Source organism: Rhodoferax ferrireducens T118, assembly GCF_000013605.1.
GTDB lineage: Bacteria > Pseudomonadota > Gammaproteobacteria > Burkholderiales > Burkholderiaceae_C > Rhodoferax > Rhodoferax ferrireducens.
Genome location: NC_007908.1, coordinates 1484899 through 1540552, shown reverse-complemented (window position 1 = coordinate 1540552; position 55654 = coordinate 1484899). Strand labels below are relative to the sequence as shown.

Sequence of the window (55654 nt, the reverse complement as noted above, 5' to 3'; positions counted from 1 at the left end):
ACGCACAAAAACTGCTGGAAGAAAAAACCCGCTTTCGTGATCTGGAACGCGAATACGCCACCACCCACCTTGATCGTCTGAGCGTCAACACCTTGCCCAGTATCGAAACCAGTTCCTTGCACCTGGATCTGATCAGCGACCTCAAGCGCATCAACTCACACATCTGCTCGATTGCCTACCCGATTCTGGAGGCGGCCGGCGCCCTGGTTCCCAACCGTCTGCGCGCGCCAATCACCGCCGAGTAGCGACCAAAAAATAAATTTTGATAGCGGCTCAGGTCCATCCATCGGGGGCTGGAGCCGTGTTTGATCCAAAAATAATCAAAGCGTCAAGATCGTGCAACCGGTGGTCTTGCGTGCCTCCAGATCGCGGTGCGCCTGCTGCACGTCTTCCAGCCTGTAACGCTGGTCGATGCGAATGCGGACCTGGCCGCTGGTGACCACTGCAAACAAATCGTCCGCCATGGCCTGCGTGCTTTCCCGGGTGGCGATGTGGGTAAACAAGGTTTGTCGCGTCACATACAACGAGCCTTTGGGTCCCAGAATGGCCGGCGAAAACGGCGCCACCGGTCCCGACGCATTGCCAAAACTGGCCATCAAACCGAACGGCGCCAGACAGTCGAGCGACTTGTCCCAGGTGTCTTTACCGACCGAGTCGTAGACCGCCTTGACGCCTCTGCCGGCGGTGATTTCTTTCACCCGCGTCAAAAAGTCTTCTGTGGCGTAGTTGATGACATACGCAGCCCCATGCGCCTTGGCCAGCGCGCACTTGGCATCCGACCCCGCCGTACCGATCAGTTGCAGGCCCATCGCTTTGGCCCACTGACAGGCAATCAGGCCGACGCCACCGGCGGCCGCGTGAAACAACACAAAGTCCCCGGCCTGCAGGCCACCCTGGGGCTGGGTGCGCTTGAGCAGATACTGCGCCGTCAGCCCCTTGAGCATCATGGCCGCACCGGTCTCAAATGAAATCGCATCGGGCAGCTTGCAAACACATTTGGCAGGCAGCACCCGCAAGTCGCAGTAGCTGCCGGGCGGCTGAGAAGCGTAGGCGGCGCGGTCGCCCACCTTCAGGTGCGTCACACCCGAGCCCACCGCCTCCACCACACCCGCGGCCTCCATGCCCAGCCGCAGCGGCATGGGCATGGCATACAGGCCGCTGCGCTGGTAGACGTCGATAAAGTTCAGGCCCACCGCGTGATGGCGGATGCGGATCTCGCCGGGGCCGGGCTCGCCCACCGTGACATTCACCAGTTTGAGTTGCTCAGGTCCGCCGTTTTGGTCAATTTGGATGGCGCGAGAAGGATAGGAGCTCATGGTGGTTTTCCTGAAGTTGCAACAAGGCGGCATGTTGCCATGAAATGACGCTGGCGGGCTGGCCGCGTATTTTCCACGGGTCCGGCGCGTCCGAGCGTTTGGAGATTTGCTGCCAGAATGGGGGCCTCGCTTTAGCCACCATGCCACAGTCACCGTTTCCCCGTTCCCGTTTAATCCTGCGCTTGCTGCGCCCCGCAGCCACGTTGCTGACTGGCGCCCTGATGGTTGGCGCCGGTTGGGCGCAAACGCCGCCGGCACCGCCCCTTCAAAAGCTGCGCATCGTCGGCGGACTGGCAAACCTGAACCAGTACACGCGCAACGAAGCCCCCTTCTGGACCCAGACCCTGGCCCGCTTGAGCGCCGGCAAGTACGATGCCGATATCGTGCCGTTTGACCGGGCCGGGGTGCCGGGCAGTGACATGCTGCGGCTGATTGAGCTTGGCGTCGTGCCCTTTGGCACGGCACTGATGAGTTCTTTTTCTGCACGATACCCTCAATACAGCGCGCCCGACCTGGCCGGACTCAACCCGAATATGGCCAGCCTGAAGCAGAGCGTGGCCGCCTTTCGCCCCTACCTGGAAAAAGAGCTGCGCACGCGCCACGGCATCGAAGTCCTGGCGCTCTATATTTACCCGGCTCAAGTGATTTTTTGCAGGCGTGCACTTGCCAGCCTGGTGGATCTGACCGGTCGGCGTATCCGCGTCTCGTCAGCCAGTCAATCCGACTTTGTCAGCGCATGGGGCGGTGTGCCGGTGCTCACCGGATTTGCCCAGATCATGGACAACATGGCATCCAACAACACCGAGTGCGCCATCACCGGAACCATGTCGGGACATAAGCTCGGGCTGGATGAGGTCACCACCCATCTGCACACCCTGCCGGTGACTTGGGGTTTGGCGATTTTTGGCGCCAACCTGGCGGCCTGGGACGCCCTTGCGCCCGACCTGAAGGCCTTGCTGCGCCGCGAGCTACCCGCGCTTGAAGCGACGATTTGGGCCGAGAGCGAGCGCGAGACCGGCGCGGGTCTGGCTTGCAACACCGGCGCGCAGGCCTGCGGTAACTCACGTCGGGGCAGCATGGTCGAAGTTCCGCTCTCGGCAGCCGACGAACGCCGACGCCAGGAGATTTTTCGCGCCACCGTGCTGCCACGCTGGATCGCACGCTGCAGCGTGCGCTGCGCTGACGTCTGGAACCAGACCATCGGTCCAGCGCGCGGCATCCCGGCACCACTCGCCCCATGACGCGCTTGAAGTTGCCACGAATCACAGTCTGGGTGCTGGGGCTGGCGGGTGCGTTCCTGCTGTCGCTCGCGCTGGCCGCCGCCAGCCTGGTGTGGTCGCTCAAGCAGGCCGCCGTGAACGAGGCCGAAGCTGAAGCCGCACGCTTTGTCAGTGGTGCCGTGGTGGCACTTAACCGAAGCCTGCTGGGCGTGGATGTGTTGCTTGCCAGCCAGGACGAGCAGCTGGGCCTGTCACTGCTGGTGCCGGACTGGATTGATTCCGCCGCGGCCAGCCGACAGATGCATGGCACCGTGCAGCAAAACCTGATGGTGCGCCATCTCGCGCTGCTCGATGCTCAGGCCCACGTGTTGGCCTCATCGGATGTCGATGGTGTCGCCCTGGACTCCTGGCTGCCAGCCGGCTTTGTGGCGCAGGCGTTGGCACAACCCATGTCGGAGTTGAGCATCAGCGCACCGGTCGTCAATTTCGCCAGCTCAGAGCGGGTTATTTACTTTGGGCGCCCCATCAAACTGGCCGACAATTCCAGAGTGCTGGCGGTGGCCGAGGTACAGGTGTCACTGCTCAATGCCATCCTGAGCCAGGGTGTCAGCATCAGTGGGCTGGAAATCACGCTCGAGCGCGGCGACGGGCAGTTACTGTCGAGCGAACCGGCTCAGGAGCAACTGTGGGGCACACAACTGTCGCCGCCGCTGGGCCAAGTCGGCACGCAAAAACAGGTGCTACGCGGGGCGGCACGGCTCAGCGGCCAGGCCGCCATCGTACTGGCACAACCAACTTTGTATCGCGATATCTTCATTGCCGCCAGCATCCCGATCGATGCCGTGCTGGCGAACTGGCGCGAGCAGCGCAATTTCATCCTGGGCGTATCGCTGTTGTTTGCCTTGATGATTCTGGCCTCCGGCGGCTTGGCCCTGTGGTACCTGGAACGCCTGGCACAGGCCCGCCAGGCCATTGCCTCGTCGAAGGCCGAGATTGAGCAACTGGCATTTTTTGATCCCTTGACCAACTTGCCAAACCGCAGATTGTTGATGGACCGGCTGCAGCATGCCCTGAGCGCCAACGCGCGCAGCGGCCGCTGTGGTGCCCTGCTGTTTCTGGATCTGGACCACTTCAAAACCCTCAACGACACCTTGGGGCACGAAGTGGGCGACCTGCTGCTGCAACAGGTTGCCCAGCGCTTGAAGACCTGCCTGCGCGAACAGGACACAGTCGCGCGCCTGGGTGGCGACGAGTTCGTCGTCATGCTCGAAGACCTGGCCGAGCACAGCCTGGAAGCCGCCGCCCTGGCTCGGCGCATCGGCGAAAAGATTCTGGCATCTCTCAACCAGCCCTACGTGCTGATGACGCAAACTTACCGCAGCACCTGCAGCGTGGGCGCTGCCCTGTTCGAGGCCACAACGCCCATTACGGCGGCAGATTTGCTCAAACAAGCCGATATCGCCATGTACCAGGTAAAAGCACGCGGACGCAACGACCTGTGCTTTTTTGACCCGCAGATGCAAGCCAGCATCACGGCCCATGCCCAGCTTGAAGATGATTTGCAGGCCGCACTGGTGCGCGGCGAGTTTGCGTTGTACTACCAACCCCAGTACCAGCTGCAGGAAGGTGTGGTCGGGGCCGAGGCCCTGATCCGCTGGCTGCATCCGCTACGCGGCCTGGTGCCACCGGTGGAGTTCATCGCGGTGGCGGAAGAGAGTGAATTGATCAACCAGATCGGCCTTTGGGTGCTGCGCACGGCCTGCCAGCAACTGGCGCGCTGGCAAGGTGATCCTCGGGCCTGCGATTTACATCTTGCGGTCAACGTCAGCGCGCGCCAGTTTCGCCAACCGGACTTTGTGGCGCAAGTCAGCACCGTCGTGCACGAGTCCGGCATCAAGCCGCACCTGCTCAAGCTGGAACTGACGGAGTCACTGGTGCTGGACAACGTGATGGACACCATTGCCAAGATGAACGAGTTGAAAGACCTGGGGGTGCGGTTCTCGATGGACGACTTTGGCACCGGGCAGTCCTCACTGTCTTACCTCACCCGGCTGCCGCTGAACCAGCTCAAAATCGATCAGTCCTTTGTGCGCAACATTGGCCTTCAGGCCACCGATGATGTCATTGTTCAAACCATCATCGGCATGGCGCGCAGCCTGGGTCTGAGCGTGATTGCCGAGGGCGTCGAGACGCCGGCGCAGCAAGAATTCCTGGCGCTGCATGGCTGCACCCTGTACCAGGGCTACCTGTTCGGCAAGCCCACTGCCCTGCCCGACTTTGAAGCCCTGTTGGGCGCAGCACCGGCCCTGCCTTGACGCACCCCAGGCTCACCCCCACCGCAGCCCTGCTGCTGACGCTGCCGCCAATTTTGTGGGCGGGCAACGCCGTGATCGGACGCCTGATTGCCCCCCAGGTCTCGCCCATGACGCTCAACCTGCTGCGCTGGGTGATTGCTTTTGTGCTGCTGCTGCCGTTGGCGGCACCCGTGCTGCGCCGCGGTAGTGCACTGTGGGCTGGCTGGCAGCGCTTTGCGGGCCTGTCCTTGCTGAGTATTGGCGGCTACAACGCCTTGCTCTACCTGGCGCTGAACACCTCTACCCCGATCAACGTGACACTGGTGGGCTCCATCACCCCGGTGTGGATGCTGCTGATTGGCTGGGTGTTTTTTGGCATGCGCATTTCGGGGCGCCAGTGGCTGGGTGCCGCGCTGTCGATCAGCGGCGTGCTGGTGGTCCTGAGCCGTGGCCAGCTTGAGTTGTTGCTGCAGGTGCACCTGGTAGCGGGCGACCTGTACATTTTGCTGGCTTCGGCCGCCTGGGCCTACTACAGCTGGATGCTGGCCCACCCCACCACCGAGCCACCTGACATTCGGCGCGACTGGTCGGCTTTTTTGCTGGCGCAAATTGCACTCGGGCTGGTCTGGTCGGGCTTGTTTGCGGGTGCGGAGTGGTCTTGGGGACTGGGGCGGCTGCAAGGGGGCTGGCCCCTGGCTGGTGCTCTCCTGTTTATTGCCGCCGGGCCAGCCGTGCTGGCCTACCGCTGTTACGACGCCGGGGTAGCAAGGGTCGGTCCATCCGTGGCTGGTTTTTTTGTCAACCTGACACCGCTTTTTGCCGCCATCCTGTCCAGTGCATTTTTGGGCGAAACACCACACCTGTACCACGCACTGGCATTCATTCTGATCGTGGGCGGCATTGCGGTGTCATCTATGCGGCGCTGAACGAAACTTGACCTGAATTCTGATCTTTTCTCTGCCTGCAAGCCGGTATGTTCCTGCGCATGGACCGGCGGCCATAATGAGCAACTGCAAAAACCCTTGTTCACGCCGGAGACGCACCATGAATCAAAACATCAAGTGCCGCAACACGCTGCTGGCAAGCACCGTCACCAGTGTGGCCGCCATCATGGCAGGCTGCACACCCAGCACGGTGCCGATATCGCCGACGCCAGCGCCTGCCAAAGAGCCACCGGTTGCCAGTCGACCTGCCCCCCCTGCATTGCCCCTTGTCTCTGGTGCGAACGACCCCCGTGCCTATCGAACCGATGCCGCCAGGCACATCTATGGCAAGAATGCGGAGCGCATATTTCACGGCCAATTGCCCGCGTTGCTGTACGCCATTGGCGTGCTGGAGGTTGACGTCGATGGCCAGGGTCGGATCACCCGCCTGCACTGGCTGCGTCCGCCCAAGCATGCGCCCGAAGTGATCGCCGAGATCGAGAAAACCGTGCGTCAGGCCGCGCCCTTTCCGACGCCCGTGCGCATGGGCCGCGTGACTTACACCGATACCTGGCTCTGGGACAAAAGCGGCCGCTTCCAGCTTGACACCCTGACTGAGGGACAGCTCTGAATAGTCCAGACTTTGCGGGACATGCCGCAGCGACGCCAAGCGAGCCAGCTCTTTCCTCAACTAATCAGCAAGATTTCCTGCGCTCGATCAAAGGAGTCGCGAGCGCTTTCGGAGACGCGCCAATTTGGGATTAGGATGGCACAGGAGTGTTAAATCCAGACTGTTTGCAAATCAAATCAGGAGAATGAGATGACCAAAGAACTTTCCCCCGCCGAATATGCCCTGCGTGAAGCAGCCCGCGACTACCATCGCAACCCCACGCGCGGGAAGATCTCGGTCACCCCGACCAAGCCGCTGTCGAACCAACGCGATTTGTCGTTGGCTTATTCACCCGGCGTGGCCTACCCGTGTCTGGACATTGAGGCCGACCCTTCGCTGGTGACTGAATACACTTCGCGCGGCAATTTGGTCGGTGTCATCACCAACGGCACAGCGGTATTGGGCCTGGGCGATATCGGACCGCTGGCTTCCAAGCCGGTGATGGAGGGCAAGGGCTGTCTGTTCAAGAAATTTGCCGGCATTGATGTTTTTGACATTGAACTGGCCGAGCGCGACCCCGACAAATTGATTGAGATCATTGCGGCGATGGAGCCCACCCTGGGCGGCATCAACCTGGAGGATATCAAGGCGCCCGAATGCTTCTACATTGAAAAGAAATTGCGCGAGCGCATGAACATACCGCTGTTTCATGACGACCAGCACGGCACGGCCATCATCTCCAGCGCGGCCTTGCTTAACGGACTGGAACTGGTTGGAAAACGCATTGAGGAAGTCAAAATTGCAGTCTCGGGTGCTGGCGCCGCCGCGTTGGCCTGCCTGGGTGTGATGGTGGGTCTGGGGGTGCGGCGCGAAAACGTTTTTGTGTGTGACTCCAAAGGCGTGATCTATGAAGGCCGCCCCGGTGGTTTCGATGAATCCAAGACCCCTTTTGCACAGAAAACCGAATTGCGCACGCTGGCCGATGTTGTCAATGGGGCCGATGTCTTCCTTGGCTGCTCAGCCGCCGGTGTGCTGACGCAGGACATGGTCAAAACCATGGCCCGCAGCCCGATCATTTTGGCGCTGGCCAACCCGGAACCCGAGATTCGCCCTGAATTGGCCAAAGCAGTGCGCCCCGATTGCATCATCGCCACCGGCCGCTCGGATTACCCGAACCAGGTCAACAACGTCCTGTGTTTTCCCTACATTTTCAGAGGCGCGCTGGACTGCGGCGCCACCAAGATCACCGAGGCCATGAAACTGGCCTGCGTGCGCCAGATTGCCGACTTGGCCAAGGCCGACATCAGCGAGGAAGTGGCCAATGCCTATGCTGGCAAGGAGCTGGTGTTTGGCTCCGAATACCTGATTCCAACTCCCTTTGACTCGCGCCTGATCCTGCGCATTGCGCCCGCCGTGGCCAAAGCCGCCGAAGAGTCCGGTGTGGCCGCCCGCCCCATCAAGGACATGGACGCCTACCGTCAGCAGTTGTCACGTTTTGTTTACCAGACCGGCATGATCATGCGCCCGGTATTCACCGCCGCCAAAGCCGTGCCCCTTGAAGCCAAACGGGTGGCCTACGCCGAAGGCGAAGACGAGCGGGTGCTGCGCGCCGTGCAGGTGGTGGTGGACGAAGGGCTGGCCCGGCCGATCCTGATTGGGCGGCCGGCCGTCATTGAGGCGCGCTTGCTCAAAGCCGGCCTGCGCCTGCGTCTGGGCACCGATTTGGAGTGCGTCAACCCCGAAGACGACCCGCGCTTTCGCCAATACTGGGAAACCTACCACCGCCTGATGGGCCGCCGTGGTGTCTCCATCGAAGCCGCCAAGGCCGCCGTGCGCCGCTCAAGTACCACCATTGCCGCCTTGATGCTCAAACTCGGCGATGCCGATGCCATGTTGTGTGGACTGCTGGGTCGTTTTGACGTGCATCTGGAGCATGTCCGTGATGTGATCGGGGTTAAAGAGGGTGCTTGCGGATTTGCAACCTTGAACGCCTTGATGCTGGAGAAGCGCACGCTGTTTATCGCAGACGCTTTCGTCAATGAAGACCCGGACGCCGAGCAACTGGCCAGCATCGCCGTGATGGCGGCCGATGAAGTCCGTCGTTTTGGTTTGCCGCCCAAGGTTGCCTTTCTGTCGCACTCGATGTACGGCTCCTCCAACCGCAAATCGGCCGTCAAAATGCGTCTGGCCCATGAGCTGTTCTGCAAAATGGCGCCCGATGTGGAGTCCGACGGCGAACTGCATGGCGATGCCGCGCTGTCAGAGGACATGCGCAACGCCGCCCTGATGGACAGCAAGTTCCATGGCGAGGCCAATGTGTTGATCTGCCCCAACCTGGACGCCGCCAACATCTTGTTCAATGTGCTTAAAGTCACGGGCGGAAACGGCGTCACCGTCGGCCCCATCTTGCTGGGTGCAGCCGCCTCGGCCCATGTGCTCACGCCATCTTCGACGGTACGGCGCGTGGTCAACATGACGGCCCTGGCCGTGGCCAATGCGGATCATGGCAAGGGCCTATCTCGGTAAAGCGACAGCCACAAACCTTTGACCGGCTCGCCTGACAGCGGCTGGTCAAAGCCGGGACGAAGGTGGTGCATGAACGGCAAGTGAGCCAGCGGTGCTGCTCGCGTCCCTGCGCCGCAGATGCATTGCTTTGAGCTTTACACACTGTCGCATTTGGACATCAAATTGAAACACCTCGGCGCCCACTCTGGTTTATCCTGACAGATCTTCCAGACAGCAACATGCTGCCCAAACGTTTTCAAAATGTGCCCGCCCCGTTCACGACAGGCCGCGGGTCTATTCCATAGGAGCGAAATGCCATGAATCACAATCCTACGATCGAGGAAGCGTCTTCGGAAAGAGTGACGTGCCAGGTGTCGGAAATCACGATTGCACAACTGGTCGGTCAAGTCTATGAGTTCGCGCCCCCGGCTGAGCGCAGCCGCCTGCTTGAGCATCTGCTGCGCCCTCTGGGCGTGCTCTCGCTCGTCGCCGTCGCCAATGGCATCTTCGCGAAAATTAGCTTTCGCAGCGGTTTTCCGGACCTGCACGTTCAAATTGAGGATGCACAGAACGTGCAAGCCAGCGACGTCATCACGCTGGTCAACCATGTCCAGCAGATCAGCGTCCACGCCGTCGACGGTTTGGCCGACATGCTCGCGGCGTCGCCGGTGATGGCCGGCTCGGCCGCCGCCGCGCTGCTGATAGCCGTGCTGTTGCAGCGCGCCCGTAGCCGTCGCGCCGGTGACCGGGCGCTACCCCCGTCAATGGTGTGAGGTGACTCGGGCGGCGCCTGGCGACGGGATCAATCCGTCGTTACGAAATCGATAAAACCGCGATCCACGTCGGTGGCCACCAGCTTGACGCGGACCTTGTCGCCGACCTTGAGGCTGGTTTTGCCACGCACCAGTTTGCCCTCGGCGGGCGGAGTGAAAATCCGGACCCAGATACCGTCCGTGGTACTTCCGGTCACGATGGCGTCAAAGCGCTGGCCGACGTGGGACTCCAGCAATAGTGCCGCCTCTGACTTGCGCATGCGCCGCTCCACCTTCTGGGCCGAGTCTTCCTGCCGGGTGCAGTGCAGGGCCAGCTCGGCCAGTTCAGCATTGGAATACGGCTGCGGTTTGCCGGCCAGCGCCGCCTTGAGCAGGCGCGACGTGATCAGGTCGGGGAAACGCCGGTTCGGTGCCGTGGAGTGGGTGTAGTCGCGCACAGCCAGGCCAAAGTGCCCGATCGGCGGTCCACCGGGCGTTTCCACCACATACTCGCCCGAACCCATGAGCCGCACGATGACAAGCGACAGATCAGGAAAGCGCAGCGGGTCGGCCTGGTGGCGCTTGGCCAGAAAAGCTTCCAACGCTTTGGAATCGGGCTCGGCCGGCAGGGTTTCGCCGTACTCCTGGGCCACGGCCACGATGCGCAGCCAGCGCTCGGGCGAGCGCACCACGCGCCGCAGCGAGGCGCCGCCCCGCCCTGCCAGGTAGCGTGCGGTGCAGCCGTTGGTGGCAATCATCACTTCCTCAATCAACTGACGCGCGCGGTTTTGCACCTGCTGGCGAATATCAACCACCTGCTCACCGTCAAACACGGCGCGCGGCTGGAAAGTCTCCAGCTCCAGCGAGCCTTCTAGACGCCGGCGCACGCGCAGTTGCTGGGCCAGCGCGTCCTGTGTGCGAAGTTGCGCCTCCATGCCCGGCACCGCGGCCGCGGCGGCTGGCAGTGCGCCGTCACTTTCAATCCAGGCGCTGACAGCGTCGTAGTCCAGCTTGGCCTTGTTGCGCACCCGGGCCCGGTACACCGTGGCGCCCGCCAGCGAGGCGTCGGCGTTGAAGACCATCTCGGTCACCAACGCCAGCCGTTCCTGTGCAAAGTTGAGCGAGGTCAGATCGGTGGACAGGCGCTCGGGCAGCATCGGGAAAATGCGGGCCGACGTGTACACCGAAGTCGTGTTGGTGAGCGCATGCCCATCAATGGCGCTGCCCTTTTTGACCAGCGCGTCCACATCGGCGATGGCCACCCACAGCCTCACCACGCCTTGGTCCAGCACCTCGCAGACGGTGAGCTGATCCAGATCGAGCGAATCGTCGTTGTCGATGGAGCACCACAGCAAATCAGTGAGATCGTGAATATCAGGACCGACCTCGCTGCCGGGTCCTTTGATGGCAGCCAGTTCGGTCTCGACACGCGCCGGGAACTCGGGTTCAAGCCCACGCTCGGACATGGCGCGGGTGGCGATGCGGACGAGGTCGGAGCGGTGGTGGGGATGGGAATGGTTGGAGTTCATGACGACAATATACAGGCAGTGTTGGCATGCAGCGTCGGCGCGCTACTCCCTGCCGAGCTTGGCGCGGTGCTGCTGGCACAATGCAGCGGCACTGGTTTCGCTGGTGGCACGGTGTTTGGAATTACAGGGGTATTTGACATGGCTGGCCCGACAACTGAATTTTGGCAAGAGCGTTTTGAAAAAAAGGAAACCGGTTGGGACCGCGGCAGCCCAAGCCCTCAGCTTCTCGCGTGGCTGGCCAGCGGCGCACTGCGGCCTTGCCGAATAGCGGTTCCGGGCTGCGGCAGCGGCTGGGAAGTGGCTGAGCTGGCCCAGCGTGGTTTTGACGTCGTAGGCCTCGACTACACCGCTGCCGCGACGACAAGAACGCGCGCGCTTTGTGACGCCCGAGGCCTGAAGGCCGAAGTGCTTCAAGCGGATGTGCTGAGTTACCAGCCGGAGAAAAAGTTTGCCGCGATCTACGAGCAGACCTGCCTGTGTGCGATTCATCCCGACCATTGGATCGACTACGCCCGCCAATTGCATCAGTGGCTTGAACCGCAGGGCAGTCTTTGGGTGCTGTTTATGCAGATGATTCGCCCGGCCGCCACTGAAGAGGGTCTGATTCAGGGCCCCCCCTACCACTGCGACATCAATGCCATGCGCGCTTTGTTCCCACAAAAGGATTGGGTTTGGCCCAAGCCACCCTACGCCAGGGTTTCCCATCCCAATCTCTCGCACGAGTTGGCGCTGCAATTGGTCCGCCGATGAACCCCCGCTGCACCTCCTGACATCTTGATCGTCACTGTCACCGGCCAAACAATGGCACTGGTTCAGCGTAGTGCCATTATTTTTGATCAACAGGACCCGAGGTGACAGAATTGAGTGTTCAACCATGGCGGCTCAATGGCAGCTGGAGCGTGACTGATGGCGCTGCCTGAAGATGACTTGTCGGCCTCGCAAGCGCTGGTGATTGACAGCAACCCGACCTCACGCTCCATTTTGGTGTCACAGTTGCGAGACCTGGGCCTGGGCAACATCGCGCAATGCGCCCGACTGGCCGATGCTCGCCGCCAACTTGAGTACCGCTCGTTTGATGTTGTGTTGTGTGAGCAGCATTTTGCCAACGAAGCCTCGTCTGGCCAAGACCTGCTCGATGACTTGCGACGCAACCAATTACTGCCGTTTTCAACTGTTTTCATCATGGTCACCGCCGAGGCCACCTACGCCAAGGTAGCCGAGGCCGCCGAGTCGGCGCTGGATGGCTATTTGCTCAAGCCACATAAGGCCGCCCAGTTGGGGGATCGTCTGCGCCAGGCGCGCATTCGCAAAATTTCCTTGCAGGAGATATTCTCCGCCGTCGAAGCAGAAGATTTTGAACACGCTGCCCAGCTCTGTCAGCAGCGCTTTGAAACGAGAGGCCTGTTTTGGCTCTATGCCGCCCGCGTCGGCGCCGAGTTGTTGCTGCGCACCGGCCAATACGCCCAGGCCCAGACCATGTACGAAGCGGTGGTGCAAGCCAAAACCCTGCCCTGGGCCAAACTCGGCGTGGCCCGCTCTCTGCTGGACGCAGGCCAAACCGCCCGCGCCGCCAGCACGCTGGAGAACCTGATCAGCGAAGACCCCAGCTACAGCGATGCCTATGACGTGCTGGGCCGCGCCCAGTTTGAACTCGGCAAGTTTGATCAGGCGCTGGCCACCTACAAAATGGCCGCCAACCTGACACCCGCGTCCATCAGTCGTCTGCAAAATCTGGGCATGATGACTTACTACGCAGGGGACCGGCAAGAGGCCGAAAAGATACTCGACCGCACCGCCCGGCTGGGGCTGGACTCGAAAATGTTCGACTGCCAGACACTGGTACTGCTGGCCTTCACCCGCCTCGAGAATGGCGACGGCAAAGGTCTGCAGCGCTGTCGCGACGACTTTGCCCGCCTGATCGAAAAAGACCCAAAAAACGAACGCCACCAACGCTTGTCTGGCATTGTCGAGGTGCTGTCGTCGATTCAGCAAGGTCAGTTTGCGCAGGCGGTCGATGCCGTGCGCACCATGGCCCTCACCATCAGTTCGCCCAACTTCGATTTTGAAGCCGCCTCGAATCAGTTGGCCTTGCTGGCGCAATTGGCAAACAAAGCCATCCAGCTCGACGAAGTGGCGTCTTTTGTCGACACACTGGCGCTGCGTTTTTGCACCAACAACACCCTCAGCGAACTGCTCGCCGGTGCCGCGGCCATCCACCCGCCTTATGCTGAGCGCATTCGCTCAGCCCACAGCCAGATTCTGAAAATCACCGAATACGCCGTGTCCCTCAGCATGAGCGGGGACCCGCAGGCGTCGGTCAAGCACCTCCTGTTTCACGGCAATGCCACTCTCAATGCCAAGTTGATCGAAACCGCTTATCTGGTGCTGCATCGCTATGTCGACAAAATTGCCGACGCGCCCAGACTGAGCGAAGCCGTGAATGACTTACGCACACGCTTTGCCACCCAGAGCAATCGGTCGGCGTTCGGGGAACAAAGGCGCCAACCCGGTGGTTTGACCTTGCGCGGCGGCGCTGCGCCCGCCAAAGCAGCCAGCGCCGTTTCGCCCGGCGGAGTCAAAGCGGATCAATAGTGCGGCGGCAGATCGTCGTGCGCAGGGCGCGGCCCGCCCACGCCGTCGTCGCGGGGCTGCTGACGCAGTTGCGCCAGTTCGCGCATCAGCAGCTCAATTTGTTCCTGTTGACGCACGATGACCTGGTCGAGCTGGTCCAGCAAGTCTTCGGTGAAGGTGGCCTTGATCTCAAGTTCCGTCAGGCGTTGTTCGGTGTCGTTGGGGTGGTCCATGCCCGTATTGGACCTGAAATTGAAGTGCGTACCAAGTACGTGCCACCAGCCGGACCAGGCCGGCACCACCACGGGCCGATTCCAGGCGCAACGTTATCTACCGCACAGACGCTGGCGCAATAGCCTCCTACATTGGCACCCAATCGGTTCGCATCCCGCGCAGCCGAATCAGGAGCCAGTTCATGAACCTCCCCCGCACAAACTTTGTTTTGCCGCACGGCTGGGCCGACGACTTCGCCGCGCATCAACGCTCGTTGCGGCAATGGTGGTACCGCTTGCCCGCCGGCTTGCGCTCGCCGGTCTGGTCGACCATTCTGGGAAGTCTGACCATCCTGGGTCTGCTGCTGGCTTTTCATCAGGTCGTGTATGAGGCGGTGCAGCAAGGCGAGTTGCGGCACAAGGCCTACGCCCTTCAGGCCGAGGCCACCTGGCGCTGCAAAGCCTTGCCCGCCCGCGGCGCAAGCGACAGTTGCCTGTTGCAACTGAGTGCGTCGGCCAATGGCAGTGGCCTATCAAGCGCCGAGAATGCGCAACTGGCAAGCCAGTGAGACGATCCGCCAGCACGCGTAAGCATTTTTTTGCTATTACATTTATAGCTAACTACGCTTATTTCACGGGAGCTAGAGGTCAAAATGCTTCAAGCCATACCGTCAACTCGTGGCTTGAGATAGCGCCTTGTCAGACAACGCCAGTCAAGGCCTGGCAAACAAATAGGAGAGTTCCCGATTCATTTGGTCGGCGTCTCCCGCGTTCAACTCCAGGAGTCGGCGCAGCCGGGTCATGCTGAGTACCTCAATGTCCTGGCATTCGATGCCGACGCGCTGATCTTCCAGGTGCACAATTTTCCCGGCCATCTCGATCGCCTCACCGCCATCCGTCAGCGGCAGCACCAGGCGGCATTTTTCCTGCAGCACCAGCGGCTGCGCGGTCGCGGTCTGCACCAGGGCGCCCTTGAGCGCGATGTCGACCAACTGCACGCTGATCGTGCGGTCATGCAGTTGCAGCGACACCTCGGCGGCAAACGGTATGCGTGAAAAATGGCGCAGGCTTTTAACCGGTGTTGTCTTCATGATGAAACTCCCAAATAGCTGGCACGCGGCCTCACGCGACGGTGACTCAGTGCCAAGGTTACGAGACCTTGCTGTCAAATGCAACTTCGGAAAAGGGTCGGGCTGCAAAAAATGCGCTGCTGTCGGGCTGCAGCGCGGGGTGATCAATGCCGCTGCGACCCAAGCGCTGCAGCGCACAGTCGCGCCGCTGGGGCAGCACCTTGAGCATGCGCCCGGCCAGCCAACTGCATCTTCAGGCTGGTGTCGCCCTTGCGCAGATGACCCAACTCACTGCCAAGTGAAACGAAAATGGACGCGAAAGAATCTACCAAAATCAAGCATGCAACGATTTAGTCCTTGTCCGATATTGAGAAAGGACGGGAATACTCTCCCGTAAGCCTCATAGCTGCGACGCGGGTGGTCGGCCACCGCTTGCGCGGCGCGTTTCGCGCAGCATAAAGAGATAAAGCCCCTCCACCTTGTCGCGCGCCCACGGCGTTTTGCGCAAAAATTTCAGACTAGACGCCATGCTGGGGTCGCTGGCGAAACAGCGCACCGGAATGCGCTCCGCAAGTCCCGCCCAGCCGTAGTGCGCCACCAGCGCGGTGACGATGGCCTCCAGGGTGAGCCCATGCAGGGGGTTGCGGATTTGGACAGGAGCTTGGCCGGGTGGTGTATTGGGTGGGGAAGGAGGCGTTTGCATGCCGCGATTTTGACATCGCCCGGATCAGCGTCAGTGGGCGGGGTCACAAGGCCTGCTCTTTGACCACTTGGCGCCCACAGCGTCGTAGGCGCTCTGCCGTTTGGGACCTCAGCCCATTGATTGCCATCCCGGACAGCAGCGCTAGGCAGCAAGCCAGCTAGAATACGCGGCTTGGAAGCTTGGCAGAGTGGTCGATTGCACCGGTCTTGAAAACCGGCAAACCGAAAGGTTTCTAGGGTTCGAATCCCTAAGCTTCCGCCAATGAAATCAGACACGTACACGACAACGGCTGGCACTTCAAGCATGGGCCGGTCGAGCATACAAACAAGATCACGCCTGCACCGATAGGCAGCCCTTGATACTTGAAACCCAAGCCGATATGCTTAAGAAGCGTGCATCTGGCAGCTACACCTTGCATGGCCTCGCGGCGGTCATGAACGTTCATCCTTCGGTCGTCAAGCGTGCCGCCTACCGTGTCACCAAACCAAACCACTCCAGTCTGACATAGACACCTTTTGGCGCCTGCTACATTCCGTTCATGGGAATGCAGGATCGAGACTATTACCGCGAGTGGTGGAAAGAGAAACAAGGTCACGTTGAGAAGCCTTCTTTTCGCTCGCCTGTTTCTGTTGGTGAAGATGATGGGGCTGCATATCTGCGCTCAGCCGCCCGAAAAGAATCATCTTGGCACCCGGTTTTAACTCTCTTGGCGACAGCGGCCATATGTGGCGCGACCTACCTTGTTCTCCTTCTAATCGCGCATTTTTTGCACATTAAAAGATAGCCCTTTACGCCCATGAAAGAATGGCTCATTACAATTGAGCCGCTGTTGAGCGCCGGACTCGGCGCATTCTTGGCATATTTCTTCACGTCCCGAGCAAAGCGTGATGAATCAATCATTCACTTTAAGGAAGAAAAGTACGCCAAGCTATTGGTCAAGTTACAAGGGTTCGTCGGCACCACCACGTCTGGCAAACTGAAACGAGAATTCTTCGAGGAACAATATCAATCGTGGCTATATGCTTCTGACGAGGTTATTGAGGCAATCAACAATTTGGTGGCTCTCGTAATTGCGAATCGAGGCGCAACTCCTGATCCCGAAGCCGGGCGTAAGGTGGTTGGAGAAATTGTTCTCGCCATGCGTCGTGATCTATTGAAGAAGACAGCCCTCTCCCATGGCTCGTTCAGGTACACCGATGTTCACGAGTAACCCCAAGGCTACCGTGTCATCAAACCAGATTCGTCCAGTCTCAAACGAAAAAGCCCGGTTGGTCCGGGCTTGCTTGTTGATTTTTTGGCACCGCTTCCGCCAAACGGTCTTAGGCGTAATTTGTAGACAGCTTTTTTCGAGCAATAGACAAAAAAAAACCTCGCTACCGTTATGGCAGCGAGGTTTTTTTACTAAAAAATACTTTTTTCAGTGCCGCAAGCCGGCTTCTGAAAAGGCGCTAAGCCGCTAAATCAAGCGCTACGCGCAGGGCGCTTCTTGGCGTCGCGCGGCACAAACACCTTGCCGCCATTACCGGGCTTCGCACCCATCGGCTTGCCAAACGCAGGCTTGCGGGCGCCAAAGTCGCCGCGCGGTGCTGCACCGTCGTTGCGGGCGCCGGCAAAACGATCATTAAAACCGCCTTTGCGTTCGTAGTTGAAGCCTTCGGGTGCACCACCACTGCGCGCATCGCGTTGACCGAAGCCGTTGTTGCTGGCATTTTGGTAACCGTTGTTGCCTGAATCACGGGGCGCGCCCGCGTTTCTGTCCGCAAAGCCACCACGATTGGCGCCGAAACCGCCAGGACGGCCACCGCCACCAAAACCACGCTCACGCGAATGGTAGTCACCGCCACCGCCACGGCTTTCACGGCCACCAAAATTGGAAGTGGGACGCGAATCAGGGAAGCGCTGTTGCGGCTCCATGCCGGGAATGGTTTCGCCCTTGAGCTGCTGGTGGGTGTAGTGCTCAATGTCCATGATCTTGCGACGATCGCGGAACTCGGCAAAGGTCACGGCAATACCGTCGCGCCCGGCACGCCCGGTGCGTCCAATACGGTGCGTGTAATCTTCTGCCTTCATCGGCAAACCAAAGTTGAACACGTGCGTGACTGTGGGCACGTCGATGCCGCGCGCAGCCACATCGGTTGCGACCAGAATCTGCACCTGACCTTGGCGCAGCGCCATCAAGCGTCGGTTGCGCAGGCCCTGGCTCAAAGCACCATGCAAGGCAACGGCGGAGAAGCCTTCTTGCTGCAGGTCGTTGGCCAGGCCGTCACACTCGATCTGGGTGCTGGCAAATACCAGCGCCTGATTGATGGTGGTGTCGCGCAACCAGTGATCCAGCAATTTGCGCTTGTGCTGGGCGTTGTCAGCCCAGAACAGCTTTTGGCTGATGTTGGCGTGTTTTTCTTGCGGCGAATCGATCTGCAAACGCTGGGGTTCGCGCATGACACGTGAGGCCAGTTGCTGGATGCGCGGTGCAAACGTGGCACTGAACATCATGGTTTGCTTGCGCTCAATGGTCAACTGGTTGATTTCCGCCAGGTCATCGGAGAAACCCAGGTCCAGCATGCGGTCGGCTTCGTCAACCACCAGGAACTGCACCTGATCGAGCTTGATTTGCATCGAGCGCTGCAGATCCAGCAAACGCCCCGGTGTGGCCACCACGAGGTTGGCATTTTGCAGCTTCGCAATTTGCAGCTGGTAAGGCATGCCACCCACAATGTTGGCAACGCGCAGACCGCGGCAATGCTGTACCAGATCAATGGCGTCATGGGCCACTTGCTGGGCCAGTTCCCGCGTCGGGCAAACGATCAAGGCGCCGGGCGCAGCAGGTGCGAAATGGCGCGGGTTGGTCGGGTCTTTGCGCTTGGCGCGCTTAGGGGGCGCCTCACCTTTGGCCGCAGCATCGGCCACGGCGCGCTCGAAATCGCTGCGTTCTTTCGCCTCGGCTTGCGCCATTTGTGTCAGCAGGGTGTGCAACACGGGCAACAGGAAAGCAGCGGTCTTGCCACTACCGGTCTGGCTCGACACCATCAGGTCAATAAAGCGTGCGGCGTCATCACTTGCACTGTGGCCTTGCATGGCCAGGGGAATGGTCTTGAGCTGCACCGTGGTGGGCTGGGTGAAACCCAGGTCTTTCACGGCTTGAATCAACTCGGGGGCCAGGCCCAGAGTGACAAAGCCATTGGGAACCTCGGCAATGGCCTCAACGGCGGCAGGCACCTGGGCAATTTGAATCACTGCTGCGACTTGCGCAGGGTTTTGCGTCACTTCGACAGTGTCATTGGAAAAGTTTTCGACAAGCGAAATATCGCCCGTCGCTTGAATAGCGTCAGTCATGAATTTACTCACACGCGAGCGCCGCAAGGTATGCGACTGCTCCGTCAATGGTTAAAAAACATCAACCATCAAACGGAACCTGCTCTGACTCACAAGGAGTTCAATCAGCGCTGGGGCCCTTTTGTGGAAAACGCAAATGCGATTTCGCTGCGGGCCTGTGAATGAAGGGAGATGTACAAATATGCACGGCAGTTTGCAGTGCAGCCGCGAATTATGCCACGGATTCGGGTTTCTACCTAATCAGCCATCCTGATGAAGTGTTTCCGGTAGTGCTCCAGTTCGTCAATCGACTCGTGCACATCGGCCAACGCCGTGTGGCGCTGCTTCTTTTTGAACGATTTGTACACATCGGGGCGCCAGCGTTTGGACAGCTCTTTGAGTGTGCTCACATCCAGGTTGCGGTAGTGAAAAAAAGCCTCCAGCTTGGGCATGTACTTCGCCAGAAAACGCCGATCCTGCCCGATGCTGTTGCCACACATGGGGGCGCCCTTCTTGGGCACATACTGACTCAGGAATTCGATGATCTGCGCCTCAGCCTGCGCCTCCAGCAAGGTCGAGGCTTTGACCTTGTCGATCAGGCCCGTTTTGCCATGCGTGCCTTTGTTCCATTGGTCCATCTTGTCAAGCAGTTCATCGCTTTGATGGATCACCAGCACCGGGCCCTCGATTCGGCATTCAAGATCGGGGCCGGTGACGATCACGGCAATCTCAATGATCCGCTCAATCTCCGGATCAAGACCCGTCATCTCGCAATCAAGCCATACCAGGTTTTGGGCAGATTTGGCCAGCGTTGCGCTCGCCACAGGGGTGTTGGTGGAATCCATAGTGGGAATTGTCGCCGATGACATAAACTCGCTCGCCATGGCTGATCCGTTTCCTTCTCTTTCCCTTTCATTGGTGTTGACCTTCGCTTTTGCGCTGGCGTTGCTCGCCGGTCTGGTGTTGAACTTCTGGCTCAGCTCCCGGCAGATCCGGCATGTGGCACAACACCGTGGGCAGGTGCCGCCGGCCTTCGCCCAGACCATCCTGCTTTCCGCGCACCAGAAAGCGGCCGACTACACCATCACCAAGGCACGTTTTGGTTTGCTGGAGCTGACGCTGGGTGCCGCCGTTCTTTTGGGTTGGACCTTGCTGGGCGGGCTGTCAAGCCTCAACCAGGCGCTGCTCGGGTGGCTGGGCGGCGGCATGGGGCAGCAAATTGCGCTGCTCGCGGCGTTCGTGCTGATCAGCGGCCTGATCGATTTGCCCGTGACCCTGTACCGGACCTTCGTGATCGAGGAGCGCTTCGGCTTCAACAAGATGACGCCCAAGCTCTGGCTGCTGGACTTGCTCAAATCAAGCCTGATCGGTGCCGTCGTTGGCCTGCCGATTGCCGCACTGATTTTGTGGATGATGGGCGCGACGGGACACTGGTGGTGGCTGTGGGCCTGGGGCGTGTGGATGGGTTTCAATTTGCTCCTGCTGTTGATCTACCCGACCTTCATTGCGCCGCTGTTCAACAAGTTTGCGCCACTGGAGGATGAAACACTCAAGACCCGCGTGACGGCGCTGATGAAACGTTGCGGCTTTGCCGCCAAGGGCTTGTTTGTGATGGATGGCTCTAAACGCAGCGCCCACGCCAACGCCTACTTCACCGGCTTTGGCGCATCCAAGCGGGTGGTGTTTTATGACACCCTGCTGGCCAAACTGTCTGCCGGTGAAGTGGACGCCGTGCTGGCGCACGAACTGGGCCACTTCAAGCACAAACACATCATCAAGCGCATCGTGTCCATGTTTGCCCTCAGCCTGGTGGGCTTTGCCCTGCTGGGCTGGCTGGCAACGCAGGCCTGGTTTTATGCCGGGCTGGGGGTTCAGCCCAACCTGGGTGCGCCCAATGACGCACTGGCGCTGTTGTTGTTCATGCTGGCGTTGCCGGTTTTCAGCTTCTTCATCGCGCCTGTTATGGCCCACTTCTCACGCAAGCACGAGTTTGAGGCCGATGCCTATGCCGTACGCCAGACCAGCGGCCCGGACCTTGCCACAGCGCTGCTCAAGCTGTATGAAGACAACGCGTCGACGCTGACACCGGATCCGCTGTATGTGAAGTTCCACTACTCGCATCCGCCGGCGTCCGAGCGTCTGGCGCGGATAACAGCCTGAACACAGCGATCGAATAAGGCCATGAACACTATTCATAAGACAAATGAGGCTCTAGCCCCCGTCAAACATGCGCTTAAAGCTACAGAAGTTGTAGCAAATCTGGCCAAACTGGAAGGCTGGAGGCTGGCTGGCGATGGTGCCGCAGTGGCCATTGAAAAGACCTTCACCTTTGCGAATTACGACGAGACCATTTCCTTCGTGAATGCGGTGGCCTTCATCGCACACAGGCAGAATCACCACCCCGACTTGTCGGTGCACTTCCAGCGCTGCGTGGTGCGCTTCAGCACCCATGACGTAGGTGGCCTCTCGATGGCAGATTTTGACTGCGCGGCGCGGGTTGACGCGCTGTTGGCATGATGACGGCGCACCAAGGACACGCTTGATGGAACGAGCCACACTCGACCGCGGCCTGATCGTCGCCAACTATGGTCGCCACTTTCTGGTCGAGACACCGGAAGGAAAGCGACTGATTTGCCACTCGCGCGGCAAGAAAAGCCAGGGGCTGGTAGGCGATCGCGTCCTGTGGCAGGCCTCGCAGGACGAAGGCACGATTGAAAAGATCGAAGAACGTCGCAACGTGTTCTACCGTCAGGATGAAATTCGCACCAAGTCATTTGCGGCCAATCTGGACCAGATATTGATCCTGATCGCGGCGGAACCCGAGTTCTCCAGCAGCCAGCTTTCGCGTGCCCTGATCGCTGCGGAGGCGGAGCACATCACGCCCATCATTGCACTCAACAAAAGTGATCTGGTCGAGCCCTTTGCGCGCGCCTGGGCGTGGCTGCGGCCTTACCGGCAAATGCATTACGGCGTGCTGCCGCTGTCCCTCAGACAGTCAGGTGACGCTGATCGCGCCGAACTGCTCAAGCTGCTGCACGGTAAAACGACGCTGGTGCTGGGGCCGTCGGGCGCGGGCAAAAGCACCTTGATCAACCTGCTGGCACCGGGCGCACTGGCGCAGACGGGCGAGATTTCGCAAGCCCTGAACTCGGGCAAACACACCACCACCAGCACCACCTGGTACTGGGTCGACGCGGACAAGACCACGGCTTTGATTGATTCGCCGGGCTTCCAGGAGTTTGGCTTGAACCACATCGACCCGGCGCAATTGGCTGCTTACATGCCGGACTTCAAACCCCATGTGGCCAACTGCAAGTTCTATAACTGCAGCCACCTGCATGAACCCGGTTGCGGCGTCATGGCAGCCGTCAAACCCGACGGTAGCCCGGACGGGATCAGCGCGAACCGCTACAAGATTTACAGCGACTTGTATGCGGAGTTAAGCCAGCGCCGCAAGTACTGAGCCCAGCGCCTGCACCAAAGCATCGCAGTGTGCCGGCGTGCCGATGCTGATACGCAAGTACTGCTCGATACGGGGCAGTTTGAAATGCCGCACCAGCACACCACGTGCACGCAGGGCGCCGGCGATAGCGGCCGCATCATGGTGCGGATGCCGTGCAAACACAAAATTCGCCTGTGACGGCAGCACCTTGAAGCCCAAATCTTCCAGCGCCAGCACCAGCCCTTCGCGGCTGCTCATGACGGCGCGGCGCGTCTGCTCGAACCAGGCCTGGTCCTCAAAAGCCGCCACCCCACCGGCAATGGCCAAGCGGTCCAGCGGATAGGAATTGAAGCTGTTCTTGACCCGCTCCAGCGCATCGATCAGATGCGCCTGGCCGCAGGCAAAGCCGACACGCAAGCCGGCCAGCGAACGCGACTTGGACAGGGTGTGAACCACCAGCAAGTTGGGATACTGTGCAATCAAGGGAATGGCGCTGTCGCCGCCAAAGTCCACATAAGCCTCATCCACCAGCACGACGCGCTGCGGGTGCAGACGCAGGAGCCGTTCGACCTGTTGCAGTGGCAGGCCAACGCCGGTGGGCGCATTGGGGTTGGCGATGACCACGCCAGCCACCGAAGTGCCATCCGTGCGCGCATAGGCCGAGACGTCAAGGCACATCGCCTCTGTTAATGGCACCATCTCAACCGGGATATTGAAAAGTCCGCAGTAGACCTTGTAAAAGCTGTAGCTGATGTCGGGCATCAGCAAGGGGCAACCATGCTGGAAGAAAGCACAGAAGGCATGCGCGAGTACTTCATCGGAGCCGTTACCCAGGAACACCTGGTGCGCCGCCAGTCCGTGATGGGCCGCAATGGCTTGGCGCAGTGCCGTTGATTCAGGATCGGGATAAAGCTGCAAACCCTGCTGCGCCGCCAGCTGGATGGCGGCAATCACACGGGGTGACGGCGGGTAGGGATTCTCGTTGGTATTGAGCTTGACCAGCTTGTCGATCTTGGGCTGTTCACCCGGCACATAGGGCACGAGTCGACTCACCACCGGGCTGTAAAACGAGGTTTCCGGGCAAGAATTCTGCTTCAATTTAAATAGCAACTTATGCAGTAGGAACGGGGGCTAGAGGCCAATTTTTTATAAAAAACTAGCCCAACAGCCGGGCCAGTGTCAACAGCGCGAGCAGAAACATCCACATCACCACGGCGCGCCACACCAGGCCAACAATAATGACCAGGTGGGCCAACTCAGGTGTCTGTCCCGGCCTGGCTTCTCTACGCCTGTCAACCGTTCCTGGCGGCAACGCCGGTGCGCTGTTGGCCGCAACAGCAGTCACCGGGGCGGCGACACCCAATCTGATATTCACGGCGCCCGCCGTGGCGGCCAGGACAATACCGTCGTTGTCCCCGTTAAAGCGCGACTCGTAATTTCGCCAACCATCAATCGCATCCTCAAAACTCCCCACCACCGCAAAGCTGATCGCCGTGATGCGGGCGGGCAGCCAGTCAACTGCCGTCCAGATCACAGTCGCGGTCTGCTGCAGTGCATCACTGACAGGCTGATGATGGGCTTTGCTCTTGTGCTGCCAGTAGCGGGCAACAAATTCACTCAATCGGTACAGCACCGCACCCGTCGGGCCGAAACCAAAAGCCGCCAGCACCGAGAACCAGGCCAGCACGCCGAACACATGGCGATGCGCCGACAGCACCGAATGCTCGATGACGTGCCGGACAATTTCGCTGCGCGGCAAGTCGCTGGCATCCATCTGCTTCCAACTGGCCAGCAACTCGCGCGCGCGGTCTTCGTCACCGTCGGCCAAGGCATCCCGAATCTCGGTGAAATGGAAACTGAATTGCCGAAAGCCCAAACAGGCATAAAGCACTGCGGCGCTCCAGATCACCCCCAAGGGCCAACCCACAAACGTGATCAACAACCAGTAAATAAGCAATGCCGCCACGGACGGGCCACCGACCGCGAAACCCCATGCCAGCCAGCCGTGAAACGGCTTGCCGGCGTCAAAATTCTGGGTACTCCAACGCACCCAGGCACGCAGCGCGGCATGGATCGGGTTACCTTTGCTCAAGGGTCGGGCCTGCTCAAGCAGCAGGGCAAAAAGCACTGAGATAAAGCTCATGGCTTCATCATAACGGCACAACGCATCAGGCTGACAGCAGCCGGTAAAAGTTGCGCAGCATGCCCGCCGTGGCGCCCCAAATGAAGCGCTGGCGCAACTGATCCTGATAGGGCATGGAGAACCATTCGCGCCGGACGCCTTCCCACTCAAAAGCATGACGCCGATGATGCGCGGGATTCATCAGAAATTCCAGCGGCACTTCGAAAATATCGGCCACTTCGTAGGCATTGGGGGTCAGCGAGAAGCCCGGCTGCACCAGGGCCACGACCGGCGTGATGATGAAGGCAGACCCCGTCACGTAGTGTGGCATCACGCCCAGCACCTGCACAAAAGCGGGGTCCAGCCCAACTTCTTCTTGCGCCTCGCGCAAGGCCGTGGCGGCTGCATCAGCGTCATCTTCATCGGCTTTGCCGCCCGGAAAGGCAATTTGCCCGGAATGCGTTGACAAATGCATGGTGCGCTCGGTCAGCAAGACGGTCGGGTGTTCGCGCATCACGATTGGCAGCAGCACCGAGGCATGCATCGGTGCCCGATCCAGAAATTTTTTCTCCGCCAGCAGTTCAGGTACCCACACCGGGGGCGAAGCGAAGCGTTGCCGCAAGGCCGCCGGCTGCAGCGATGCCAATGGAACCGCCGGCAAATGGGAATCCACACCAATAACCGGGATCTGGCGCGGATCGAACTGCGGCAGGCTCGACAGCGGCCTATCGGGCAAGTTGATTGACATGGGGAACCATGTTTTTAAAAAAAGACAACAAAAAAGCCGCCCCAAACATCAGCTGGGACGGCTTTTTTGCAGAGCAGCTCGCTTATACAGCAGCCGTCTTGATCTTGCGGGCTGGCAATTTTTCTTTGATACGCGCCGACTTGCCGCTACGGTCACGCAAATAATACAGTTTGGCACGACGCACATCGCCACGACGCTTGACTTCGATAGCGGCGATCAACGGACTGTAGGTCTGGAACGTACGCTCGACACCTTCGCCGCTGGAAATCTTGCGTACCGTAAACGCGCTGTTGAGGCCACGATTGCGTTTCGCAATCACAACGCCCTCATAGGCCTGCACACGTTTGCGCGCACCTTCAACCACGTTGACACTCACAACGACAGTGTCACCAGGGGCAAATTCGGGAATTATTTTTCCAAGACGAGCAATTTCTTCCTGCTCAAGGGTTTCGATCAGATTCATGATGTCCTCAAATGATCTTGGATGCGCCAGTGTCGGGATTGACACAAAGAGCCAACTGCACACAGCAGTCGAACGGCCAGCCAGAGGATCGGTAAGCCCGCTATTATAGCCAGATCAAGTGTTTCCTCGTGAAAAACTGGTGTCTTGGCAAACGCTTTCCAGCGTCTTTCAGACTTGGCTGGCCAGAAAGGCTTCATCGGCGCGACTCAAACGCCCATCCCGACGCGCCTGGTCGATCAATTCAGGGCGCAAACGCAAAGTCAGCGCCAGCCGCTGTTCGCGCCGCCAGCGCTCAATCTGGACATGGTGCCCCGACAGCAGCACCTCCGGCACTGGCCGACCCAACCAGTTCTCAGGCCGGGTGTAGTGCGGGCAATCCAGCAAGCCGTCCAATACGGGGTTAAAGCTATCCTGCTGGTGACTGTCAGCCGCATTCAATACACCGGGTTGCAGGCGCGCCACGGCATCGAGCAAGGCCATGGCCGCAATTTCGCCACCCGACAGGACAAAGTCACCCAGGCTGATCTGCTCGGTGACATAGGCATCGATAAAGCGCTGATCCAGGCCTTCGTAGCGGCCACAAATCAGGATCGCACCCTGGCTGTCGGACCAACGCTGCACCATGGCATGGTTCAGCGTCTGGCCCGCAGGCGAAAAAAGCAGCACCGGGGCGATTTCGGTTCGTTGAGACTGGATGCTCTTCAGGCATTGTGCCAAGGGCTCGGCCATCATGACCATGCCCGGGCCACCGCCAAACGGACGGTCATCGACCCGCCTGTAATTGCCTGCCGCAAAATCACGCGGGTTGGCCAGTTGGACATCGACCAAACCCGACTCAAACGCGCGTCGCGTAATGCCACTGGTCAAAAATGGGGCGAATAGCTCGGGAAACAGCGTAACGATGTCAAAACGCATGGGGCAACGCTTAGAAGTCCGCTTGCCAATCCACCAGAATGCGATGACCGGGCAAATCGACCTCGTCGATATAAACCGAGACAAAAGGAATCATCCGCTCCTGCGCCTTGCCATCTTGCGAGTACTCCAGCACCAGCACGGTCTGAGCCCCGGTCGAGAGTAATTCTTTCACCGTGCCCATTGCCACACCCTCGCGATTGACCACGTTCAGCCCAATCAGGTCAACCCAGTAATATTCGTCTTTTTCTGCGCTTGGGAAACTGGAGCGGGCCACAAAAATACGCGCCCCGCGCAAAGCCTCAGCGGCAGTGCGGTCATCCACTGCTTGGGCTGACGCGACCACGGTGTCTGAATGCACCTTGGCTTCCTTGATCGCCAGTTGGGCCACACCAGAGAAAGTTTTTGCACCTTTTTCGGCTGGCAGCAGAAACCAGCGCCGGGCAGAAAAAAGCGCCTCGGGATCGGCGCTGTAGGGCAGGACTTTGAACCAGCCTTTGATGCCCCAGGCATCCGCGATGCGCCCGACTTCGATCGCATCCGCCGGCAATTCGGCGGCTTCAAGGCCAGGCAACATCACAATAAAATCAAGCCGCTTTTTTGGCCGCTTGACTGATCAGGCGTTCCACCGTGGGAGAGGCCTGAGCGCCAACGCTGCGCCAGTAGGTCAGGCGGTCCTGTGCAATGCGGATGCTCTCTTCATTGGCAGTCGCAATCGGGTTGTAAAAACCCAGGCGTTCGATGAAACGGCCGTCACGACGGGTGCGCTTGTCAGCGACGACAATATTGAAAAACGGGCGTGCTTTTGCACCGCCACGGGCGAGTCGGATGACGACCATGATTTATCCTTTGGGAGACGGAGTTTGACATCCATCGTTTGATTCAGTATCTAATTCAGCGTTTGAGACACGCGACATAGCCACCCGGCCAGCGACACACTGAATAGCCGCACATTATAACGTTCCAATTTATATGACACTCATTCGCCCCAGCCAAACTGAAGACATCCCGGCCATCGCCGCCATTTATGCCCGCCATGTGCTGCACGGCACCGGCACCTTTGAGATTGATCCCCCCTCGCCAGACGACATGGCGCAGCGCCGCGTTGACGTCCTGGCCAAGGGTCTGCCGTATCTGGTTGCTGCAAAAGGCGATCAGGTGATGGGTTTTGCCTACTGCAACTGGTTCAAGCCACGCCCGGCCTATCGATTCTCGGCCGAGGACTCGATCTACCTGGCCGATGAAGCCATCGGACAGGGCCTTGGACGCGCGTTGCTGGCGGAACTGATGGCCCAGGCCGAAAAAGCAGGCGTACGAAAATTGATCGCGGTCATCGGCGACTCAGCCAACCACGGATCGATCGGCGTGCACCGGTCTGCCGGGTTTTCCATGGTCGGCGTGCTCAAATCATGCGGCTGGAAATTTGATCAGTGGCTCGATGTGGTCATGATGGACAAAGCCTTGGGTCTGGGCGCTACCCGCGCCCCGCAAACATAATCAATCCTTATGAAAAACAAAACTGTGGCCGCCTGGCTGGCCTTCGTCGGCGGCCCCTTGGGCCTGCACCGTTTCTATTTACACGGCAAGGGCGACCTGCTCGGTTGGCTGCTACCGGTGCCCACGGCACTGGGCCTGTATGGCCTTGAGCGTGTGCAGCAAAACGGTCTGGACGACCTCTGGAGCTGGGTCTTGATACCCTTGCTGGGTTTCACCATGGCCGGTTGCGCCTTGAACGCCATCGTCTATGGTTTGATGACGCCTGAGAAGTGGAACGCCCGCTTCAATCCGTCAGCATCAAAGGATGCGGCACCCGGGCGCACCAACTGGTTCACCATTGGCGTCATCAGCCTGGCCCTGCTGGTGGGCACCACGGCACTGATGAGCAGCCTGGTGTTCAGCTTTCAACGCTATTTCGAATACCAAATCGAGGAAGCGCACAAGATTTCTCAGTGAAATCTCCAGCTTTAGAACTCTAAAAAATCTGCAGGCTAAGCCAATAGGCCAAAGCCGCTACCAACGCCGTGGCCGGAATTGTGAGAATCCAGGCCCAGATAATGTTGCCTGCCACACCCCAGCGCACAGCGCTGGCGCGCTGGGTGGCGCCAACACCCACGATAGCGCCGGTGATGGTGTGCGTGGTCGAAACTGGAATGCCCAGAATTGCCGCAATGAAAAGCGTGATGGCGCCCCCTGTTTCGGCACAAAACCCATGCACCGGCTTGAGCTTGGTAAGCCTCTGCCCCATCGTCTTGACAATACGCCAGCCGCCAAACATGGTGCCCATGGCGATCGCCGAATAACAAGTCAACACCACCCAGGTCGGTGGCGATTTGTCTGCCACCGCGGTGTAGCCAGTGGCGATCAACAGCATCCAGACAATGCCGATGGTCTTCTGCGCATCATTGCCGCCGTGACCCAGACTGTAAGCCCCGGCCGACACCAGTTGGAGACGACGAAACCAGCGATCAACACGACTCGGCGTACTCAGGCGCAAAGTCCATGAAACCGCAATCAGCATGAGCGATCCAAGCAAAAAACCCATCAAAGGCGACACAAATATGAACAGCACGGTCTTCATCACGCTGGCAAACACCAAAGACGAAGCACCGGCTTTGACCATGACAGCACCCACAATGCCACCGATCAGAGCGTGGGACGAACTACTGGGAATACCGAAATACCAGGTAATGAAATTCCAGCTGATGGCCCCGATAAGCGCACCAAAGACAATATGCACGTCCACCACGCCCGGTTGCGCCAACCCTTTGCCGATCGTGGCAGCAACGCTGAATTGGAAAACAAAAATGGCAACAAAATTGAAAAATGCCGCAAAAAGCACCGCCTGCCCCGGCTTGAGCACGCCGGTGGACACTACCGTCGCAATTGAATTGGCAGCGTCGTGAAATCCGTTCATGAAATCGAACACCACGGCCAGTACCACCAGCAATATCACGACCCACAACCCCACCTGAACCGATGCCATGACGGATCGGCCTCAGGAATTCTCGAGGACGATGCCCTCGATGACGTTGGCAACGTCTTCGCATTTGTCGGTGATCGTCTCCAGCAATTCATAGATCGCCTTGAGCTTGATCAATTCCCGCACGTCCGGCTCTTCCCGAAAGAGTTTGCTCATGGCACTGCGCATGATGCGGTCGGCGTCCGACTCCAACTGGTCGATCTCTTCGCAGGTCTTCAGGGCTGCCTCCGCTGTTGCCGGGTCGGCAATCCTGGCCAATAGTTTCACGGCGTCGCGTACCCGCTCGCAGCATTTCACGCTGACGTCGGTCAGACGCACGATATCGTCAGTCATATGGTGCACGTCGTACAGAGCCATGGTTTCAGCCGAGTCCTGGATCAGGTCGGCGATATCGTCCATGGTGTTGATCAAACAATGAATTTGCTCGCGATCAATCGGCGTGATGAATGTCTTGTGAATGCCTTTGTTGACTTCGTGCGTGACGCGGTCGGCCGCGCGTTCAGCGATATCAACGTCCTGATTGAATTTCTGGCGCAAGTGCGGGTCACTGTAATTGGCCACCAGTTTGGAAAACGCGTGGGCCGCCTCCACGATTCGGTCAGCATGCTGGTTAAACATTTCAAAAAAATTGCCTTCACGAGGCAATAACTTGGCAAACAGCATCGCTTACTCCAGGGGAAATTTATCAGTCAGATGACGTTTCGATGACAGGCGGGAGTTTAACCGCCGCCCCGGTGGTACCTGCTAAGGCGATGATCGATGTGCCTGGCGCTTCCAGAAATGCCCCATCAACGGCTTGACGCTGATACCGTGCAAAAGAATGGACAGCGTCACAACAACCAGTGTCAGTTGAATCAAGTGCAGAGCCAGTGGCTCGGGCAAGCCGTGTTGAATGGCATACATCAAATAGTAGAGCGAGCCGATGCCGCGCACACCGAACCAGCCGATCATGCCGCGTACCGGCCAGGTGGTACGCGTACCCAACAGACCAAGCAGAACACTGACCGGGCGCGCCACCAGAAACAAAAACAATGCCACTCCAACCGCTTCCCAGCTCCACGAGTTCAAAAACAATGTGCCACCGACCAATAGAACCAGCACCACTTCCGACAACCGCTCCAGATGCTCCTTGAATACCAGTGATCCTTCGCTCACCGTGGGCAGCGGCTCAAGGTCAGGAATTGAAGGGTTTCTTTGGCCTGTCTTTGCATCGGATTCATTCGGAACCTGACCCTCGTCCGTGGCATGCTGCGCTGCTTTGGCCAGCTTCAGCTCAGTTTGACGCAAGGCGACGGCCGCAAAGAAAACGGCCAGAAAGCCCCAGGCGTTCAGCATCACAGACAAGCCATAAACGACGCCAATCAGCCCGAGGCCGAGGAAGTCATCCATCAACTCATGTTGATGCGGCGCACGACGCAATTTCCAGCCCAGGCGCGCCAGCGCCACCCCCGCCACGACACCAATCGCAATGCCACCTGCGATAGCCCACAGCACATCGACCACGACCCAGCGCAGGTTGAAATCGCCGAGTTCATGCAGGCCCAGCATACCCAGCCCCAGCATCACAAAGGGGAACGCACTGCCGTCGTTCATGCCCGCCTCGCAGGTCAGAGTAAAACGCAGCTGGTCGCGGTCGCCAGGGTGACGGCTTTGCACATCGGTGGCCAACACCGGATCCGTCGGTGCCAGGATCGCGCCCAGCAGCACGCCTGCACCCAGGGGCAAGTCCAGCATGTAGAAGGCAAAGGCAGCAACCAATGCCACCGTCATACTCATCGACACGGTCGCCAGTAAAAGCGGCGCGCGCCAGCGCGAAAAGCTGAACGGCACCGGCATTTTGACGCCCGCAGAAAACAGGGAGATCAAGACCGCGACTTCAGTCAAAACCTCCAGCAGCGCTGATTCCTTGAGTGGATTGAAGTGAAATAGATTGAATACGCTAGGCCCCACCAGCAAACCCACCGCCAGATAAAACATCGCGGCCGTGACCGGCGAGCGCTTAAGCAGGGTCGGCGTGAGACCCCTGACAAGCAATAGGCCGCCGATCAACGCAAACCAGTAGGCGTTAGTCATTGAGAGGGTGCTGATTCATTCGCATGTGTTTAGTTCGGGAACGAGCCATCCTGCCGCAAAACCACGCCAAAGGCAAGGAAACCGGGACCTGTCCTACGCCCGGCCACCAGGCCAGGATGAATAATGCACGCATGCAAATTCAAATCAATACCGACCATCACATTGAAGGTCACGAGGCGCTGGCGGCATGGGCTACTGGTGAGGTCAAAAGTGGCTTGAGTCGTTTCAGCGCCAGTGTGACAAGGGTGGAGGTCCACCTGAGCGACGAAAACGGCCACAAGAGTGGACCGGATGACAAACGCTGCGTGATGGAAGCTCGCGTGCAAGGCCGACAACCCCTGGCGGTGACGCACAACGCACCAAGCCTGTACCTGACAGTGACCGGCGCGACCGAGAAATTGTCACGATTAATTGACAGCACCCTCGGACGAGCGGCGCGCCCAGCCGCCCTGCCCGAGCCACTTAATCAGAACTGATCGGACAGGCAACACATGGGCACAGACCAAAAAAAAACCACCTGACGGTGGTTTTTTTAGCTCAAAGCAGAAAGATTCAGCTTACTTCTTCGGAGCTTCTTCAGCAGCCTTGACTGCGTCGACAGCAGCGGATGCTGCACCGGTGGCAGCAGATGCTGCACCAGTGGCGGCAGCAGCCGCGTCGGTGGCAGCAGCGGCAGCAGCAGCAGGGGCGGTTTCAACGACGGCAGGTGCAGGAGCTGCAGCAGGTGCGGGAGCTTCTTCTTTTTTGCCACAAGCGACCAAAGCAGCAGCAGCAATTACAGCGGCCAAAACGAGCGATTTATTCATTTTAAAAATTACCTAATAAGTTGACGAAACAATTTCCGGAAATTGTCAATGCAGAAAACTGCAAGGACCAAGTAAAAATGACTCGAGCTCTTTTTACTTAGCGACATATTATAGAGTGAAAATTTGATGCCGGATGTCTGCGCCTGAAGACATCGGCCAAGCAATGAATGCTGTCGTGTAGCGCACGCGGCAAGCCTTTCACACACAATATTTGCTCAGCAGAAAACTGACCCCAATTTAAAGAATTGGCATTTGGCTTGAAATAACAGCAACTGATATCCCAAACCATTTTCGCGCTTGCGTTGACCCGGCGCTCGATTCAGCTCCAGGCGTCCATCAGGCTGGCACCTTGCTCAAGCAAAAATTCCTTGAAGGCCCGGGCCGCTGGTGACAGTTTTTTGCTGCTCAGATGCGTGAGATACCAGTCGCCCATCCAGGGCAGGCCCTCAATATCCACGAGCGCGATGTGACCGCTGGCCAATTCATGGCGCACGGTGCGCAAGGACAAAAAGCTCAGACCCATGCCCGCCATGACCGCTTGTTTGATGGTCTCGTTGCTGGGCATTTCCATCACCTTGTTCAGCGCAGTTTTGTTGGCGGCAAACAGTCGCTCCATCGCGGCGCGGGTGCCCGAGCCCTCTTCGCGCACCACAAAGGCATGCTCAGCCAGCACGGTAAATGGCAAGTTCTTGCGCCGCACCAGGGCGTGTTCGGGCGCCGCCAGGATCGCCAGCGGATTGCTGGCAAAAGCGGTCGCAACGCAGTCCAGATGGGCCGGGGCGCGGCCCATCATCACCAGGTCAACCTCGTTGCGTGCCAACAGGCCCAGCACATTCTCCCGGTTGTCAATGCTGAGATGAACCTCAACGCCTTGAAACAACTGCTTGAAGCGCACCAGCAACATCGGCACAAAGTACTTGGCAGTACTGACCACCGCCAGGTCGATACGGCCTTTTTTCAAACCCACATGCTCGGCCATCAAGGCCTCCAGATTTTTGAGCTGCCCCATGGCCGCCTGGGCGTGGGTTAAAAACACCTCACCCGCATGCGTCAACTGGATGTTGCGGCCCAGCGGCTCGATCAAGGGCACGCCAAAAGCGTCCTCCAACTGGCGGATTTGCATGGATACGGCCGGCTGAGTGACAAACAAGCGCTCGGCCGCCTTGGAGACCGAGCGCTGCTTGGCCACCTCCATAAAGGTTTGCAGTTGCTTCAGGGTATAGGGGCGCATGGACATACTTTTTTCATCAGTTTTATCTGATGACTTATTAACAAAACGTGATTAGATTTTATGGATTAAGGTGTTTAAAGTAAATCCGTCACAAGCGATAGGCATGCACCTTGCGCCGACCTGATGGAGAAACCCGATGTCAACCCCCTGCCCTGCAAGCCCTGGCTTTTGTCGATGGCACCATGGCCAATACCAAGAGCGCGCACTGCAACGCATTCGATCGGGTGTATGCCGAGATGGGATTGGACTGCGTGTGGCAGCAGACCTTGTACATACGGAAATCCCGCTCCATTGCTCTGAAGGAACTGCCATGCCCTTGACCTACCGATCCACCCTGACCCAATTCCTGATCGAGGAGCGCCGCCGCTTCCCCAACGCCAGTGGCGACTTCAATGCGCTGATTCTGGACGTCGCGCTGGCGTGCAGGGCCATTGCCCGCGCGGTGGCCTTGGGCGAGTTGGGCGGCGCCATGGGCAACCACGCCGCCGAGACCGGTGGCAGCGTCAACGTGCAGGGCGAGACACAAAAAAAGCTCGATGTGCTGAGCAACGAGGTCTTCATTCGGCGCACCGAATGGGCGGGCAATCTAGCCGGCATGGCATCTGAAGAAATGGAACTGCCGTATCAGATTCCGCAGCAGTACCCGCGCGGCAAATACATGCTGGTGTTTGATCCGCTGGACGGCTCCAGCAATATCGACGTCAACGTCTGCGTCGGCAGCATCTTCTCGGTCTTGCGGGCGCCGCAAGATGCGCTCGACAGCGGCCGCGACCTGAACGAGGCCGACTTTTTACAGGCCGGGCGCCAGCAAGTGGCCGCCGGCTATGCGGTGTATGGTCCGTCCACCCTGCTGGTCCTGACCGTGGGTAACGGTGTCAATGGTTTCACACTCGACCCCAATCTGGGTGAATTCATGCTGACGCACCCCAAGATGCAGATTCCGCCGGAAACCCACGAGTTCGCCATCAACGCCTCCAACAGCCGGTTTTGGCAGGCGCCCGTCAAACGCTATGTGGACGAATGCCTGGCGGGCCAAACCGGGCCGCGCGGCAAAGACTTCAATATGCGCTGGATTGCCAGCATGGTGGCCGAGGCGCACCGCATCCTGATGCGCGGCGGCGTCTTTATGTACCCGCGCGACAACAAGGACCCCGCCAAACCAGGCCGCCTGCGTCTGCTGTACGAAGCCAACCCGGTGGGCATGCTCATGGAGCAGGCGGGTGGACGGGCTTCGACCGGTGAGTTGCCCATGCTGGACGTGCAGCCGACCTCGCTGCACCAGCGCATCGGCCTGGTGTTTGGCTCCAAAAATGAGGTAGAGCGCATTGAGCGCTACCACGCCGAGCCGGTTCAGGCCGAACCCAGCAACCCGCTGTTTGCCGAGCGCAGCTTGTTCAGGTCTTAATTTGATAGCTACTCACGCTTATTCAGCGTGGGCTAGAGCCCTATTTCATATAAATTTTTATCCAAAGGGGGAGAACCCGCCATGTCGATACGCCATCCCATCATCGCCATTACCGGCTCCAGCGGTGCCGGCACCACCTCGGTGACCCGCACCTTCGAGAATATTTTTCGGCGTGAAAAAATCACGGCCGCTGTGGTTGAGGGCGACAGCTTTCACCGCTTTGACCGCCAGGCCATGAAGGCCCAGGCAGCCGCAGCCGAAGCCGCGGGCAACAAAAACTTCAGCCACTTTGGCCCCGAAAACAACCTGTTTGCCGAGCTGGCCGAGCTGTTTCGGGCCTACGGCGAAACCGGCCTTGGCAAGCGCCGCAAATACCTGCACGACGCGGAAGAAGCCACGCCCTACAAGCAGGAGCCTGGCACCTTCACCCCCTGGGAAGACGTGCCGAGCGGCACCGACCTGCTGTTTTACGAAGGCCTGCACGGTGCCGTGGTTACGCCCGAGGTCAACATCGCGCAGCACCCCGATTTGCTGATTGGTGTAGTGCCGGTGATCAACCTGGAGTGGATTCAGAAGCTCTGGCGCGACAAGAAACAGCGCGGCTACAGCCTGGAGGCAGTCACCGACACGATCCTGCGGCGCATGCCCGATTACGTGAACTACATCTGCCCGCAGTTCATGCACACTCATGTCAACTTCCAGCGCGTGCCAATGGTCGACACCTCCAACCCGTTCATTGCGCGTGACATTCCGAGCGCCGACGAGAGCATGGTGGTGATCCGTTTCGCCAACCCCAAGGGCATCGATTTCCAGTACCTGCGCAGCATGATTGACGACAGTTTCATGAGCCGCGCCAACACCATCGTGGTGCCCGGCGGCAAGATGGAACTGGCCATGCAGCTGATCTTCACGCCTTTTGTCTGGCGAATGATGGAACGGCAAAAAAAGGTGACCAGCTGAACCGCTCATTCATCATGAATAGCTGATCAACCAGACAATTTATTTGAATTTTCATGATGAATTTCCTTGCCCATAGTCCAAGCCATTAGCACCCACCACCGGAGATTTCACATGGACCAATCCAAGCGCTACGCTGACCTAAGCCTCCAGGAAGCCGCCCTCATTGCAGGGGGCCAGCACATTCTGTGCGCCTACAAAATGGCCCCCAAAGACGGGCTGAATTATCTGGAGGCCGCGGCCCACTTTGCCGCCGAGTCCTCGACCGGCACCAACGTGGAGGTGTGCACCACCGACGATTTCACCAGAGATGTGGACGCGCTGGTGTACTACGTCAATGAGGCCACCGAGGACATGCGCATTGCCTACCCGCTGGCGCTGTTTGACCGCAACATCACCGACGGGCGCTTCATGCTGGTGTCCTTCCTGACGCTGGCTGTTGGCAACAACCAGGGCATGGGTGACATCAAGCACGCCAAAATGATCGATTTTTACGTGCCCGAGCGCGTCATCCAGATGTTTGACGGACCGGCCAAAGACATCAGCGATTTGTGGCGCATTTTGGGCCGCCCGGTCAAAGACGGCGGCTTTATTGTCGGTACCATCATCAAACCCAAACTCGGTCTACGCCCCGAACCGTTTGCCCAGGCGGCTTACCAATTCTGGCTGGGGGGCGACTTCATCAAAAACGACGAGCCGCAAGGCAACCAGGTGTTTTCGCCGATCAAAAAGACCTTGCCGCTGGTGTATGACGCGCTCAAGCGCGCCCAGGACGAAACCGGCCAGGCCAAGCTGTTCTCGATGAACATCACGGCCGACGACCATTTTGAAATGTGTGCCCGCGCTGACTTTGCGCTGGAAACCTTTGGCGCCGACGCCGACAAACTGGCGTTTCTGGTCGATGGTTTTGTCGGCGGCCCCGGCATGGTCACCACTGCTCGGCGCCAGTACCCCAACCAATACCTGCACTACCACCGGGGCGGCCACGGCATGGTGACATCGCCCTCATCCAAGCGCGGCTACACCGCCTTGGTGCTGGCCAAGATGAGCCGCCTGCAGGGCGCCTCGGGCATCCACGTCGGCACCATGGGGCACGGCAAGATGGAAGGCGCGGGCGACGACCGGGTGATGGCCTACATGATTGAGCGCGACGAGTGCCAGGGGCCGGTTTATTTCCAGAAGTGGTACGGCATCAAGCCGACCACGCCGATCGTCTCGGGCGGCATGAACGCGCTGCGCCTGCCGGGCTTCTTTGACAACCTGGGCCACGGCAACATCATCAACACCGCAGGCGGCGGCTCTTACGGTCACCTTGACTCACCCGCCGCTGGTGCGGTTTCTCTGCGCCAGGCCTACGAATGCTGGAAGGCCGGTGCCGACCCGATTGAATGGGCCAAAGAGCACCGGGAATTTGCCCGCGCTTTTGAATCCTTCCCGCAAGACGCGGATCGGCTGTTTGCGGGCTGGCGCGACAAGTTGGGCGTCGGCGCCTGACGCCAACGAGCGGCCGGCCTGCCGCCAGAAGTGTGTCCTATTGCGTTACCAGGGCGTCAAGCCTGCCGCTCAGCAGCTCGGGCAGCCGATCCAGTGTCATCTTGAAGCCGCAAGCCTGCGCGTGGCCACCGCCGTCCATGCTTTCAGCCAGGGGAATGCAACTGAAGCCGCGTTGCGAGCGCAGGCCCGCCTTGACCAGACCGCTCTTGTCGACGCTCCACATCAAGGCAAACGTGCCACTTTTCTTGCTCAAAATTTCACCCACCAGACTGTGAAAAATGCCGGGCGCATTGACCATCAGCCCGCGCTGACCATTGAAGCTGATGGGCTGCGCGCCCTCGGCGATGTCCAAGGCCAGCTTGCTGAACTTCTCGTCCATGGCGCGGCCGCGCTCCACGTAGCTGGCCAGCTGCGCCGCATCAAACGCCGCAATATCGCGCCAGCGCTCAAACTCGAACGGTTCCATGTCCAATGCCGCCAGGAAACCGGCACTCTCGGGGTATTGCCAGACCCAGATGTCGCGGTCCTCAACAAAACGCACCAGGTCGGGCACGGCCTGCTCGGGGTGAAAGAACTCCCAGGCCAGGCGCGCGCCGGACTTGTGCATGTCGAAATGCACCACGCCGCAGCGGCAGGCAAAACCCGTCAGCTTGTCAGCGGCGCTCTTGTGGTGATCGAGCATCACCAGCTTGGCGGCGCGCTCTTCGATCTGGCGCGTGATCTGAGGGGAGAAGGAAAAGTCGAGGATATAAACAGCACGACCGTCAAGCGCGGGCAGGTCGGTGATCGACTTGATGTCGCCATGGTCAAGCCCCAGAAATTCGGCCTGACCCGCGTAATACAGCCAGGCTGCCAGCGCCGCCGCGAAACCGTCGGGGCAGTTGCGGCCATGGTAAAGAACAAGCGGCTGCGGGTCGTTGAGCTCGGGTTTAACCAGGAGACTCAGGGGAAGAATAGTTTTCATGGACAATCGGAGTTATTGAAATATGCTATTTATCTTATAGCTAGTTAAGCAGTAGATACGGGGGCTACAGCCGGATTTAATGCAAATATAATGCAAAAATGAGCAGTACCGAAGCACCCCCATTTTTCATCGCCAGTGTCGCACCAAGCGGGCAGCAGTTTGACGCCTGGTCAAATCAACCGCTGCTGCTGTCGCTGGAGCAAGGCGGCCTGGACTGGCCCAGCTCCTGCCGCAACGGCACCTGCCGCACCTGCATCGGCCAACTGGTGCAGGGCCGGGTGCGCTACGAGATCGAATGGCCGGGTCTGAGTGCCGAGGAAAAACTCGAAGGCTATGTGCTGCCCTGTGTCGCATTTCCATGTTCGGATTTGACCTTGCGCCGGGATTCATGAAGAAGCCGGACGCGCAATCTGCTTGAACCGAATCTTGCGGTCGAGTTCAATCGCATCCTTCTTGACCTGGCGCGCGGCATCGAGCTTTTGCCCCTCGGCCAGCCACTGCGCAAATTCCTGCGGGGTTTCCAGCGTGATGCGACCCAGTGCGGCGGCACGAAAGTCGTAAATCACAATCTCGCCCGCTTTTTGCAGATTAACCCCCTTGCCACTCTGCAGCGCGCCGCGCTTGCGGCCAATCGCCTCCAGCAATTCCTCGTCTTGCAGGCTGTCCACCACGTCAAGCTTGTAGCGCGCCGCCAGCAAGGGGGCGTAATGCACTTTCAGGTAAGCCAGCAGTTCCAGCGCCACCTCTTCCTCGTTGAACGCGTTGCGACCGATGGCGCCGCTGGCGGCCAGGTTGTAGCCGCTCTTGGCCACGATGATGCGCGGCCACAACATGCCGGGTGTGTCATACAGGTAAAAATCATCGGCCAGCGAAATGCGCTGCTCCAGCTTGGTGATGCCCGCCTCATCGCCGGTCTTGGTGGCGCGTTTGCCGGTCAGGGTGTTGATCAACGTGGACTTGCCCACATTGGGGATGCCACAAATCAGCACCCGCATCGGCTTGACCATGCCACCGCGACTGGGGGCCAGCGCAAAACACTCCTTGATCAGCGCCTTGGCGGGCGCAGTAACGCTGGCATCCAGCCCAATCGCCCGGGTGCCCGGCTGAGCGTTGTAATGCGCCAGCCACAAGGCCGTGCGGGCAGGGTCGGCCAGGTCTTGTTTGTTCAAGACTTTGAGCGCTGGCTTGCCCGCCGTGAGCTCGGCCAGCATCGGGTTGGCGCTCGACCCTGGCAGGCGCGCGTCCAGCAGCTCAATCACCACATCGATGTTCTTGATCCGTTCCTGAATCGCTTTGTGGGTCAAATGCATATGACCCGGAAACCACTGGATTGCCATTCTCTTTTCTTCCTTTTGCCGATTCAGGCGGGCTCGCCGAACCCGCTATTGTCCTATTGCGCGGCGGCGCCCAGTTGGCGCAGCTTGTCCGTCCACTTCTGCACGCCCGCGTCACCCAGCTTGTCCACCATGCCGATCAAGGTCTCGTTGACCGGGGCAATACCGACAAAGCCCAGTATGTTGCGTTCCAGATTCTTGACGCTGTGGGCCCGAAAGTACCACCGGTACAGCAAGGCCGGCATGCCCATGGTGACCACCACCCGGGCGGAACGCCCGCTCAAGCCCTTCCTGGCGAACAGGTTGTCCCCTTGCGGCTGGAACGCAAAACCAGGCCGCGCCACCTGCTCCAGAAAGCCCTTGAGCAGGGCCGGCATGTCGCCCAGCCAGAGCGGGAAGAACAGCACGATATGCTGGGCCCAGGCAATGTCGGTCTGCGCCTGTGCCAGCGCCGCTGGCAAGGCACCATCCTTCCAGGCCTCCTCGCTGCGCAGCAGCGGGAAATCGAGTTGCGCCACGGCCACCCGGCGCACCTCGTGCCCCCCGGTCTCGGCGCCCTGGGCATAAGCGTCTTCCAGCGCGTGGCCCAGATGAGGCATCAAGGCGTCAGGGTGACCTTGAATCAGGACAATACGTCGTGCGTCCATGTTGACCTCCTTGGATAAATGGACAGCATAGAAACGCTGCTGGCAAGGGGACTTGATGTTGCGCAACGCGGGCGCGCGAAAAATCGCGCATCGGCCACAGCGCCGTTGAACAGCGCCTCGCCCGGTCAGGATTGCGCGTCAACCCGGCCGCGCAAGGCCTTGATCTCGGCACGCTGGCTCTTGGCGACGCGCAGCCTTTGCTTCGATGCGTAGCTGGGCTTGGTGGCGCGGCGGGTCTTGGGCGCCAGCGCCACACTGTTGACCAATTCATGCAAGCGCATCAAGGCGTCCAGCCGGTTCATCTCCTGCGTGCGCTGTTGCTGCGCCTTGATCACCAGCACACCGTCCTTGGTGATGCGGCTGTCATGCAGCGCGAGCAAGCGCTCTTTGACGTCCTGCGGCAGGGAGGAGGCCGCAATGTCAAAGCGCAGATGAATCGCGCTGGACACCTTGTTGACGTTTTGCCCGCCCGCCCCTTGTGCCCGGATGGCCGAGAGTTCAACCTCGGCTTCGTTGATTTGCAGCAGGGGCGAGGCGGCAGGTTTGGTCATGACGCTCTCTCAGGCGCTCGCGGCTTCAGATTCCGGCGCCGCCACGTAGCGCGCCACGAAGGCGCCGACCGCATGCGCGGGCAAGGGCAACCAGACGACGTGGCCACTGCCGGGTGCCACCGTCACGGCTTGCCCGTCGGCATTCTCCATGCGCTCGAGTTGCAGATCAGAGTTGCCGCCCGGGTGGATGATCTCCAGCCAGTCACCCACCGCAAAACGGTTCTTCACAATCACTTGCGCCAGCCCACGCGCCTGGTCAAACAGCGCCACATCGCCCACATACAGGCTGCGTCCCGACTCGGAATAACCGCGCAGGTAATTTTGCGTGGACTCCGGCGTGTGGCGCTGGAAAAAGCCCGAGGTGTAACCCCGGTTGGCCAGCCCTTCAAGCTGACCGAGCAAGGCGGGGTCCAGCTCGCGCCCCGCCACGGCGTCGTCAATCGCCCGGGCATAACTCTGCACCGTGCGCGCCACGTAATACGGGCTTTTGGTGCGGCCCTCGATCTTGAGCGAATCGACGCCGATCTCGACCAGGCGCTTGACATGCTCGATGGCGCGCAAGTCCTTGGAGTTCATGACGTAGGTGCCGTGCTCGTCTTCTTCAATCGGCATGTAGCTGCCGGGGCGCTGGCCTTCTTCGATCACGTAAACCTGATCCGGGGCCGCGCCGCGTTGGGCCTGCTCCTGCTCACGCTCCGTAGCAGCCTGGGGTGCCAGAATGTCGCCGCAGGCATCGACCACGCCGGGCAAGGTTTTGTAATCCCAGCGGCAGGAGTTGGTGCAACTGCCCTGGTTGGCATCGCGGTGGTTGAAGTAACCCGACAACAGACAGCGCCCCGAATAAGCAATACACAGCGCCCCGTGCACAAACACTTCAAGCTCGGTGTCCGGGCAGTCCTGGCGGATTTGCTCCACCTGATCCAGCGATAACTCACGCGACAGGATCACCCGGCTGACACCGACGCTCTTCCAGAAGCGCACGGCGGCGGCATTGACCGTGTTGGCCTGCACCGAGAGGTGAATTTCCATCTCGGGCCAGGTCTCGCGCACCATCATGATCAGACCGGGGTCGGACATGATCATGGCGTCGGGCTTGAGCGCAATCACCGGCGCCATGTTTTGCACATAGCTCTTGATTTTGTTGCCATGCGGGAAGATGTTGGACACCAGATAGAACTTGTTGCCCAGCCCATGCGCCCGCTCGATGCCCTGCTGCAGCACCTCGATGGCGCCAAAGTCATTGTTGCGCACGCGCAAGCTGTAGCGCGGCTGGCCCGCGTAGATGGCCGTGGCGCCAAAGGCAAAAGCAGTCTCCAGCATGGTCAGCGACCCTGCCGGCGCCAGCAGCTCAGGTTTTTTCAAGCTCATGCCCGGACTCCGGCCAGGCCGACAGGCCGCGTGCCCGCTGGCTTGGGCGTGAGAAACAGGGTGATGGGGACAATTGACATCAATGGATTCCGTCTTGAAGAAAGAGGGTGACAACGCGTCACGGGTCGCTGATTATCGGTTCTGCCGCAGTTCTCGTCATGACAAGGCCAATCGGCAGGCGTCAATATGGGCGTCGAAGAAGCGGCCGCGCCGGTCGCTGACTAACAAGTCAATTTCAGCCCTAGCCCCCGTCAATTATAGGCAAGCAGCTATTTAAAAAATAGCAGATCAGGTCGACCCATGGGTTTCCCGGCTTATGTTGGCTGCCGCACAGACGCCACCTGGAAGGGAGACGACAGTTGCGGCTGTGTTACTTGTCTTCTGGAGGCCAGCAGCACGTCGGTGAGGATGGGCAACCCACCATAACTATCTACAGGAACAACGAATGAACGCATTATTGAAAAACGCATTGGCAGTAACCGCCGTGGCCATGGCCGCGCAAGCGTCAGCGCAGGTTACTTTTTACGAACAGAATGGTTTTCAAGGCCAATCGTTCACCACCTCAAGGACGGTGGATAACCTGGCTCGCAGGGGATTCAACGACCGCGCCTCGTCGGCGGTAGTGGCCGGTGAGCGCTGGGAGGTGTGCGAAGACGCGCGCTTCAACGGTCGCTGTGTCGTGTTGCGCCCAGGCCAGTACCCGTCACTCGATGCGATGGGCTTGAATAACCGCATCTCATCGGTGCGCGCCGTGAGCCGCAACGCCCGCATTGATGACCAGCGCTATGCGCCCGCGCCAGTGGCTGCGCCGGCAAACGCGCAGATTACCTTCTATGAAAATGAGGGTTTCGGCGGCCAGTCTTTCACCACGGAGAGGCAGATCAACAACTTTGACCGCTTTGGCTTCAATGACCGCGCCTCATCGGCGGTGGTGGTGGGCGAGGGCTGGGAGGTTTGCGACGATGTCCGGTTCCAGGGTCGCTGCGTGGTTTTGCGCCAGGGCAGTTATGGCTCACTCAGAGCCATGGGCTTGAACGACCGCATCTCGTCAGTGCGAATCCTGGACGACAACGCGCGCGGCAATGACCGTCGTTATGCGCCCGCACCCGTTGCGGCGCCGGAGCCAGTGGCTGCCCCCGATTTCCGTCCGCGCCGCGACGAACGGCTGTTTGAAGCCAACGTCACCTCCGTGCGTGCAGTGATGGGCACGCCTGAGCAGCGCTGCTGGGTCGATCGCGAGCAAGTCGCCCAGAACCAGAGCAATACCAACGTCCCGGGCGCGATTGCCGGCGCCCTGCTGGGTGGCATTCTCGGGCACCAGGTCGGCGGCGGAACCGGCAAGGATCTCGCCACTGCGGGTGGCGCGATCGCTGGAGCCGCCATCGGCGCCAACGTCAACGGCGGCACACCGCAGACCGCAACCCAGGACGTTCGGCGCTGCGAAACCGTACCCAACCAGAGACCCCAGTACTGGGACGTCACCTACAACTTCCGGGGTCAGGAGCATCGCGTCCAGATGACCGCCCCCCCCGGCCCGACCGTGACCGTCAACGCGCAGGGTGAGCCGCGCAAGTAAGCGCTTGTTCGCCTTCACGCATCCACAATTTAGGATGATTTGCTCGTCATCGACTTCTGCAAAATTGCCAGCACCGTGTTCAGGTCTTCAATCGGCACCTGACCCGGTGCTGAACTGCTGGCACCGACCGCAAAAGTCAGGGCCGAGCCGAAGGTCCATCCAAACAGACGCGTGAGGGAGCCATACGGACCCATCGACATGCAGCTCAATGGAATTTGCCGCCGGCAACGGCCTGTCCGTGCAGCTCAATGGGCTTGCCTGTTTGCATGTCAGTGTTTTCCTGTGGGCCAAAAAATCAGTGCTCGCCTGCCATGCCAGCGGCTTATTCGTCGTCCAGGCTGACCGCCTTGTACTTGCCGGCGAGTTGCTTCTGCGTGTCGCCGGGAACCGGTGCGTAGTGCGAAAAGGTGATGTTGTAGGAACCCTGGCCACCGGTGAGCGACTTCAAGCGGCCCTGGTAGTCATCGAGCTCGACCAAGGGAATCTGTCCGCTGATGGCCACGTTGCCGCTCAAACGTGGCTGCGTTCCCGTGACATGGCCGCGCTTGGCTGCCAGGTCACCCGTGAGGTCACCCATGCTGCTCTCGGGCGCCAGTACTTCTATATCGACCAGCGGCTCCAGCACGATCGGCCTGGCTTTGAGCACGGCATCGATGGTGGCTTTGCGGCCGGCGGCCATAAAGGCGACGTCCTTGCCATCCACGGCGTGCGTTTTGCCGTCAAGCACCGTGACGCGCAGATCATGCAACGCAAAGCCGGCCACCGCGCCTTCCGCCAGCGCCTGACGCACGCCTTTTTCCACCGCCGCCATGAACACGCCCGGAATGGCACCGCCCTTGACCAGGTCCACGAACTCGAAGCCAGCACCGCGCGCCAGCGGCTCCACGCGCAGCATCACCTCACCAAACTGGCCGGCACCGCCGCTTTGTTTTTTATGGCGGCAATGGCCCTCGGCCGGGCCCGTGATGGTCTCGCGGTAGGCAATTTGCGGCGCGCTGGTGTCAAGCTCCAGCTTGTACTGCTGCTGCATGCGCAACAACTTGGTGCGCAGGTGCATTTCACCCAAGCCGCGAATCACGGTCTCATGGGTGCCGGGACGGCGCTCGATCTTGAAGCAGGGGTCTTCCAGCGCCAGCTTGGACAGAATTTCAAACAGGCGCTGCTCGTCCCCCTTGCGCCGGGGCTGCACCGCCAGCCCCTGCATGGGCTGCGGAAATTGCAGGGGCTTGAGGTGGATGGCGTCCTGGTCGTGCGACTCATGCAGCACGCAGTCAAACTCGATCTCATCGACCTTGGCGACAGCCCCGATGTCGCCGGGAATGAGCGCCGGCACTTCCAGATAGTCCTTGCCCTGCAGGCGGTACAGGTGGGTCACCTTGAACGAGCGTTTTGCTGCCCCCACAAACAGAGCGGCGTCCCTGCGAACCGTGCCCTGGTGGACCCGGAACACGCCGAGCTTGCCGATAAAGGGGTCCACCACGACCTTGAAAACATGGGCCAGCACCGGCAGTTCATCATCGGGCTGGGCCAGAAAGGCTTGCGGCTGCTGGCCCGGCTCGCCGCGGTAAAACGGCGGCGGGTTGCCCTCCGCCGGGCTCGGCGCCAGTTTGGCCAGTGCGTCCAGCAGTTGCGCCACGCCGGCGCCGGTCTTGGCCGAGACAAACAGGATCGGAATCAGATGGCCGGCGCGCAGCGCGCGCTCAAAGGGCGCGTGCAATTCTTGCGGGCTGGGCTCAAGGCCGTCTTCCAGGTAGCGCGCCAGCAGGCTGTCGTCTTCTTCAATCAGCTGGTCGATCAGGTCGCGGTGCGCAGCGGCCACCGAGGCAAAGTCACTCTCGCCCTCGTTGTGACCGAGCAGTTCCACCACTTCCTGCCGGTTGTGCAAGGGCAGCTCCAGCAACAGGCATTGCTTGCCAAAACGCGCGCGAATGTCCGTCACCAGGGTCAGCAGGTCGATATTGTCGGCATCGATTTTGTTAACCACGATCATGCGGCACAGGCCCCGCTCACCGGCCAGCGTGAACATACGCTCGGTCGAGAGCTCTATGCCGGTTTGCGCGTTGATGACCACCAGTGCCGTGTCCACGGCAGCCAGCGCGCTGATGGCCTGGCTTGCAAAGTCGGGGTAGCCGGGGGTGTCGATCAGGTGAACCTGGGCGCCGCCGGTCTTGAAGCTGACCAGGGACGATTGCAGCGAGTGGCCCAATTCCTTCTCGATCGGGTCGAAATCACACACGGTATTGCCCTTCTCAACCGAGCCCCGGCTGGTGATGGCCCCGGTGGCTGCCAACAGGCTCTCAGCCAGGGTGGTTTTACCGGCGGCACCGTGGCCGACCAGGGCAACCGTGCGAATTTTGCTTGAGAGGTTCTGGCTCATGAAAGTCCCTTGAAGTGGCGCGGCGCCAAGTTTCAAGCAACCCGGGATGAATTGACTTGCTGTTCGTCAACTGCGGCGCATTGTCTGAACACTTGGGTCCAGTCATTGGCTGCATCTCTGAATTGCCTATTTCCTTTCGAACGCAATCCGCCCGGCCATGATCGTGCAACGCACCCGGCCCGGCAACTCGTAGCCCGAGAACGGCGTGTACTTGCCCTGGCTGCGCAAGGTATCACTCTGCACCGTCCAGGCCGCTGCCGGGTCAAACACGCACAGGTCGGCCGCACCACCCGCCAGCAGGCGACCGGTACTGGCTTGTCTTTTGCCCAGCGAGGCGCCCAGGACGGCGGCCGGCCCCTGGGTCACCACGGCCAGGGCGCGCGCCAGATCAACACCACTGTCCTGGCTCCATTTGAGTGCCAGACTCAGCAGCAACTCAACACCCGTGGCACCCGGCTCGCTCTCGGCAAACGGCAGCGTTTTGGCGTCTTCGTCCACCGGCGTGTGATCGGACACCAGCGCGTCAATGGTGCCATCGAGCAAACCGGCACGCAGCGCGTCGCGGTCGCGCTGCTGGCGCAAGGGCGGGTTGAGACGGGCTCGGCTGTCAAAGTAACCGATGTCGGCATCGGTCAGATGCAGCGAATTGATGCTGATGTCGCAACTCACCTTCAGGCCGTCGAGCTTGGCCTGACGCACCAAGTCCACGCCCGCGGCACTGCTGAGGCGGCACAAATGAACGCGGGCGCCGGTGGCGCGCATCAGCTCAAAAATGGTGTGCAGCGCAATGGTTTCGGCGGCCACCGGCACGCCGCTCAGACCCAGACGGGTCGCCAGGGCGCCGCTGGCGGCCACGCCCTGCCCCAAAAACAAATCCTGCGGGCGCAACCAGACGGCGTAGCCGAAGGTGCTGGCGTACTGAAACGCGCGTTGCATGACTTGCGTGTTGGGCAAGGGCACTTCGGCCTGGCTGAAGGCGACACAACCGGCCTCGGTCAGTTCCTGCATCTCGGACAAGGATTCACCGGCCAGATTGCGGGTCAAGGCACCGAGCGGATAAACCCGGGCCTGGTTCAGCTTTTCGGCCCGAAAGCGCAGCATCTCGACCAGGCCCGGTTCATCGAGCACCGGGTCGGTGTCAGGCAGACACACCAGGCTGGTGACGCCACCGGCCATCGCTGCGGCCATTTCAGATTCGAGCATGCCTTCGTGCTCATGGCCGGGTTCGCGCAGGCGCACCGCCAAGTCCACCAGACCGGGCATCACGATGCAGCCAGTGGCATCCATGATTTGATCGGGCCGGAAATCAGTAGCTATATTTTTAATAGCTAGAACCGTCCCATTGGCGAGGGCTACATCCACTATTTCATCAAAACCACTGGCCGGATCGATGACCCGGCCGCCCTTGATCAGAATATTCGTCAGTGTTTTCATATCAGGCCTCATTCCCTGCCACGATGCTCATCGCGGCCATGCGTACGGCAATACCAAAAGTGACCTGCGGCAGGATCACGCTGTGTGTGCCATCGGCCACCGCCGAGTCGATCTCCACCCCCCGGTTGATCGGCCCCGGGTGCATCACGATGGCATCGGGCCGGGCCAGTTGCAGTTTCTCCGGCGTCAAGCCAAAGCTCTTGAAAAACTCCTGGCTGGAGGGCAGCAGCGCGCCGCTCATGCGCTCGTTTTGCAGACGCAGCATGATGATCACGTCAGCGCCCTTGATGCCTTCTTCGAGTGTGTGGCAAACGCGCACACCCATGGGCGCCATGTCGCCCGGCACGATGGTCTTGGGCCCCACCACCCGCACTTCAGGGCAGCCCAGCGTGGTGAGGGCGTGAATGTCGGAGCGCGCCACGCGCGAGTGCAACACGTCGCCGACGATGGCCACCGTGAGATTGGAAAAATCTTTTTTGTAGTGGCGGATGGTGTACATGTCGAGCAAGCCTTGCGTCGGGTGCGCATGGCGCCCGTCACCGGCATTGATCACATGCACATGCGGCGCCACGTGTTGCGCAATCAGGTAGGGCGCGCCCGATTCGCTGTGGCGCACCACAAACAGGTCGGCGGCCATGGCGCTCAGGTTGGCAATGGTGTCGAGCAGTGTCTCGCCCTTGACGGCCGATGACTTGGCAATATCGAGGTTGATGACGTCGGCGCTGAGCCGCTTGGCAGCAATCTCGAAGGTGGTGCGGGTGCGCGTCGAGTTCTCAAAAAACAGGTTGAACACACTCTTGCCGCGCAGCAGCGGCACTTTCTTGACCTCGCGGTCACCGATGCTGACGAAATTGGTGGCGGTGTCGAGCACCTGAGTCAGGATGCTCTTGGGCAAGCCCTCGGTCGAGAGCAGGTGAATGAGCTCGCCATTTTTATTGAGCTGGAGGTTGCGTTTGTAAAGCATGGTCTAGCGCGCCTTCACGTTGAAACTGAACACCCCGGCGTCACTGCGCGCCAAGGCCAATGACTGGGTCGCGGGCAACACGATGCGGGCCGCACACACGTCGGCCTGAATCGGCAGCTCCCGGCCGCCGCGGTCCACCAGAACCGCCAACTTCACCATCGCCGGGCGACCGAAGTCAAACAGCTCGTTGATGACCGCGCGAATGGTGCGCCCGGTGAACAGCACATCATCAAGCAGGATGATGCTGGCGTTATTGACATCAAAAGGAATTTGCGTTTGCGCCGCAACGGTCATGCCGCGGCGGGCGTAATCATCCCGGTGCAGGGCCGATGAGATCACACCGTGGGGCTCAGGCAAGCTCAGGTCGCGCTGCAAACGCTCGGCCAGCCATGCCCCGCCTGAAGTGATTCCGACCAAATGCATGCCGGGGCGAAACAGGGCGCGCACGCCCATCAACAACTCAAGGTACAGGCCTTCAGCGTCCAGCGCCAATATGCTCATCAAATACTCCTTAAAAATTGTTCCAGAATAATGCAGGCGGCCATCGCATCGGCGTCACGAGCCCCCCGCCCCAGCGCTTCCGTCGTCGTGTAACGCTCATCAACTTCAAACACCGGCAGTTTGAAGCGCCCCTGCAACTGGCGCGCAAAGCGCCGCGCCCGCAAGGTGTTCTCGTGCGCGGCGCCGTCCGGGTGAAAGGGCACGCCGACCACCAGTGCATCGGGCTGCCATTCCTTGAGTTGCAGGGCAATTTTGACAAAGCGCGCATCGCCTTCAGCGGCAATCGTGCCCTGCGGTTGGGCGGTACGCAACAGGCGATTGCCGACGGCAAAGCCGGTACGCTTCAGACCGAAGTCAAGGGCCAGAAAAGTTTGCAGGTTCGCCGCGACGTGCACCGGGTTTTCTCCGGGAGCCGCGTCAGCCAGGGGTTTGATCAAGGGTTCCGGCATGGGCTGTAACGGCAATGGCATCGTCAAGTGGGTTAGGCATGCCCGGCGTCGGGCGACAGCATCCACAGCTCCAAACCGAGCAGCAACAAGGCCTGCTCGTAGCGCTGGGCCACCGGTGTATCAAAGATGACACTGTTGTTGGCGGCCACGGTCAACCAGCTGTTTTCTGAAATTTCAGACTCCAGTTGCCCTTCACCCCAGGCGGCATAGCCCAGCGACACCAACACTTTGCGCGGCCCGGCTCCGATAGAAATCGCTTCCAGCACATCTTTGGAAGTGGTCATCTCCAGCCCGCCCGGGATCACCATGGTGGAAGCGTAAACCGACTCGGCCGGTTTGTCGGCGTCGGCGAAAGTCGCCTCATGCAGCACAAAACCGCGCTCGGTTTGCACCGGCCCGCCCAGAAAAACTGGCGTGTTGGAGAGGTCGGCGCGGCACATCGGCAGTTCCACCTTTTCAAACAGGCGCTTCATGTCGATATCACAGGGCTTGTTGATGACCAAACCCAGCGCACCGCGCTGGCTATGCTCACACACATAGACGACGCTACGCGAGAAGATCTCATCCTGCAGACCGGGCATGGCGATCAGAAAATGATTCGTCAGGTTGGTCAAGGCAAAATCTGCAGGCATGCTGCGATTTTAACGGTGATCATGAACAAGCAATTCGATTCTGGTTTGATGTGGTTCCGCCGTGACCTGCGGGTGATCGACAACGCCGCCTTGTGCCTGGCGCTGGCGGCCTGCCGCCAGCTTCACTGCGTTTTTGTCTTTGACCGTGACATCCTCGACACCCTGCCACGCGCTGACCGCCGGGTCGAATTTATCCGGGCGTCCTTGTGTGAACTGGACGTGGCATTGGGCCAGCTCAGCGGCAAGGCGGGTGTCGGCCTGATCGTGCGCCACGCCGTGGCCAGCGAGGAAATAGTCACACTGGCCAAAACACTGCAGGTGCAGGCGGTTTTTGCGGCCCATGACTACGAGCCGCAAGCGCTGGCACGCGATGCCCGGGTACGGGGTGCCCTGGCGCACGTCGGTATTGTCCTGCACACCTGCAAGGATCATGTGATTTTTGAAAATCGCGAGATTCTGAGCAAAACCGGCACACCCTATGGCGTTTTCACACCCTACAAGAACACCTGGCTGGCAACGGTAACACCGCAGCATTTGCGCCACCATGACGCCACACCGGTTGCGCAGGCGCTGGTCCCCCGACCTGAGGGCCTGCAACAACCGGTGCCGACACTGGCCGCTATCGGCTTTGAAAAAACCAACCTGAGTCAACTCAAGATTCCAACCGGGGCGTCGGGCGGCGCCCGGCTGTTTGAAGATTTTTTTGAACGTATGGACAGTTACCATGAAACAAGGGACTTGCCAGCGGTCAAGGGTCCGAGCTATCTTGGTGTGCACCTGCGCTTTGGCACGGTGTCGGTTCGCCAACTGGCTGCCACCGCCTTGCAACGGCAGATTCAGGGTAGCCGAGGCGCGGCGGTCTGGCTGGGAGAATTGATCTGGCGGGATTTTTATTTCTCGATTCTGGCTAATTTTCCGCACGTGGCACAAGGCGCCTTCAAGCCCGAGTACGACGCGATCAAATGGGAACACGGCAAGCACGCTGATTCCCTGTTCCAAGCCTGGTGCGAGGGACGAACCGGTTATCCGCTGGTGGATGCTGCCATGGCCCAGATCAACCAGACTGGCTACATGCACAATCGCCTGCGCATGGTGGCGGGCAGCTTTTTGGTGAAAGACCTCGGGATTGACTGGCGCTGGGGCGAAAAATACTTTGCCAGGCACCTCAATGACTTTGACCTGGCGGCCAACAACGGTGGCTGGCAGTGGGTCAGTTCCAGCGGTTGCGATGCGCAGCCGTACTTCAGGATTTTCAATCCGGTGACCCAAAGTGAAAAGTTTGATGCCGACGGTAAATTCATCCGCCGCTACTTGCCACAACTGGCCCGACTACCGAGCAAAGTCATTCACGCGCCGTGGACCGCCCAAGCGCTTGAGCTGCAAATGGAGGGCGTGACGCTGGGCCAAAACTACCCCGCGCCGATCGTGGCGCACGCTGCGGCACGTGCGCTGACCTTACAGCGCTACGCTGTCGTCAAAAAGCACCAAGCTGCCACCTGAATTGTTACTATAAATATAGTAGCAAATACTTCAACATTCATGCGGGCTAGAGGCAGTTTTAAGCCTCAACAGCCGCGGTGCAATACTGCCGCACCAAAGCAATCAGTTCGTCTTCTGAATACGGTTTGCCCAAGTAGTGATCAACACCGAGTTCACGGGCGCGTTCACGATGTTTCTCGGCAATACGCGAGGTAATCATGATGATGGGAAGATCGCGCAGTTTGGCATCACCTCGGATATTTCGCACCAGGTCGAAGCCATCCATGCGCGGCATTTCGATGTCAGAGAGAACAACCGCCGGCTTTTCCTCTTGCAAACGCTCCAGCGCCTGCAGACCATCGATGGCCAGAGCCACCCGAAAGCCTTCGCGTTTGAGCAGGCGCTGGGTGACACGGCGCACCGTGATCGAATCGTCAACCACCAACACCAGGGGCGCCTGATTGACACTGGTCAGCGACGACGCCTGTGATGCTGTGGCGGCTTGGTCCACAGCCTGCGCTGCATCCAGACTGAGGTGCCGCGCTCGCTCGCCATAAACGGAAGCCAGGGCCACCGGGTTGTAGATCAAGACCACCGCACCTGAGGCCAACACCGACATACCGGTCAGGCCCGGCAGACGGGACAATTGAGGTCCGAGGTTTTTGACCACCACTTCCTGATTACCCAACACTTCATCGAAGTGCACCGCAATTCTTTGACCGGCACTGCGGAAAATAGCCACCGGCAGCGTCTTGGTGACGGCCTCGTTGCTGTGCGCCGATGCCTGCAGCAGAGCACCACCCCAGAAAAACGGCACCTGCTCGCCACCATATGCAAAGACATGGTCCTGATAGGCGCGCTCAAGATCGGCAATCGGCACCCGCCGTACCATCTCAACCAGATTCGCCGACACGCCAACCACCAACTCGCCGATGCGCAACATGACCACCTGCGTCACCGCAGTGGTAAGCGGCAGCACCAGCTTGAACTTCGTTCCCTGTCCACGTTCGGTCGAAGTTTCAATGCGGCCACCCAGCGCGCTGACTTCGGAGCGCACGACGTCCATGCCAATGCCGCGACCGGCCAACTCGGTGATCTGCTCGGCGGTGGAAAAGCCAGGGGTAAATATCAGATCGGCGGCCTCGTCATCGGTCAATGTGCCATCCTGCGGCATCAGACCATTGGCCCGTGCCTTTTCCCGGATCCGGTCCAGGTCCAGCCCGGCGCCATCGTCACTGAACTCCACCGTGACATCATTGCTTTGTTGTTGCAGATGAATGCCAATGCTACCGATCATCGGTTTCCCCGCTGCCACACGCAGCGACGAGTCCTCAATACCATGTGCCACCGAATTGCGCAGCAAATGTTCAAAAACGGGCGCCATGCGATCCAGCACGCCGCGATCCATATCCAGAGACCCCCCTTTGATGTCGAGCTTGACCTGCTTGTTCGCTTCCTTGGATGCCTGGCGAACAACGCCGTACAGACGGTCTGAAATTCCGTCGAACTCCACCATTCGAGTGCGCAACAGGTCGCGCTGCAATTCACGGGCCTGGCGCCCCTGGGCGATCAGATCGTCTTCACTCCCCTGCACCGCACGCTGCAAGTTACGTTGCACCGTCGCGACGTCATGCACTGATTCAGCCATCATCCGGGTGAGTTCCTGCACCCGGGTAAAGCGGTCAAATTCCAGCGGATCAAAGCCCTGCGCGGTGTCCTTGGCCTGTGCCAGCCGCGACTGCATCTGGGACTCCGACTGCACCTCGATATCGCGCAACTGATTTCTCAAGCGATCCAGATTGCCGGTAAGTTCACCCAATGACCCACGCAACTGCCCCAAGCGAGCCTCCATCCGGGACCGCGTGATCATCACCTCTCCCGCCTGATTCACCAGGCGGTCCAGCAGCTGTGAACGCACACGCACAGTTTGCTGAGCTCCCGGGCGTGGCGATGCCCGCGTAATAAATCCCGATGTATCGGGCGCCACCAATTTTGTCGGCTCGGTCTCTGCAGCCGCCACCTCGGCGAGCCCGGCTGGGGCGATCTCCTCCTGGGGCGCCGCACTGACCTCCGGCAAAATCAAGGCCTGTTCCGGCGTTGCGCGCAATTGGTCAAAGTTGGCCTGCATGGCATCAAACCGAGCCAACAGGGGCTCCAGCTGTGCCGCCGACAAAGATTCGCTCCCCATCCGTTCAATCGCGCTCTCCATGCGGTGAGTCATCTCACCCAATTGCATGGCACCGGCCAGTCGACTGCTGCCTTTGAGCGTGTGCAAAACCCGCAGCACCTCATTTCGAGCACCCAGGTTGTCGGGGCGGGCCGTCCACTGCCTCAAGGCGCCGCCGAGCTGCGGCAACAATTCAAGCGCCTCGTCCTCAAAAATCGGGAAGAGGTCAACGTCAAGCGCATCAAGTGCATCAATATGTTCGACTTCGGCGTCAGGCGTCAATACAAACGGCTCTGCAAGCGATTCTGCTTCTGCTTCTGCTTCTGCTTCTGCTTCTGCTTCTGCTTCTGCTTCTGACTCCGTCACGACACTGTCCGTGACCTGATCAAAGCCGGGCGGCGCGGCAATTTCCGGCTCATCCGCCAGTTGAGCGTAAAAGCTGTCAACAACGCCCGCTGCAACGGCCGGGAATTCGATTTCCAGAATAGCCTTCAGTGCGTCGAGCAGCGCCTGATCGGGCTCCTTGAGGAATCCTGCTGCGAATTGATGCAGCAGGCGGCGCATATCCTCTGCCGCCGCCATGAATACCTGGGCGTGCTCTGGAATGCCCTGAACATGAAGCCGCACATGCTGCAAGGCATGTTCCAGCGCCCGCGCCATCTCGGACAGGGCAAAAAAACCAACCGTTGCCGAACTGCCAGCCAGGGAATGTGCCAGTGCCACCGTCGTTTCCGAAACCGGTTGATGCAACTCCAGAGCCCATTCGCTCAGTTCTGTCAGCAAGCGCCGGGACAACTCATCTGCCTCGTTCAGGTAGACGTTGTAGAGCGGGATACCAATGCGCAGGGATCCGATAACCTTGACCTGTTCTTCCAGATCCAAATCTAAAAAACTGGCCTGTTGAGGCTCAGGCTGAACGTCGGCGGCTTCACTCACAGGGACAGCAAGCTCGGCCGCGAACGTCTCCACTTCGTCCGAAATGTCCGGAACAACTGCGGCCTCATCAGGTGACGGCGTCCAGTCAGCGCCAACACCAAAATCGAAGTCGTCAAGTGCCAGCGGCTCATCCGGGACCCGAGCCGCCGAGGACAATCCCGAACCGCCATCGACCGCCAAGGCGAGATTGACATCAAAAGTCTGCGTCAAGTCCAGATCAATAACTTGTGTCGAAACGAAATCGGCATGCGGGGTCTCTTCCGGGGCTGGGCTCTGCACCTCTTCACCCGGCAACAAAAATTCAACTTCGGTGTTATCAAGGCGCAAACCGTCAGCAGCCTTGCGAAAGGCCTGCGCATTCCACTTCGCATCTTCTCCTGCTGCAATATCCTCGACCCAACGGTCGAAGCCGTGCAGGGCCCTGTCTGCAAGTCTGACCAGTTCACTGCTGGCAGGCTTTTGCTCGGCCAACCAGGTATTGAGCAACTGCTCCAGGGACCAGGCTGCTTCACCAAATTCACTGAGGCCCACCATGCGTGAGCTGCCTTTGAGCGTATGAAAAGCGCGCCTCAATGTCGTCTGTTGCCCCATATCTGCGGGCTCGTCTGCCAATGCGGCGATCGCC

The 55654-nt window shown here is 59.7% G+C and carries 57 protein-coding genes and 1 tRNA gene (2 of these 58 running past the window's edge); 26 read left to right on the top strand and 32 right to left on the bottom strand.

What is annotated here, in order from left to right; translation table 11 throughout:
* Positions 1–245: the end of a Na/Pi cotransporter family protein gene (locus tag RFER_RS07190; RefSeq protein ID WP_011463731.1), read on the top strand. It extends 1402 nt beyond the left edge of the window; 245 of the gene's 1647 nt are visible here — the last part of the coding sequence; its start codon lies beyond the left edge, outside the window; it ends in the stop codon at positions 243–245.
* Between the two features lie 75 nt (positions 246–320).
* On the opposite strand, the gene RFER_RS07185 is transcribed toward RFER_RS07190, so the two are convergent.
* Positions 321–1316, bottom strand: coding sequence for a quinone oxidoreductase family protein (locus RFER_RS07185; protein ID WP_011463730.1), 996 nt, complete (start codon positions 1314–1316; stop codon positions 321–323).
* A gap of 221 nt (positions 1317–1537) precedes the next feature.
* Between RFER_RS07185 and RFER_RS07180 the strand changes: the two genes are divergently transcribed.
* The 6 genes from RFER_RS07180 to RFER_RS07155 all read left to right on the top strand — a co-directional run bounded on the left by RFER_RS07180 (position 1538) and on the right by RFER_RS07155 (position 9641).
* Positions 1538–2557 (top strand): TRAP transporter substrate-binding protein, encoded by a 1020-nt coding sequence (locus RFER_RS07180; protein ID WP_011463729.1) that lies wholly within the window; start codon positions 1538–1540, stop codon positions 2555–2557.
* Complete coding sequence (locus RFER_RS07175; protein ID WP_011463728.1) at positions 2554–4851, top strand: putative bifunctional diguanylate cyclase/phosphodiesterase; 2298 nt, start codon at positions 2554–2556, stop codon at positions 4849–4851. The genes RFER_RS07180 and RFER_RS07175 overlap by 4 nt, the downstream gene beginning before the upstream one ends.
* The gene (locus tag RFER_RS07170; protein WP_011463727.1) at positions 4848–5756 is read left to right on the top strand and encodes a DMT family transporter; all 909 of its coding nucleotides are present in this window, start codon (positions 4848–4850) and stop codon (positions 5754–5756) included. Before RFER_RS07175 ends, RFER_RS07170 begins: the two co-directional genes overlap by 4 nt.
* Positions 5757–5874: 118 nt before the next feature.
* On the top strand, positions 5875–6384 hold the full coding sequence (locus tag RFER_RS07165) for a hypothetical protein (protein ID WP_011463726.1): 510 nt from the start codon (positions 5875–5877) through the stop codon (positions 6382–6384).
* A 189-nt stretch (positions 6385–6573) separates the two neighbouring features.
* Entirely contained in the window at positions 6574–8889 is a 2316-nt protein-coding gene (locus tag RFER_RS07160; protein ID WP_011463725.1) for an NADP-dependent malic enzyme, read from the top strand.
* A 296-nt stretch (positions 8890–9185) separates the two neighbouring features.
* Positions 9186–9641 (top strand): hypothetical protein, encoded by a 456-nt coding sequence (locus RFER_RS07155; protein ID WP_011463724.1) that lies wholly within the window; start codon positions 9186–9188, stop codon positions 9639–9641.
* 29 nt (positions 9642–9670) lie between these two features.
* On the opposite strand, the gene RFER_RS07150 is transcribed toward RFER_RS07155, so the two are convergent.
* Positions 9671–11149, bottom strand: a complete 1479-nt coding sequence (locus tag RFER_RS07150; RefSeq protein WP_011463723.1) for an RNB domain-containing ribonuclease — start codon at positions 11147–11149, stop codon at positions 9671–9673.
* On the opposite strand from RFER_RS07150, the gene RFER_RS07145 reads away from it, so the two are divergent.
* Both RFER_RS07145 and RFER_RS07140 read left to right on the top strand, forming a co-directional pair.
* Positions 11135–11899, top strand: coding sequence for a methyltransferase domain-containing protein (locus RFER_RS07145; protein ID WP_244095824.1), 765 nt, complete (start codon positions 11135–11137; stop codon positions 11897–11899). The genes RFER_RS07150 and RFER_RS07145 overlap by 15 nt on opposite strands.
* A 156-nt stretch (positions 11900–12055) precedes the next feature.
* A complete protein-coding gene (locus RFER_RS07140) occupies positions 12056–13741 on the top strand; it encodes a response regulator (RefSeq protein WP_011463721.1) in 1686 nt (561 codons plus the stop codon).
* Here RFER_RS07140 and RFER_RS07135 read toward each other — a convergent pair.
* Positions 13735–13953, bottom strand: coding sequence for a SlyX family protein (locus RFER_RS07135; protein ID WP_011463720.1), 219 nt, complete (start codon positions 13951–13953; stop codon positions 13735–13737). The genes RFER_RS07140 and RFER_RS07135 overlap by 7 nt on opposite strands.
* Positions 13954–14135: 182 nt before the next feature.
* On the opposite strand from RFER_RS07135, the gene RFER_RS07130 reads away from it, so the two are divergent.
* The gene (locus RFER_RS07130) at positions 14136–14501 is read left to right on the top strand and encodes a hypothetical protein (RefSeq protein WP_011463719.1); all 366 of its coding nucleotides are present in this window, start codon (positions 14136–14138) and stop codon (positions 14499–14501) included.
* 144 nt (positions 14502–14645) lie between these two features.
* On the opposite strand, the gene RFER_RS07125 is transcribed toward RFER_RS07130, so the two are convergent.
* Positions 14646–15023 (bottom strand): PilZ domain-containing protein, encoded by a 378-nt coding sequence (locus RFER_RS07125; protein ID WP_011463718.1) that lies wholly within the window; start codon positions 15021–15023, stop codon positions 14646–14648.
* Positions 15024–15169: 146 nt separating this feature from the next.
* On the opposite strand from RFER_RS07125, the gene RFER_RS24855 reads away from it, so the two are divergent.
* The gene (locus tag RFER_RS24855) at positions 15170–15304 is read left to right on the top strand and encodes a hypothetical protein (protein WP_279587699.1); all 135 of its coding nucleotides are present in this window, start codon (positions 15170–15172) and stop codon (positions 15302–15304) included.
* A gap of 98 nt (positions 15305–15402) precedes the next feature.
* On the opposite strand, the gene RFER_RS07120 is transcribed toward RFER_RS24855, so the two are convergent.
* Entirely contained in the window at positions 15403–15705 is a 303-nt protein-coding gene (locus RFER_RS07120) for a VF530 family DNA-binding protein (RefSeq protein WP_011463717.1), read from the bottom strand.
* 173 nt (positions 15706–15878) lie between these two features.
* On the opposite strand from RFER_RS07120, the gene RFER_RS07115 reads away from it, so the two are divergent.
* The 3 genes from RFER_RS07115 to RFER_RS07110 all read left to right on the top strand — a co-directional run bounded on the left by RFER_RS07115 (position 15879) and on the right by RFER_RS07110 (position 16915).
* Positions 15879–15966: transfer RNA gene (locus RFER_RS07115), tRNA-Ser, on the top strand.
* A gap of 118 nt (positions 15967–16084) precedes the next feature.
* Positions 16085–16213: a hypothetical protein gene (locus RFER_RS24850; RefSeq protein WP_279587698.1), complete on the top strand. Its 129-nt coding sequence runs from the start codon at positions 16085–16087 to the stop codon at positions 16211–16213.
* Between the two features lie 288 nt (positions 16214–16501).
* Complete coding sequence (locus RFER_RS07110; protein WP_011463715.1) at positions 16502–16915, top strand: hypothetical protein; 414 nt, start codon at positions 16502–16504, stop codon at positions 16913–16915.
* Positions 16916–17166: 251 nt separating this feature from the next.
* Here RFER_RS07110 and RFER_RS07105 read toward each other — a convergent pair whose 3' ends face one another.
* Together RFER_RS07105 and orn are read right to left on the bottom strand one after the other, a co-directional pair.
* On the bottom strand, positions 17167–19038 hold the full coding sequence (locus RFER_RS07105; protein ID WP_011463714.1) for a DEAD/DEAH box helicase: 1872 nt from the start codon (positions 19036–19038) through the stop codon (positions 17167–17169).
* Between the two features lie 236 nt (positions 19039–19274).
* A complete protein-coding gene (gene orn / locus RFER_RS07100) occupies positions 19275–19862 on the bottom strand; it encodes an oligoribonuclease (RefSeq protein ID WP_041790334.1) in 588 nt (195 codons plus the stop codon).
* 37 nt (positions 19863–19899) lie between these two features.
* On the opposite strand from orn, the gene RFER_RS07095 reads away from it, so the two are divergent.
* From RFER_RS07095 to rsgA, 3 genes are read left to right on the top strand one after another with little or no spacing between them, the layout of a single operon-like run.
* Entirely contained in the window at positions 19900–21177 is a 1278-nt protein-coding gene (locus tag RFER_RS07095) for a M48 family metallopeptidase (RefSeq protein WP_011463712.1), read from the top strand.
* Positions 21178–21198: 21 nt separating this feature from the next.
* Complete coding sequence (locus RFER_RS07090; RefSeq protein WP_011463711.1) at positions 21199–21534, top strand: 4a-hydroxytetrahydrobiopterin dehydratase; 336 nt, start codon at positions 21199–21201, stop codon at positions 21532–21534.
* A 25-nt stretch (positions 21535–21559) separates the two neighbouring features.
* The gene (gene rsgA / locus RFER_RS07085) at positions 21560–22480 is read left to right on the top strand and encodes a ribosome small subunit-dependent GTPase A (RefSeq protein WP_011463710.1); all 921 of its coding nucleotides are present in this window, start codon (positions 21560–21562) and stop codon (positions 22478–22480) included.
* On the opposite strand, the gene hisC is transcribed toward rsgA, so the two are convergent.
* The 7 genes from hisC to rpsP all read right to left on the bottom strand — a co-directional run bounded on the left by hisC (position 22457) and on the right by rpsP (position 27543).
* Positions 22457–23557: a histidinol-phosphate transaminase gene (gene hisC, locus RFER_RS07080; protein ID WP_049765621.1), complete on the bottom strand. Its 1101-nt coding sequence runs from the start codon at positions 23555–23557 to the stop codon at positions 22457–22459. The genes rsgA and hisC overlap by 24 nt on opposite strands.
* Positions 23558–23615: 58 nt before the next feature.
* Positions 23616–24602, bottom strand: a complete 987-nt coding sequence (locus RFER_RS07075) for a CobD/CbiB family protein (protein WP_011463708.1) — start codon at positions 24600–24602, stop codon at positions 23616–23618.
* A 25-nt stretch (positions 24603–24627) separates the two neighbouring features.
* Positions 24628–25329 carry a CoA pyrophosphatase gene (locus tag RFER_RS07070; RefSeq protein ID WP_011463707.1) on the bottom strand — a complete coding sequence of 234 codons (702 nt, stop codon included), beginning with the start codon at positions 25327–25329 and terminating at the stop codon, positions 24628–24630.
* Between the two features lie 82 nt (positions 25330–25411).
* Complete coding sequence (gene rplS, locus RFER_RS07065; protein WP_011463706.1) at positions 25412–25792, bottom strand: 50S ribosomal protein L19; 381 nt, start codon at positions 25790–25792, stop codon at positions 25412–25414.
* Between the two features lie 168 nt (positions 25793–25960).
* Positions 25961–26707 (bottom strand): tRNA (guanosine(37)-N1)-methyltransferase TrmD, encoded by a 747-nt coding sequence (gene trmD, locus RFER_RS07060; protein WP_011463705.1) that lies wholly within the window; start codon positions 26705–26707, stop codon positions 25961–25963.
* Between the two features lie 10 nt (positions 26708–26717).
* A complete protein-coding gene (gene rimM / locus RFER_RS07055; RefSeq protein ID WP_011463704.1) occupies positions 26718–27281 on the bottom strand; it encodes a ribosome maturation factor RimM in 564 nt (187 codons plus the stop codon).
* Between the two features lie 10 nt (positions 27282–27291).
* Complete coding sequence (gene rpsP / locus RFER_RS07050) at positions 27292–27543, bottom strand: 30S ribosomal protein S16 (RefSeq protein WP_011463703.1); 252 nt, start codon at positions 27541–27543, stop codon at positions 27292–27294.
* A 133-nt stretch (positions 27544–27676) separates the two neighbouring features.
* Here rpsP and RFER_RS07045 point away from each other — a divergent pair, with 133 nt between their 5' ends.
* Both RFER_RS07045 and RFER_RS07040 read left to right on the top strand, forming a co-directional pair.
* Positions 27677–28201, top strand: coding sequence for a GNAT family N-acetyltransferase (locus tag RFER_RS07045; RefSeq protein WP_011463702.1), 525 nt, complete (start codon positions 27677–27679; stop codon positions 28199–28201).
* A 9-nt stretch (positions 28202–28210) separates the two neighbouring features.
* On the top strand, positions 28211–28657 hold the full coding sequence (locus RFER_RS07040; RefSeq protein ID WP_011463701.1) for a TM2 domain-containing protein: 447 nt from the start codon (positions 28211–28213) through the stop codon (positions 28655–28657).
* Between the two features lie 19 nt (positions 28658–28676).
* Here the strand turns inward: RFER_RS07040 and RFER_RS07035 are convergent, their stop codons facing one another.
* From RFER_RS07035 to RFER_RS07025, 3 genes are all read right to left on the bottom strand, one after another.
* A complete protein-coding gene (locus RFER_RS07035; RefSeq protein ID WP_011463700.1) occupies positions 28677–29687 on the bottom strand; it encodes an inorganic phosphate transporter in 1011 nt (336 codons plus the stop codon).
* Between the two features lie 12 nt (positions 29688–29699).
* The gene (locus tag RFER_RS07030; protein WP_011463699.1) at positions 29700–30347 is read right to left on the bottom strand and encodes a DUF47 domain-containing protein; all 648 of its coding nucleotides are present in this window, start codon (positions 30345–30347) and stop codon (positions 29700–29702) included.
* 81 nt (positions 30348–30428) lie between these two features.
* Positions 30429–31757, bottom strand: coding sequence for a cation:proton antiporter (locus RFER_RS07025; protein WP_011463698.1), 1329 nt, complete (start codon positions 31755–31757; stop codon positions 30429–30431).
* Between the two features lie 131 nt (positions 31758–31888).
* Here RFER_RS07025 and RFER_RS07020 point away from each other — a divergent pair, with 131 nt between their 5' ends.
* On the top strand, positions 31889–32233 hold the full coding sequence (locus tag RFER_RS07020) for an HPF/RaiA family ribosome-associated protein (protein WP_011463697.1): 345 nt from the start codon (positions 31889–31891) through the stop codon (positions 32231–32233).
* 56 nt (positions 32234–32289) lie between these two features.
* Here RFER_RS07020 and RFER_RS07015 read toward each other — a convergent pair whose 3' ends face one another.
* Both RFER_RS07015 and RFER_RS07010 read right to left on the bottom strand, forming a co-directional pair.
* The gene (locus RFER_RS07015; RefSeq protein ID WP_041790331.1) at positions 32290–32532 is read right to left on the bottom strand and encodes a hypothetical protein; all 243 of its coding nucleotides are present in this window, start codon (positions 32530–32532) and stop codon (positions 32290–32292) included.
* A gap of 350 nt (positions 32533–32882) precedes the next feature.
* On the bottom strand, positions 32883–33794 hold the full coding sequence (locus tag RFER_RS07010) for a LysR family transcriptional regulator (RefSeq protein ID WP_244095823.1): 912 nt from the start codon (positions 33792–33794) through the stop codon (positions 32883–32885).
* 310 nt (positions 33795–34104) lie between these two features.
* Between RFER_RS07010 and RFER_RS07005 the strand changes: the two genes are divergently transcribed.
* The 3 genes from RFER_RS07005 (at position 34105) to RFER_RS06995 (ending at position 37650) form a co-directional block, all read left to right on the top strand.
* The gene (locus RFER_RS07005) at positions 34105–35199 is read left to right on the top strand and encodes a class 1 fructose-bisphosphatase (protein WP_011463694.1); all 1095 of its coding nucleotides are present in this window, start codon (positions 34105–34107) and stop codon (positions 35197–35199) included.
* An 81-nt stretch (positions 35200–35280) separates the two neighbouring features.
* The gene (locus RFER_RS07000) at positions 35281–36159 is read left to right on the top strand and encodes a phosphoribulokinase (RefSeq protein ID WP_011463693.1); all 879 of its coding nucleotides are present in this window, start codon (positions 35281–35283) and stop codon (positions 36157–36159) included.
* 111 nt (positions 36160–36270) lie between these two features.
* Positions 36271–37650, top strand: coding sequence for a ribulose-bisphosphate carboxylase (locus tag RFER_RS06995; RefSeq protein ID WP_011463692.1), 1380 nt, complete (start codon positions 36271–36273; stop codon positions 37648–37650).
* 37 nt (positions 37651–37687) lie between these two features.
* Here RFER_RS06995 and RFER_RS06990 read toward each other — a convergent pair whose 3' ends face one another.
* Positions 37688–38614 (bottom strand): DHH family phosphoesterase, encoded by a 927-nt coding sequence (locus tag RFER_RS06990; protein ID WP_011463691.1) that lies wholly within the window; start codon positions 38612–38614, stop codon positions 37688–37690.
* A 98-nt stretch (positions 38615–38712) separates the two neighbouring features.
* Between RFER_RS06990 and RFER_RS06985 the strand changes: the two genes are divergently transcribed.
* The gene (locus RFER_RS06985; protein WP_011463690.1) at positions 38713–39006 is read left to right on the top strand and encodes a 2Fe-2S iron-sulfur cluster-binding protein; all 294 of its coding nucleotides are present in this window, start codon (positions 38713–38715) and stop codon (positions 39004–39006) included.
* Here the strand turns inward: RFER_RS06985 and ylqF are convergent.
* The 4 genes from ylqF to yegQ form a co-directional block, all read right to left on the bottom strand.
* Positions 39001–39951 (bottom strand): ribosome biogenesis GTPase YlqF, encoded by a 951-nt coding sequence (gene ylqF / locus RFER_RS06980; RefSeq protein WP_011463689.1) that lies wholly within the window; start codon positions 39949–39951, stop codon positions 39001–39003. The genes RFER_RS06985 and ylqF overlap by 6 nt on opposite strands.
* 53 nt (positions 39952–40004) lie before the next feature.
* Positions 40005–40595, bottom strand: coding sequence for an NAD(P)H-dependent oxidoreductase (locus RFER_RS06975; protein ID WP_011463688.1), 591 nt, complete (start codon positions 40593–40595; stop codon positions 40005–40007).
* Positions 40596–40720: 125 nt separating this feature from the next.
* Positions 40721–41146: an alternative ribosome rescue aminoacyl-tRNA hydrolase ArfB gene (gene arfB / locus RFER_RS06970; RefSeq protein WP_011463687.1), complete on the bottom strand. Its 426-nt coding sequence runs from the start codon at positions 41144–41146 to the stop codon at positions 40721–40723.
* A gap of 9 nt (positions 41147–41155) precedes the next feature.
* Positions 41156–42514 carry a tRNA 5-hydroxyuridine modification protein YegQ gene (gene yegQ / locus RFER_RS06965; protein ID WP_011463686.1) on the bottom strand — a complete coding sequence of 453 codons (1359 nt, stop codon included), beginning with the start codon at positions 42512–42514 and terminating at the stop codon, positions 41156–41158.
* A 445-nt stretch (positions 42515–42959) separates the two neighbouring features.
* On the opposite strand from yegQ, the gene RFER_RS24845 reads away from it, so the two are divergent.
* On the top strand, positions 42960–44090 hold the full coding sequence (locus RFER_RS24845; RefSeq protein ID WP_011463685.1) for a beta/gamma crystallin-related protein: 1131 nt from the start codon (positions 42960–42962) through the stop codon (positions 44088–44090).
* 29 nt (positions 44091–44119) lie between these two features.
* On the opposite strand, the gene RFER_RS23400 is transcribed toward RFER_RS24845, so the two are convergent.
* From RFER_RS23400 to RFER_RS06930, 7 genes are all read right to left on the bottom strand, one after another.
* The gene (locus RFER_RS23400; RefSeq protein ID WP_318667890.1) at positions 44120–44305 is read right to left on the bottom strand and encodes a type I 3-dehydroquinate dehydratase; all 186 of its coding nucleotides are present in this window, start codon (positions 44303–44305) and stop codon (positions 44120–44122) included.
* Between the two features lie 107 nt (positions 44306–44412).
* Positions 44413–46467, bottom strand: coding sequence for an elongation factor G (fusA, locus tag RFER_RS06955; protein ID WP_011463684.1), 2055 nt, complete (start codon positions 46465–46467; stop codon positions 44413–44415).
* A 126-nt stretch (positions 46468–46593) separates the two neighbouring features.
* Entirely contained in the window at positions 46594–47901 is a 1308-nt protein-coding gene (locus tag RFER_RS06950; protein WP_011463683.1) for a dihydroorotase, read from the bottom strand.
* Position 47902: 1 nt separating this feature from the next.
* Positions 47903–48865 carry an aspartate carbamoyltransferase catalytic subunit gene (locus RFER_RS06945; RefSeq protein WP_011463682.1) on the bottom strand — a complete coding sequence of 321 codons (963 nt, stop codon included), beginning with the start codon at positions 48863–48865 and terminating at the stop codon, positions 47903–47905.
* Between the two features lie 3 nt (positions 48866–48868).
* Positions 48869–49366 carry a bifunctional pyr operon transcriptional regulator/uracil phosphoribosyltransferase PyrR gene (gene pyrR / locus RFER_RS06940; protein ID WP_011463681.1) on the bottom strand — a complete coding sequence of 166 codons (498 nt, stop codon included), beginning with the start codon at positions 49364–49366 and terminating at the stop codon, positions 48869–48871.
* On the bottom strand, positions 49366–49815 hold the full coding sequence (gene ruvX / locus RFER_RS06935) for a Holliday junction resolvase RuvX (RefSeq protein ID WP_049765620.1): 450 nt from the start codon (positions 49813–49815) through the stop codon (positions 49366–49368). Before ruvX ends, pyrR begins: the two co-directional genes overlap by 1 nt.
* Positions 49816–49847: 32 nt before the next feature.
* On the bottom strand, positions 49848–50447 hold the full coding sequence (locus RFER_RS06930; RefSeq protein WP_041790326.1) for a YqgE/AlgH family protein: 600 nt from the start codon (positions 50445–50447) through the stop codon (positions 49848–49850).
* A gap of 21 nt (positions 50448–50468) precedes the next feature.
* On the opposite strand from RFER_RS06930, the gene RFER_RS06925 reads away from it, so the two are divergent.
* The gene (locus RFER_RS06925) at positions 50469–51947 is read left to right on the top strand and encodes a cryptochrome/photolyase family protein (RefSeq protein WP_011463678.1); all 1479 of its coding nucleotides are present in this window, start codon (positions 50469–50471) and stop codon (positions 51945–51947) included.
* 58 nt (positions 51948–52005) lie between these two features.
* On the opposite strand, the gene RFER_RS06920 is transcribed toward RFER_RS06925, so the two are convergent.
* A protein-coding gene (locus tag RFER_RS06920) for a hybrid sensor histidine kinase/response regulator (RefSeq protein ID WP_011463677.1) crosses the window boundary here: on the bottom strand, positions 52006–55654 show its 3' portion. 2018 nt of this gene lie beyond the right edge of the window; the window shows 3649 of its 5667 coding nt (coding positions 2019–5667); its start codon lies beyond the right edge, outside the window — the gene reads right to left on this strand; it ends in the stop codon at positions 52006–52008.

What these genes read in the sequence shown, in the direction of transcription:
- ruvX (WP_049765620.1), bottom strand. Translation starts at nt 49,815, where the DNA reads ATGCCGGAACCCTTGATCAAACCCCTGGCTGACGCGGCTCCCGGAGAA.
- RFER_RS07180 (WP_011463729.1), top strand. Translation starts at nt 1,538, where the DNA reads ATGGTTGGCGCCGGTTGGGCGCAAACGCCGCCGGCACCGCCCCTTCAA.
- RFER_RS07130 (WP_011463719.1), top strand. Translation starts at nt 14,136, where the DNA reads ATGAACCTCCCCCGCACAAACTTTGTTTTGCCGCACGGCTGGGCCGAC.
- RFER_RS24855 (WP_279587699.1), top strand. Translation starts at nt 15,170, where the DNA reads ATGCCGCTGCGACCCAAGCGCTGCAGCGCACAGTCGCGCCGCTGGGGC.
- rpsP (WP_011463703.1), bottom strand. Translation starts at nt 27,543, where the DNA reads ATGGTCGTCATCCGACTCGCCCGTGGCGGTGCAAAAGCACGCCCGTTT.
- RFER_RS07135 (WP_011463720.1), bottom strand. Translation starts at nt 13,953, where the DNA reads ATGGACCACCCCAACGACACCGAACAACGCCTGACGGAACTTGAGATC.
- rplS (WP_011463706.1), bottom strand. Translation starts at nt 25,792, where the DNA reads ATGAATCTGATCGAAACCCTTGAGCAGGAAGAAATTGCTCGTCTTGGA.
- RFER_RS07150 (WP_011463723.1), bottom strand. Translation starts at nt 11,149, where the DNA reads ATGAACTCCAACCATTCCCATCCCCACCACCGCTCCGACCTCGTCCGC.
- yegQ (WP_011463686.1), bottom strand. Translation starts at nt 42,514, where the DNA reads ATGAGCTTGAAAAAACCTGAGCTGCTGGCGCCGGCAGGGTCGCTGACC.
- RFER_RS07165 (WP_011463726.1), top strand. Translation starts at nt 5,875, where the DNA reads ATGAATCAAAACATCAAGTGCCGCAACACGCTGCTGGCAAGCACCGTC.
- RFER_RS07175 (WP_011463728.1), top strand. Translation starts at nt 2,554, where the DNA reads ATGACGCGCTTGAAGTTGCCACGAATCACAGTCTGGGTGCTGGGGCTG.
- RFER_RS07010 (WP_244095823.1), bottom strand. Translation starts at nt 33,794, where the DNA reads ATGCGCCCCTATACCCTGAAGCAACTGCAAACCTTTATGGAGGTGGCC.
- RFER_RS07155 (WP_011463724.1), top strand. Translation starts at nt 9,186, where the DNA reads ATGAATCACAATCCTACGATCGAGGAAGCGTCTTCGGAAAGAGTGACG.
- rimM (WP_011463704.1), bottom strand. Translation starts at nt 27,281, where the DNA reads ATGTTGCCTGGCCTTGAAGCCGCCGAATTGCCGGCGGATGCGATCGAA.
- arfB (WP_011463687.1), bottom strand. Translation starts at nt 41,146, where the DNA reads ATGACCAAACCTGCCGCCTCGCCCCTGCTGCAAATCAACGAAGCCGAG.
- fusA (WP_011463684.1), bottom strand. Translation starts at nt 46,467, where the DNA reads ATGAGCCAGAACCTCTCAAGCAAAATTCGCACGGTTGCCCTGGTCGGC.
- RFER_RS07075 (WP_011463708.1), bottom strand. Translation starts at nt 24,602, where the DNA reads ATGAGCTTTATCTCAGTGCTTTTTGCCCTGCTGCTTGAGCAGGCCCGA.
- ylqF (WP_011463689.1), bottom strand. Translation starts at nt 39,951, where the DNA reads ATGGCAATCCAGTGGTTTCCGGGTCATATGCATTTGACCCACAAAGCG.
- RFER_RS07090 (WP_011463711.1), top strand. Translation starts at nt 21,199, where the DNA reads ATGAACACTATTCATAAGACAAATGAGGCTCTAGCCCCCGTCAAACAT.
- RFER_RS07030 (WP_011463699.1), bottom strand. Translation starts at nt 30,347, where the DNA reads ATGCTGTTTGCCAAGTTATTGCCTCGTGAAGGCAATTTTTTTGAAATG.
- RFER_RS07045 (WP_011463702.1), top strand. Translation starts at nt 27,677, where the DNA reads ATGACACTCATTCGCCCCAGCCAAACTGAAGACATCCCGGCCATCGCC.
- RFER_RS24845 (WP_011463685.1), top strand. Translation starts at nt 42,960, where the DNA reads ATGAACGCATTATTGAAAAACGCATTGGCAGTAACCGCCGTGGCCATG.
- RFER_RS24850 (WP_279587698.1), top strand. Translation starts at nt 16,085, where the DNA reads ATGCTTAAGAAGCGTGCATCTGGCAGCTACACCTTGCATGGCCTCGCG.
- RFER_RS07145 (WP_244095824.1), top strand. Translation starts at nt 11,135, where the DNA reads ATGGTTGGAGTTCATGACGACAATATACAGGCAGTGTTGGCATGCAGC.
- rsgA (WP_011463710.1), top strand. Translation starts at nt 21,560, where the DNA reads ATGGAACGAGCCACACTCGACCGCGGCCTGATCGTCGCCAACTATGGT.
- RFER_RS06925 (WP_011463678.1), top strand. Translation starts at nt 50,469, where the DNA reads ATGAACAAGCAATTCGATTCTGGTTTGATGTGGTTCCGCCGTGACCTG.
- RFER_RS06975 (WP_011463688.1), bottom strand. Translation starts at nt 40,595, where the DNA reads ATGGACGCACGACGTATTGTCCTGATTCAAGGTCACCCTGACGCCTTG.
- RFER_RS07020 (WP_011463697.1), top strand. Translation starts at nt 31,889, where the DNA reads ATGCAAATTCAAATCAATACCGACCATCACATTGAAGGTCACGAGGCG.
- RFER_RS06995 (WP_011463692.1), top strand. Translation starts at nt 36,271, where the DNA reads ATGGACCAATCCAAGCGCTACGCTGACCTAAGCCTCCAGGAAGCCGCC.
- RFER_RS07160 (WP_011463725.1), top strand. Translation starts at nt 6,574, where the DNA reads ATGACCAAAGAACTTTCCCCCGCCGAATATGCCCTGCGTGAAGCAGCC.
- RFER_RS07035 (WP_011463700.1), bottom strand. Translation starts at nt 29,687, where the DNA reads ATGGCATCGGTTCAGGTGGGGTTGTGGGTCGTGATATTGCTGGTGGTA.
- RFER_RS07025 (WP_011463698.1), bottom strand. Translation starts at nt 31,757, where the DNA reads ATGACTAACGCCTACTGGTTTGCGTTGATCGGCGGCCTATTGCTTGTC.
- RFER_RS07140 (WP_011463721.1), top strand. Translation starts at nt 12,056, where the DNA reads ATGGCGCTGCCTGAAGATGACTTGTCGGCCTCGCAAGCGCTGGTGATT.
- RFER_RS07125 (WP_011463718.1), bottom strand. Translation starts at nt 15,023, where the DNA reads ATGAAGACAACACCGGTTAAAAGCCTGCGCCATTTTTCACGCATACCG.
- RFER_RS07185 (WP_011463730.1), bottom strand. Translation starts at nt 1,316, where the DNA reads ATGAGCTCCTATCCTTCTCGCGCCATCCAAATTGACCAAAACGGCGGA.
- RFER_RS07070 (WP_011463707.1), bottom strand. Translation starts at nt 25,329, where the DNA reads ATGTCAATCAACTTGCCCGATAGGCCGCTGTCGAGCCTGCCGCAGTTC.
- orn (WP_041790334.1), bottom strand. Translation starts at nt 19,862, where the DNA reads ATGGATTCCACCAACACCCCTGTGGCGAGCGCAACGCTGGCCAAATCT.
- RFER_RS07110 (WP_011463715.1), top strand. Translation starts at nt 16,502, where the DNA reads ATGAAAGAATGGCTCATTACAATTGAGCCGCTGTTGAGCGCCGGACTC.
- trmD (WP_011463705.1), bottom strand. Translation starts at nt 26,707, where the DNA reads ATGCGTTTTGACATCGTTACGCTGTTTCCCGAGCTATTCGCCCCATTT.
- RFER_RS07120 (WP_011463717.1), bottom strand. Translation starts at nt 15,705, where the DNA reads ATGCAAACGCCTCCTTCCCCACCCAATACACCACCCGGCCAAGCTCCT.
- RFER_RS06985 (WP_011463690.1), top strand. Translation starts at nt 38,713, where the DNA reads ATGAGCAGTACCGAAGCACCCCCATTTTTCATCGCCAGTGTCGCACCA.
- RFER_RS07000 (WP_011463693.1), top strand. Translation starts at nt 35,281, where the DNA reads ATGTCGATACGCCATCCCATCATCGCCATTACCGGCTCCAGCGGTGCC.
- RFER_RS07095 (WP_011463712.1), top strand. Translation starts at nt 19,900, where the DNA reads ATGGCTGATCCGTTTCCTTCTCTTTCCCTTTCATTGGTGTTGACCTTC.
- RFER_RS07005 (WP_011463694.1), top strand. Translation starts at nt 34,105, where the DNA reads ATGCCCTTGACCTACCGATCCACCCTGACCCAATTCCTGATCGAGGAG.
- pyrR (WP_011463681.1), bottom strand. Translation starts at nt 49,366, where the DNA reads ATGAGCATATTGGCGCTGGACGCTGAAGGCCTGTACCTTGAGTTGTTG.
- RFER_RS06950 (WP_011463683.1), bottom strand. Translation starts at nt 47,901, where the DNA reads ATGAAAACACTGACGAATATTCTGATCAAGGGCGGCCGGGTCATCGAT.
- RFER_RS06945 (WP_011463682.1), bottom strand. Translation starts at nt 48,865, where the DNA reads ATGCTTTACAAACGCAACCTCCAGCTCAATAAAAATGGCGAGCTCATT.
- RFER_RS07040 (WP_011463701.1), top strand. Translation starts at nt 28,211, where the DNA reads ATGAAAAACAAAACTGTGGCCGCCTGGCTGGCCTTCGTCGGCGGCCCC.
- RFER_RS06990 (WP_011463691.1), bottom strand. Translation starts at nt 38,614, where the DNA reads ATGAAAACTATTCTTCCCCTGAGTCTCCTGGTTAAACCCGAGCTCAAC.
- RFER_RS07105 (WP_011463714.1), bottom strand. Translation starts at nt 19,038, where the DNA reads ATGACTGACGCTATTCAAGCGACGGGCGATATTTCGCTTGTCGAAAAC.
- RFER_RS06930 (WP_041790326.1), bottom strand. Translation starts at nt 50,447, where the DNA reads ATGCCTGCAGATTTTGCCTTGACCAACCTGACGAATCATTTTCTGATC.